Annotated in this window: 49 protein-coding genes, 13 tRNA genes and 1 other annotated feature (2 of these 63 running past the window's edge); of the genes, 48 read left to right on the top strand and 14 right to left on the bottom strand. The window is 26.8% G+C overall.

What is annotated here, in order from left to right; translation table 11 throughout:
- From EGD97_RS04080 to kdpF, 5 genes are all read right to left on the bottom strand, one after another.
- On the bottom strand, positions 1–1988 hold the 5' portion of the coding sequence (locus EGD97_RS04080) for an ATP-binding protein (RefSeq protein WP_407643123.1). 583 nt of this gene lie to the left of the window's left edge; 1988 of the gene's 2571 nt are visible here — the first part of the coding sequence; the start codon lies at positions 1986–1988; the stop codon falls past the left edge of the window.
- A 262-nt stretch (positions 1989–2250) separates the two neighbouring features.
- Positions 2251–2877 carry a K(+)-transporting ATPase subunit C gene (locus EGD97_RS04075; protein ID WP_127836540.1) on the bottom strand — a complete coding sequence of 209 codons (627 nt, stop codon included), beginning with the start codon at positions 2875–2877 and terminating at the stop codon, positions 2251–2253.
- A 40-nt stretch (positions 2878–2917) separates the two neighbouring features.
- Positions 2918–4981 carry a potassium-transporting ATPase subunit KdpB gene (gene kdpB / locus EGD97_RS04070; protein WP_127836539.1) on the bottom strand — a complete coding sequence of 688 codons (2064 nt, stop codon included), beginning with the start codon at positions 4979–4981 and terminating at the stop codon, positions 2918–2920.
- Positions 4982–5014: 33 nt separating this feature from the next.
- On the bottom strand, positions 5015–6697 hold the full coding sequence (gene kdpA, locus EGD97_RS04065; RefSeq protein ID WP_127836538.1) for a potassium-transporting ATPase subunit KdpA: 1683 nt from the start codon (positions 6695–6697) through the stop codon (positions 5015–5017).
- Between the two features lie 30 nt (positions 6698–6727).
- Positions 6728–6805 (bottom strand): K(+)-transporting ATPase subunit F, encoded by a 78-nt coding sequence (gene kdpF, locus EGD97_RS12780; RefSeq protein WP_078682179.1) that lies wholly within the window; start codon positions 6803–6805, stop codon positions 6728–6730.
- Positions 6806–7218: 413 nt separating this feature from the next.
- Here kdpF and EGD97_RS04055 point away from each other — a divergent pair, with 413 nt between their 5' ends.
- The 10 genes from EGD97_RS04055 to EGD97_RS04010 all read left to right on the top strand — a co-directional run bounded on the left by EGD97_RS04055 (position 7219) and on the right by EGD97_RS04010 (position 17934).
- Complete coding sequence (locus EGD97_RS04055; protein ID WP_127836537.1) at positions 7219–10002, top strand: sigma-54-dependent transcriptional regulator; 2784 nt, start codon at positions 7219–7221, stop codon at positions 10000–10002.
- A 202-nt stretch (positions 10003–10204) separates the two neighbouring features.
- The gene (locus EGD97_RS04050) at positions 10205–10624 is read left to right on the top strand and encodes a PTS sugar transporter subunit IIA (RefSeq protein WP_127836536.1); all 420 of its coding nucleotides are present in this window, start codon (positions 10205–10207) and stop codon (positions 10622–10624) included.
- Position 10625: 1 nt separating this feature from the next.
- Positions 10626–11102: a mannose/fructose/sorbose PTS transporter subunit IIB gene (locus EGD97_RS04045; RefSeq protein ID WP_205693942.1), complete on the top strand. Its 477-nt coding sequence runs from the start codon at positions 10626–10628 to the stop codon at positions 11100–11102.
- Positions 11103–11242: 140 nt separating this feature from the next.
- Positions 11243–12055 (top strand): PTS mannose/fructose/sorbose transporter subunit IIC, encoded by an 813-nt coding sequence (locus tag EGD97_RS04040; RefSeq protein ID WP_407643122.1) that lies wholly within the window; start codon positions 11243–11245, stop codon positions 12053–12055.
- Positions 12056–12070: 15 nt separating this feature from the next.
- Positions 12071–12931 (top strand): PTS mannose transporter subunit IID, encoded by an 861-nt coding sequence (locus EGD97_RS04035; RefSeq protein WP_127836533.1) that lies wholly within the window; start codon positions 12071–12073, stop codon positions 12929–12931.
- A 243-nt stretch (positions 12932–13174) separates the two neighbouring features.
- Entirely contained in the window at positions 13175–13822 is a 648-nt protein-coding gene (locus tag EGD97_RS04030) for a LysE family transporter (protein ID WP_127836532.1), read from the top strand.
- 334 nt (positions 13823–14156) lie between these two features.
- The gene (gene speD / locus EGD97_RS04025; protein WP_205693948.1) at positions 14157–14570 is read left to right on the top strand and encodes an adenosylmethionine decarboxylase; all 414 of its coding nucleotides are present in this window, start codon (positions 14157–14159) and stop codon (positions 14568–14570) included.
- Between the two features lie 14 nt (positions 14571–14584).
- Positions 14585–15439 carry a polyamine aminopropyltransferase gene (speE, locus tag EGD97_RS04020; protein ID WP_127836531.1) on the top strand — a complete coding sequence of 285 codons (855 nt, stop codon included), beginning with the start codon at positions 14585–14587 and terminating at the stop codon, positions 15437–15439.
- A 566-nt stretch (positions 15440–16005) separates the two neighbouring features.
- Positions 16006–17355, top strand: coding sequence for a glucose-6-phosphate isomerase (locus EGD97_RS04015; protein WP_127836530.1), 1350 nt, complete (start codon positions 16006–16008; stop codon positions 17353–17355).
- 138 nt (positions 17356–17493) lie between these two features.
- A complete protein-coding gene (locus EGD97_RS04010) occupies positions 17494–17934 on the top strand; it encodes a YaiI/YqxD family protein (RefSeq protein WP_078682008.1) in 441 nt (146 codons plus the stop codon).
- A gap of 125 nt (positions 17935–18059) precedes the next feature.
- Here the strand turns inward: EGD97_RS04010 and pulA are convergent, their stop codons facing one another.
- Positions 18060–20186 carry a type I pullulanase gene (gene pulA / locus EGD97_RS04005; RefSeq protein ID WP_127836529.1) on the bottom strand — a complete coding sequence of 709 codons (2127 nt, stop codon included), beginning with the start codon at positions 20184–20186 and terminating at the stop codon, positions 18060–18062.
- 457 nt (positions 20187–20643) lie between these two features.
- Here pulA and EGD97_RS04000 point away from each other — a divergent pair, with 457 nt between their 5' ends.
- From EGD97_RS04000 to EGD97_RS03950, 11 genes are all read left to right on the top strand, one after another.
- Positions 20644–22647 (top strand): triple tyrosine motif-containing protein, encoded by a 2004-nt coding sequence (locus EGD97_RS04000; protein ID WP_078682006.1) that lies wholly within the window; start codon positions 20644–20646, stop codon positions 22645–22647.
- Between the two features lie 34 nt (positions 22648–22681).
- The gene (locus EGD97_RS12740) at positions 22682–23332 is read left to right on the top strand and encodes a lytic transglycosylase domain-containing protein (RefSeq protein ID WP_127836528.1); all 651 of its coding nucleotides are present in this window, start codon (positions 22682–22684) and stop codon (positions 23330–23332) included.
- 72 nt (positions 23333–23404) lie between these two features.
- Entirely contained in the window at positions 23405–24157 is a 753-nt protein-coding gene (locus EGD97_RS03990) for a pseudouridine synthase (RefSeq protein WP_127836527.1), read from the top strand.
- 340 nt (positions 24158–24497) lie between these two features.
- Positions 24498–24803 carry a YerC/YecD family TrpR-related protein gene (locus tag EGD97_RS03985; RefSeq protein ID WP_078682003.1) on the top strand — a complete coding sequence of 102 codons (306 nt, stop codon included), beginning with the start codon at positions 24498–24500 and terminating at the stop codon, positions 24801–24803.
- Positions 24804–25002: 199 nt separating this feature from the next.
- Positions 25003–27252 (top strand): DNA helicase PcrA, encoded by a 2250-nt coding sequence (pcrA, locus tag EGD97_RS03980; RefSeq protein ID WP_127836526.1) that lies wholly within the window; start codon positions 25003–25005, stop codon positions 27250–27252.
- A 12-nt stretch (positions 27253–27264) separates the two neighbouring features.
- Positions 27265–29265: an NAD-dependent DNA ligase LigA gene (gene ligA / locus EGD97_RS03975; RefSeq protein WP_078682001.1), complete on the top strand. Its 2001-nt coding sequence runs from the start codon at positions 27265–27267 to the stop codon at positions 29263–29265.
- 139 nt (positions 29266–29404) lie between these two features.
- Positions 29405–29677 carry a hypothetical protein gene (locus tag EGD97_RS03970; RefSeq protein WP_323052673.1) on the top strand — a complete coding sequence of 91 codons (273 nt, stop codon included), beginning with the start codon at positions 29405–29407 and terminating at the stop codon, positions 29675–29677.
- Positions 29678–29790: 113 nt separating this feature from the next.
- On the top strand, positions 29791–30078 hold the full coding sequence (gatC, locus tag EGD97_RS03965; RefSeq protein WP_078682000.1) for an Asp-tRNA(Asn)/Glu-tRNA(Gln) amidotransferase subunit GatC: 288 nt from the start codon (positions 29791–29793) through the stop codon (positions 30076–30078).
- A gap of 26 nt (positions 30079–30104) precedes the next feature.
- Entirely contained in the window at positions 30105–31562 is a 1458-nt protein-coding gene (gene gatA, locus EGD97_RS03960; RefSeq protein ID WP_078681999.1) for an Asp-tRNA(Asn)/Glu-tRNA(Gln) amidotransferase subunit GatA, read from the top strand.
- Between the two features lie 22 nt (positions 31563–31584).
- Positions 31585–33018: an Asp-tRNA(Asn)/Glu-tRNA(Gln) amidotransferase subunit GatB gene (gatB, locus tag EGD97_RS03955; RefSeq protein ID WP_078681998.1), complete on the top strand. Its 1434-nt coding sequence runs from the start codon at positions 31585–31587 to the stop codon at positions 33016–33018.
- Positions 33019–33299: 281 nt separating this feature from the next.
- Positions 33300–34847, top strand: coding sequence for a peptide ABC transporter substrate-binding protein (locus tag EGD97_RS03950; protein ID WP_164850155.1), 1548 nt, complete (start codon positions 33300–33302; stop codon positions 34845–34847).
- Between the two features lie 395 nt (positions 34848–35242).
- On the opposite strand, the gene EGD97_RS03945 is transcribed toward EGD97_RS03950, so the two are convergent.
- On the bottom strand, positions 35243–35410 hold the full coding sequence (locus EGD97_RS03945; protein WP_127836524.1) for a hydroxymyristoyl-ACP dehydratase: 168 nt from the start codon (positions 35408–35410) through the stop codon (positions 35243–35245).
- 126 nt (positions 35411–35536) lie between these two features.
- A complete protein-coding gene (locus tag EGD97_RS03940; protein WP_228201967.1) occupies positions 35537–36940 on the bottom strand; it encodes a hypothetical protein in 1404 nt (467 codons plus the stop codon).
- Positions 36941–37023: 83 nt separating this feature from the next.
- On the opposite strand from EGD97_RS03940, the gene EGD97_RS03935 reads away from it, so the two are divergent.
- The 26 genes from EGD97_RS03935 to EGD97_RS03810 all read left to right on the top strand — a co-directional run bounded on the left by EGD97_RS03935 (position 37024) and on the right by EGD97_RS03810 (position 50538).
- Positions 37024–38025: an AIR synthase family protein gene (locus tag EGD97_RS03935; RefSeq protein ID WP_078681995.1), complete on the top strand. Its 1002-nt coding sequence runs from the start codon at positions 37024–37026 to the stop codon at positions 38023–38025.
- Between the two features lie 45 nt (positions 38026–38070).
- The gene (gene rph / locus EGD97_RS03930; RefSeq protein WP_078681994.1) at positions 38071–38820 is read left to right on the top strand and encodes a ribonuclease PH; all 750 of its coding nucleotides are present in this window, start codon (positions 38071–38073) and stop codon (positions 38818–38820) included.
- A complete protein-coding gene (locus tag EGD97_RS03925) occupies positions 38817–39416 on the top strand; it encodes an XTP/dITP diphosphatase (RefSeq protein ID WP_078681993.1) in 600 nt (199 codons plus the stop codon). Before rph ends, EGD97_RS03925 begins: the two co-directional genes overlap by 4 nt.
- Before the next feature lie 23 nt (positions 39417–39439).
- Positions 39440–39910, top strand: a complete 471-nt coding sequence (locus EGD97_RS03920; RefSeq protein WP_078681992.1) for a metallophosphoesterase — start codon at positions 39440–39442, stop codon at positions 39908–39910.
- Between the two features lie 91 nt (positions 39911–40001).
- Positions 40002–40077 (top strand) — tRNA-Pro (locus EGD97_RS03915).
- Positions 40078–40110: 33 nt separating this feature from the next.
- Positions 40111–40184 (top strand) — tRNA-Gly (locus EGD97_RS03910).
- A 5-nt stretch (positions 40185–40189) separates the two neighbouring features.
- Positions 40190–40266, top strand: a tRNA-Arg gene (locus tag EGD97_RS03905).
- A 5-nt stretch (positions 40267–40271) separates the two neighbouring features.
- Positions 40272–40347 (top strand) — tRNA-Lys (locus EGD97_RS03900).
- Positions 40348–40352: 5 nt separating this feature from the next.
- A tRNA-His gene (locus tag EGD97_RS03895) sits at positions 40353–40428 on the top strand.
- A 10-nt stretch (positions 40429–40438) separates the two neighbouring features.
- Positions 40439–40513, top strand: a tRNA-Gln gene (locus EGD97_RS03890).
- Between the two features lie 5 nt (positions 40514–40518).
- Positions 40519–40594, top strand: a tRNA-Lys gene (locus EGD97_RS03885).
- A gap of 8 nt (positions 40595–40602) precedes the next feature.
- Positions 40603–40686 (top strand) — tRNA-Leu (locus EGD97_RS03880).
- Between the two features lie 6 nt (positions 40687–40692).
- Positions 40693–40767, top strand: a tRNA-Gly gene (locus tag EGD97_RS03875).
- A 4-nt stretch (positions 40768–40771) separates the two neighbouring features.
- A tRNA-Gly gene (locus EGD97_RS03870) sits at positions 40772–40846 on the top strand.
- A 4-nt stretch (positions 40847–40850) separates the two neighbouring features.
- Positions 40851–40924, top strand: a tRNA-Gly gene (locus EGD97_RS03865).
- Between the two features lie 24 nt (positions 40925–40948).
- Positions 40949–41025: transfer RNA gene (locus tag EGD97_RS03860), tRNA-Arg, on the top strand.
- Between the two features lie 184 nt (positions 41026–41209).
- The gene (locus EGD97_RS03855; protein WP_127836523.1) at positions 41210–41407 is read left to right on the top strand and encodes an alpha/beta-type small acid-soluble spore protein; all 198 of its coding nucleotides are present in this window, start codon (positions 41210–41212) and stop codon (positions 41405–41407) included.
- A 142-nt stretch (positions 41408–41549) separates the two neighbouring features.
- Positions 41550–41855, top strand: coding sequence for a hypothetical protein (locus tag EGD97_RS03850; protein WP_078682504.1), 306 nt, complete (start codon positions 41550–41552; stop codon positions 41853–41855).
- A gap of 223 nt (positions 41856–42078) precedes the next feature.
- The gene (locus tag EGD97_RS03845; protein ID WP_078682503.1) at positions 42079–43227 is read left to right on the top strand and encodes an AlbA family DNA-binding domain-containing protein; all 1149 of its coding nucleotides are present in this window, start codon (positions 42079–42081) and stop codon (positions 43225–43227) included.
- A gap of 106 nt (positions 43228–43333) precedes the next feature.
- On the top strand, positions 43334–43744 hold the full coding sequence (locus EGD97_RS03840) for a hypothetical protein (RefSeq protein WP_078682502.1): 411 nt from the start codon (positions 43334–43336) through the stop codon (positions 43742–43744).
- 237 nt (positions 43745–43981) lie between these two features.
- Entirely contained in the window at positions 43982–45202 is a 1221-nt protein-coding gene (tyrS, locus tag EGD97_RS03835) for a tyrosine--tRNA ligase (RefSeq protein WP_127836522.1), read from the top strand.
- Positions 45203–45317: 115 nt separating this feature from the next.
- The gene (locus tag EGD97_RS03830) at positions 45318–46652 is read left to right on the top strand and encodes a hypothetical protein (protein ID WP_127836521.1); all 1335 of its coding nucleotides are present in this window, start codon (positions 45318–45320) and stop codon (positions 46650–46652) included.
- A 45-nt stretch (positions 46653–46697) separates the two neighbouring features.
- A complete protein-coding gene (locus EGD97_RS03825; RefSeq protein WP_127836520.1) occupies positions 46698–46955 on the top strand; it encodes an EscU/YscU/HrcU family type III secretion system export apparatus switch protein in 258 nt (85 codons plus the stop codon).
- A 13-nt stretch (positions 46956–46968) separates the two neighbouring features.
- A complete protein-coding gene (locus tag EGD97_RS03820; RefSeq protein ID WP_078682498.1) occupies positions 46969–47655 on the top strand; it encodes a metallophosphoesterase in 687 nt (228 codons plus the stop codon).
- Positions 47656–47773: 118 nt separating this feature from the next.
- Positions 47774–48061: an ArsR/SmtB family transcription factor gene (locus EGD97_RS03815; RefSeq protein ID WP_078682497.1), complete on the top strand. Its 288-nt coding sequence runs from the start codon at positions 47774–47776 to the stop codon at positions 48059–48061.
- 2 nt (positions 48062–48063) lie between these two features.
- Positions 48064–50538 (top strand): CoA-disulfide reductase, encoded by a 2475-nt coding sequence (locus tag EGD97_RS03810; RefSeq protein WP_127836519.1) that lies wholly within the window; start codon positions 48064–48066, stop codon positions 50536–50538.
- Positions 50539–50787: 249 nt separating this feature from the next.
- Here EGD97_RS03810 and EGD97_RS03805 read toward each other — a convergent pair whose 3' ends face one another.
- On the bottom strand, positions 50788–51792 hold the full coding sequence (locus EGD97_RS03805; RefSeq protein ID WP_078682495.1) for a methyl-accepting chemotaxis protein: 1005 nt from the start codon (positions 51790–51792) through the stop codon (positions 50788–50790).
- Between the two features lie 328 nt (positions 51793–52120).
- On the opposite strand from EGD97_RS03805, the gene EGD97_RS03800 reads away from it, so the two are divergent.
- Entirely contained in the window at positions 52121–52909 is a 789-nt protein-coding gene (locus EGD97_RS03800; RefSeq protein ID WP_078682494.1) for a GTP pyrophosphokinase, read from the top strand.
- Between the two features lie 59 nt (positions 52910–52968).
- Here EGD97_RS03800 and leuS read toward each other — a convergent pair whose 3' ends face one another.
- The 5 genes from leuS to EGD97_RS03775 form a co-directional block, all read right to left on the bottom strand.
- Positions 52969–55404 carry a leucine--tRNA ligase gene (gene leuS / locus EGD97_RS03795; RefSeq protein WP_127836518.1) on the bottom strand — a complete coding sequence of 812 codons (2436 nt, stop codon included), beginning with the start codon at positions 55402–55404 and terminating at the stop codon, positions 52969–52971.
- A 57-nt stretch (positions 55405–55461) separates the two neighbouring features.
- Positions 55462–55678: a binding site (T-box leader), on the bottom strand.
- A gap of 82 nt (positions 55679–55760) precedes the next feature.
- Positions 55761–55837, bottom strand: a tRNA-Gln gene (locus EGD97_RS03790).
- A gap of 39 nt (positions 55838–55876) precedes the next feature.
- On the bottom strand, positions 55877–56380 hold the full coding sequence (locus EGD97_RS03785) for a hypothetical protein (RefSeq protein ID WP_127836517.1): 504 nt from the start codon (positions 56378–56380) through the stop codon (positions 55877–55879).
- Between the two features lie 22 nt (positions 56381–56402).
- Positions 56403–56987, bottom strand: a complete 585-nt coding sequence (locus EGD97_RS03780; RefSeq protein WP_078682491.1) for a J domain-containing protein — start codon at positions 56985–56987, stop codon at positions 56403–56405.
- Positions 56971–57671: the 3' portion of a DUF5685 family protein gene (locus EGD97_RS03775; RefSeq protein WP_078682490.1), read on the bottom strand. The gene runs 193 nt beyond the window's last position; 701 of the gene's 894 nt are visible here — the last part of the coding sequence; its start codon lies off the right edge, out of view — the gene reads right to left on this strand; its stop codon occupies positions 56971–56973. Before EGD97_RS03775 ends, EGD97_RS03780 begins: the two co-directional genes overlap by 17 nt.

Here is a 57671-nt window from a genome sequence, read left to right as displayed (position 1 = left end):
GAAGAGCCATTTTCAATAATAGTACTTACAGCTCCTTTGATACCTGCTAAAGGACTTCTTAAATCATGAGAAATTGATCTTAATAAATTACTTCTTAGTCTTTCACTTTCTATTTCAAGTTTAATGTTTTTTTGAGTTTCAGAAAGAATTTCTCTATCTAAAGCAATAGATATTTGACTTGAAAATGTTTGAAATATATATTTTTCTTCTGGCTTAAGAGCAATATTGGAGAATACACCTATAACACCTAATATTTTGCCTTGACTTTTTAAAGGCATATAATAACTTTTTGAAGCATAAAAATTATTTGTTCCTATTCCGGCTTCTTTATCATTTAAAAAGCACCAATATGCAATAGCCTCTTCATCTTTGCTTAAAATAAAATCTTTTTTACCAGATTTATCAGAGTTATAAATAAAAGGAGGTAAAAGTTTGTTATCTTTAGATAAATAACAAATTACGGTCCTTCCAAGAAGTCTCGACATATATTTTATACCTATGGAAATTACATCAGATGTTCCAGTAGCACTAAGCAGTTTTTTGCTAACTCTATATAATATTTGAGTAGTGGTTTCTCTTTCTATAGAATTTTTTGCTTCTTTTTGTATTCTAGTTGTTAATGTTCCTATTATAAAAGTTACAATTAACATTGTAGGAAAAGTGAATAAATAGTTTTTATTAGTAAAATGTAATGAAAATCTTGGTTTTGTAAACAAATAGTTAAATAAAAATATACTAATAATTGACCATATAAAACCTAAAGTATATCCTTTAGTTTTAATAGTTACTATTATAATACCTAAAATTAAAATCATAATTATGCTTGATTCGCTAAGCCTAAAGTGATAAAAAATTAATGATATTGCTATAAATACAGCCATTATAATAGTTGATAAAATAATATCTATAAAAGATAATTTAAAATTAAAATTATCTTTTAACACAGTTTTACTGTTTCTTTTTTTATGTGTAGTGTTAGGTATAACATAAACATCAATATAGGAATTAGAATCCATCAATTTATCAACTATATCTTTTGCATAAAAACGGAATAAATTATTAGTTTTTCTGTGATTTTTTCCTATTACTATTTTAGTTACATTTCTAAATTTTGCATATTCAATTATTTGTTCTACAATATTGTCGCCATATAAGGTAACTAATTCTCCTCCAAGTTGCTCTGCTAGAGTGAAATTTGATTTAAGTATTTCTTTTTCTTCACTGCTTAAATTTTTAGAGCTATTTGTTTCAATATATAGGCCTATCCATTTAGAATGATAGGCTTCAGCCATTCTACTAGCTGTACGTATAACTCTTGCAGATGAAGGTGAAGTCCCTATACATGCTAGTATTTGTTCTGATGTAGGAATTACTGTTATTTGACCTTTTGCAAGTCTTACATTTTCAACTTCATAGTTTATTCTGTCTGCTGTTCTTCTAAGGGCAATTTCTCTTAAAGCAAATAAATTATTTTTAGTAAAAAAATTTTTTAAAGCAGTTTTTGTCTGAGCTTTACTATATATTTTACCTTCTTTAAATCTTTTTAGTAATTCATCAGGTTCAATGTCAATTAATTCTACATTATCTGCCTCATCAAATATTCTGTCAGGAATTGTCTCTCTTACTGAAATATGAGTTATACTTTCAACTATATCATTTAAACTTTCAATATGCTGTACATTTAAAGTAGTATATACATCTATTCCTGCATCAAGAAGTTCTTCTACATCTTGCCATCTTTTTCTATGCCTTTTAGCTTCTATGTTTGTGTGAGCTAATTCATCAACTAATATTACTTCTGGTTTTCTTAAAAGTGCTTTATTTAAATCAAACTCTTTTACAGTTATTCCTTTGTAATTAATTGTTCTAATGTCTATTTTTTCGATACCTTTAATTAATGCCATAGTTTCTGGCCTTGCATGGGGTTCGATATATCCAATTACAACATCTTTTCCTGCTTTTTTTAGCTCATGAGCTTCAAGAAGCATTTCGTAAGTTTTACCAACACCTGCTGCATATCCAAAGAAAATTTTTAATTTTCCTCTTGTAGGAGTATTTTGCTCTTTTTTTATTTGGTTTAACAGATATTCTGGATTAGGTCTGTTATCAGTATTTATTTTAAATAACCTCCTTTTATAATATGGATATATAACCAAAAACTAAATATAGTACAGTAAATAACCAATCATGGAATATATTTTATTATATAATGCATTGTTATTTTCTTCAAATGATTTATTAAATTAGCAATTATTTACTATTTAAAATAGATGCTATTTCAATATTTAACTTCAAAACATTTACCCTTGGTTCACCAAATAATCCTAAACTTCTTCCTTCAGTATATTTATCCACTAATTGTTGTAATTTATCTTCACTTATTCCAGAGGCTTTAGAAACTCTTGGTATTTGAATTTTAGCAGCTTCAGGACTTATATTTGGATCAAGACCTGAAGCTGAACTTGTAAGTAGGTCTGTTGGTATATCTTCTTTTTTTATTCCTGGATTAGATTTTAAAAATTCTTCTATGTCTTTTTCTACTCTTTTTTGCAAAGCTTTATTTGATGGAGCTAAATTTTGAGATCCAGATTTAGGACCATTATAAGATGTTTTTCCATATTTATCAGGTTTTATATCAGCTTCTGTATAAGTATTATAATTTATGGCTGAAATCCTACCTTTAAAAAATCTTGGGTCTGTAAAATCTTGACCTATAAGCTCTGAACCTACTTCTTTACCGTTAATAACAATCATACTTCCATTAGCTTTTTTATTTAAAACTAATTGACTTATTCCTGTTAAGCATAGTGGATAAATAACTCCGCAAAGAAGTAATAAAACTATACTTATCAGCAAAGATTTTTTTATTATTTTCATAAAAATTCGTCCTTTCTAATATTTTTTATAGGTTTATATACTATCCTAAATTTAAAATTCTGACTAATGGAGTTATTATTATATCAATGAGCTTAATACCTATAAACGGAACAATTATGCCACTTAATCCAAAAATAAGCATATTTCTCAGAAGCATTATTTCAGATTTCATAGGTTTATATTTTACTCCTTTCATGGCTATTGGTATAAGTATTGGTATTATTATTGCATTAAATATTAATGCTGAAAGTATTGCGCTGTAAGGAGTTGAAAGTTTCATTATATTCATAATCTGCATCTGTGGGATAGCAGTAGTAAAAACTGCTGGTATTATTGCAAAATATTTTGCAATATCATTAGCTATGCTAAAAGTAGTTAAAGCTCCTCTAGTTATAAGTAATTGCTTACCAATTTCAACTACTTCAAGAATTTTAGTAGGATCTGAATCTAAATCTACCATATTAGCGGCTTCTTTAGCTGCAGTAGTACCACTATTCATAGCAATTCCAACATCTGCTTGAGCTAAAGCTGGAGCATCATTAGTTCCATCTCCTGTCATTGCTACAATTTTTCCCTCTGCCTGTTCTTTTTTTATTGCTTCTATTTTATCTTCTGGTTTACATTCTGCTATAAATCCATCTACTCCAGCTTCCTTAGCAATAGTTGCTGCAGTTAATGGATTGTCTCCTGTACACATTATTGTTTTAATTCCAATTTCTCTAAGCCTTTTAAATCTTTCCACTAAACCAGGTTTAACTGTATCTTTAAGATATATAACTCCATATATTTTATTATTAACACAAACAACTAAAGGAGTACCGCCAAGTTTAGAAACTTCATTTACTTTATCTTCTAAATCCTTTGGTATAGTTCCTCCCATTTCTTTTATCCTATTTTTAATAGCATCATATGAGCCTTTTCTAACAGTAGATCCATCTTTTAAATCTATTCCACTCATTCTGGTTTGAGCAGTAAATTCTATAAAAGGCAAATCTTCATATTCTTTAAAATTAACTTTAGCTCCTAATTTTTTACCAAGTTCTACTATTGATTTCCCTTCTGGAGTATCGTCTTTTAAAGAAGAAATAACAGCATAATTTATTAAATCCTCTGATTTTATATTGGCAACAGGTATAAATTCTGACGCTAACCTGTTTCCAAAAGTTATAGTCCCTGTTTTGTCAAGTATGATAGTATCTACATCACCACAAGCTTCAACTGCTTTTCCTGACATAGCTATTACATTAAATCTTGTAACTCTATCCATGCCTGCAATACCTATAGCTGATAAAAGACCTCCTATAGTTGTTGGTATTAAACATACAAGAAGAGCTATTAATGTAGAAATTTCAATTTTAACTCCAGAATATGCAGCCATAGGATATAAAGATACAATAACTATTAAAAATATTAAAGTTAAACTTACAAGTACAGTATTAAGAGCTATTTCGTTAGGAGTCTTTTGCCTAGATGCTCCTTCTACAAGTGATATCATCTTATCTAAAAAGGATTCTCCAGGAGTTGCTGTTATCTTAACTTTAAGCCAGTCACTTACAACCTTTGTCCCACCAGTAACGGAAGCAAAATCTCCGCCTGATTCTTTCATAACTGGAGCTGATTCACCTGTTATAGCTGATTCATCTACAGATGCTACACCATCTATTACTTCTCCATCATTAGGTATGATATCTCCACTTTCAACTAAAACTATATCACCTTTTTTTAATTCATTTGCATTTATAATTTTAATATTGCCTTTATCATCTAAAAGTTTTGCAATAGTATCTTTTTTTGTTTTCTTTAAACTTTCCGCTTGTGCCTTACCTCGGCCTTCAGCTATTGCTTCTGCAAAATTAGCAGAAAGTACTGTTATAAATAAAATTATAGATACTATAAAATTATAAATTTTAAGATTACTGCTTTGTTCTCCAAAAATATTAGGAAATATTGTAAGCAGCAAAGATATAAAAAAACCTACTTCTACTACAAACATTACAGGATTTTTTGCCATATATTTAGGATTAAGTTTTTTAAAAGCCTCTATACTAGCTTCTTTTATCATATCTTTTGTAATAAATTTAGATTTTTTATTTTTATCACCCATATTAATCTCCTCATTTTCTTTTTTTATTTAATTTTAATGCCATAATGTAAGATGTTCTGCTATAGGTCCAAGTGCCAAAGATGGAAGAAATGTTAATGCACCTATTATTAAAACAATAAAAACTAAAGTAATTGTAAACATTAAATTATCAGTTCTAAAAGTTCCTGCAGAAACTGGTATTGCTTTTTTAGAAGCAAGTGAGCCTGCAACTGCTAAAAGTATAATTATAGATAAATATCTTCCATAAAACATTACAATACCTGTTGCAGTATTCCAAAATAATGTATTATCTAAAAGGCCTTCAAAGGCAGAACCATTATTAGCTGCAGAAGTTGTAAATTGATATACAATTTGCGATAGTCCATGAAATCCTGGATTTGTTACAGCTTTTGAAGCTTGTGGAAGTACTAAAGCTAATGACGAAAACATGAGTATTAAAAATGGATGAATAATTATAGCAAGTGCTATTAATTTCATTTCTTTTCCTTCAATTTTTTTAGATAAAAATTCTGGAGTTCTCCCAACCATAAGGCCACATAAAAATACTGCCAATATAGCATACATAATCATATTCATAAATCCTGTACCTTTTCCTCCGAAGATTACATTAAGCATCATGTTAATAAGTGCAACGGCACCTCCTATAGGGGTTAAAGAATCATGCATATTATTAACTGAACCTGTAGTAAAAGCTGTAGTTACTTGAGTAAATAAAGATGATTGTGCTATACCAAATCTAACTTCTTTTCCCTCCATATTTCCCATAAGCTGATTTAATCCTATATGTGCCAAAGCTGGATTTCCTGATTTTTCGGCCAAATAACATATTGGTAGTCCTATTAAAAATAGTATTCCCATAGCTGTAAATATTGACCAGCCTTGTTTTTTATTTTTAATCATAAGCCCAAAAGTATATACAAGGGATCCAGGAATTAACATCATTGATAAAATTTCAATTAAATTTGATAAAGGAGTAGGGTTTTCAAAAGGATGACTGGAATTTGCTCCAAAAAAGCCTCCTCCATTAGTTCCTATATGCTTTATAGATTCTAAAGCTGCTACAGGTCCCATTGCTATGTCTTGAATTTTACCTTCTATTGTGGTTACTTTATGAATACCAGAAAAATTTTGAGGTACTCCCTGAGTTACCAATAAAAGTCCTATAATTATTGAAAACGGCAATAAAACTCTTGTAATAATTCTCACTAAGTCAACAAAAAAATTACCCATTGTTTTTTTATTCCCAGCAATTCCCCTCATAAAAGCTAGTGCAGCTGAAAAACCTGTAGCCGATGATATAAACATCATAAATATTATGACTGTCATTTGGCTAAAATAAGAAAGCCCTGATTCACCACTATAGTTTTGAAGATTAGTATTTGTAATAAAACTAATTAATGTATTAAATGTCAAACTAGGTTCCATAGCTTTTATTTTATTTGGATTTAAAACATGAAGATTTTGAGTTCTTAATATTATATATCCTATGAATACTATAACTGCATTTAATGTAATTATGGAAATTACATACTCTTTCCAATTCATTTCTTCATTTTTATTTATTCCACATATTTTAAAAATAAAATTATCAATTTTATTAAAAAATTTTTCTCCTAAAATTTTATCTCCGGTAGATACACAATATAAATATTTTCCCATAGGAACTACTAAAATCATAAATATTAATAAAGTTACTATTATTTGTAACCATTCCATATATTTTTCCTCCCTATTTTTAAACCTTAATTAAAATTTTTCAGGGTTAAATAATGCATAAGTAAGATATAAAAAAAGTAATACTATAATAATTATTAAAATCCACATATGCTTACCTCCAAACATTATTTATTATTGTTTTTTATAATCTGTTTATCACACCAATTTATAAATAATTTAATTGAAATAAAACAAATTAATAATGATACTATAAAAAGTGCATCTTTCATAACTAGATACCTCCTAGCTTATTTTTCAAATTTAAATAATAACATTTTAAGTATTAAGATTGTGTTAAGATTGTTTCTATTTATATAAAGAAAGTATAAAGAATTTTAATATATTAATAATATTTATCAAATAAAAATAAGAATAGATTTTACTAATTTAAATTTAAAAAAGTACATAATAATATTTAGTTTTTACACAATTTATATAATATGTTATAATATTAGTGTATTAATACACTAATTATACAGTATTACTTATTGTAAATGCTCTCTATAATGGAGGTTAAACTTATGAAGCGAATAGATAAAATTTATAATTATTTAATTGAAAAATCTAAAGCTCTTACATTAGAAGATTTAAAAGAAAATAAAGGCTTTAGTGCAAGTGAAATTTCAGAGGCATTAGGAATTTTGCGTAACAATGTAAGTATGGAACTTAATACACTATTAAGACAAGATAAAATTATAAAAATTAAAGGAAGACCTGTACTATATATAGATAAAAAATCTGTAGAAAATATTATTGGATATAAATTAGATAAAAGCTTTAATGAATTAGAAGATATTAATGAATTAATAAAAGAAGAAAAATCAGAAAATATTGATTCATCGCCTTTTAGTTCACTTATTGGAGCAGATTCAGGATTAAAAAATCAAATTGAACAAGCTAAGGCAGCTATATTATATCCGCCTAATGGACTTCATACCTTGATTGTTGGACAAACTGGTGTTGGTAAGACACTTTTTGCAAATATGATGTATAATTACGCTAAATTTACAAAGAGATTGAAAGAAGATGCTCCTTTTATTGTATTTAATTGTGCTGATTATTATAATAATCCTCAGCTTCTTATATCTCATATTTTTGGACATATAAAAGGTGCTTTTACAGGAGCTGATAGTGATAAAGAGGGCATAGTTGAAAAAGCTAATAATGGGATATTGTTTTTAGATGAAATTCATAGGCTGCCTCCAGAAGGTCAGGAAATGATATTTTATTTTATGGATACCGGTACTTATAATAAATTAGGAGAATCTGAAAGAAAAAGAAAAGCAAATGTGCTTATTATAGGGGCAACTACTGAAGAGCCAGGATCTTCTCTATTAAAAACTTTTTTAAGAAGAATACCAATCATAATAAATATACCAAGCTTTGAAGAACGTCCTATTAAAGATAGATTGGATATAGTTAAATTTTTACTTTCTAATGAAGCTCATAGAGTAAATAAAAGTATTAAAATTGAAGCTGATGCTGTTAAAGCTCTTATAGGGAGTGCTTCTTATGGTAATATAGGTCAATTAAAGTCTAATATTCAGCTTGTATGTGCTAAGGGATTTTTAAATAGTATAGAAAATAAAGAGTTTATAAATATAGATTTTAAATCCCTGCCACCTGAAATAAAGAGCGGTTTATTTAATTTAAGTTCTAAAAGAGAAGAAATAGAGGAGATATCTGAACTTGTTAAATCTCATTTAATAATTTTACCTACTGGATGTAAAAATTTAATAAAAGATGATGATTATGAACCTCCTTTTAATCTTTATAAAATAATAGAAGATAAGGCTGCATTATTAAAAGAAGAGGGAGTAGATGAAGAGTATATAAAAAAATTTATTACTACGGATATCAATATTCACATAAAATGTTTTTATGATAAATTTAAAAATACTTCATCAGGAAGAGATAAAATATTAGAAATAATAAGTGAAGATATTCTTAAATTTTCTCAAGAGGTAAAAAGTTTTATAGAAAAGAAGTTTAATAAAAAGTTAAGCGAAAGATTTTTATATGCATTAGGACTTCATTTAAGTTCTTTTATGAAAAGAGTTGAGTCAAAAACTCCTGTTCATTATGCAAATATTGAAGATATAGTTAAGGATAATCCTGAAGAATTTAACATTTCATTAGAAATTAAAAGACTTATTGAAGAAAGATATAATATTTTGGTGCCAGAAGAAGAGTTAGTTTATTTAACTTTATTATTAAATACAATTGATGAAAATCAAAATACAGATCGTGTAGCTATAATAGTTGCAGCACATGGGACAAGCACTGCCAGCAGTATGGTAAATGTAGCTAAAAGACTTTTAGGAGAAGGTATAGTTGAGGCTGTTGATATGTCTCTTGAAGTTAGCCCTAAAAAAATATTAGATCAATTAATTGAAAGAGTCAAAGAATTAAACACAGGCAAGGGAATTTTATTATTAGTAGATATGGGATCTTTAGCTAATTTTGATACTATAATTACAGAAAAAACTGGCATTAAAGTAAAAACTATTGATATGGTTTCTACTCCAGTAGTACTTGAAGCTGTTAGAAAGTCTAATTTATTTGGTATGGATTTAGATACACTTTACGATTCCCTTAAGAATTTTAAGGGATATGGAAATTTAGTAGTAGAAAATGAAAAATATAAAGATAAAGAAAAAGCTATAATTACTATTTGTTCTACTGGAATAGGAACAGCAGAAAAATTAAAAGAATTAGTTGAAAATATAATTATTAATTTAACTAATGAAGAAATTAAAATAATTCCCATAGGAGTAAAAGAATTAAATAAAAAAATAGAGATTATAAAAAATAAGTATAATATAATTGCTTCAATTGGTATTATGAATCCTAAAATTGATGCGCCATTTATTTCACTAGAATCTTTAATTGGAGGAAATGGTGAAGAAATAATAGCAAGTATAATAGAAAACAAAAATATTAAATTAAAACCAAAACATACTAATACAGTTGTAAAAGAATTATGCGAAGACAGTTTAAAACAATTTTTAACTTTTTTAAATCCAAGTAAAATTATTAGTGTATTAATGAAATTTCTAAGTGTATTAGAAGAAAATTTAAAAAAAGATTTTGATAATGCTATGCGTATTAGAATTGTTGTACATGCAGGATGTGCATTAGAAAGAATGGTTATTAAAGATGGATTAATATATAAGCAGGATAAAAGTAAAATTAATTCGTATGTATTAAGGTGTCTTGAAACTGCAAATGAAGTAATTAATAGCTCTTTAAATTTAAAATTAAGCGAAGATGAATTATTTTATATTGCAGAAATGCTGGAATAATGTATTTAAAAAATACCATAATGTGTATTAATATTTTTTAATAGTGTATTAATAATAAACAAATAATAAACAAATAATAGACCTAAGGTATTGATTTATAACGATTACTATACCTTAGGTTTTTTAATACACAATTTTGGCACGTGTTTTGCTATATAAAATAGTGTACTAAATAACAATTACATAATTGGAGGGAGAAAAAATGGTAGCAATTATAGTAGCAACCCATGGAAAATCTGCACCTGAACTTATAAAATCTGCTGAAATGATATTTGGCAGTCAGGAAAACATAGATGCAGTAACTTTTGAACCAGGTGAAAATACTGATAATTTATTAGAAAAATATAATCAAAAACTTGAAAGTTTAAATACTGAAGATGGTGTTTTATTTATGGTTGATTTATTTGGGGGAAGTCCTTATAATGCAGCAGCTATGATAGCAGCTAAAAATTCAAATATGGATATAGTTACAGGAGTAAATATACCAATGCTCTTAGAAACATTTGGCTCTAGAAGTTTTTCAAATTTAGAAGAATTAGTAAATACTGCAAAAAATGCAGGACTTGAAGGAATAAAATCTTTAAAAGAAACATTATCACAATATGTTGAGGAGGAATTATAAAATGAATATTGTATTAGCAAGAATTGATGACAGATTAATCCATGGTCAAGTGGCAACAGTTTGGGCAAAAGAAACTAAATGTGAAAGAATAATTGTATGCAATGATGATGTTGCAAAAGATGAAATTAGAAAGACACTATTAGTTCAAGTAGCTCCTCCAGGAGTTAAAGCAAGTGTTGTAGATGTAGAGAAAGCTATAAGAGTATGCAAAAATCCTAAATATGAAAATGATAGAGCACTTTTATTATTCACAAATCCAACTGATGTTTTAAGAATGGTTGAAGGCGGAATTGATATAAAAAGTGTAAATATAGGTGGAATGGCATTTAAAGAAGGGAAAAAGCAAATAACTAGTGCTGTATCAGTTGATGAAAAGGATATAGAAGCCTTTAAAAAGCTTCATGAAAAAGGTATAGAATTAGAAATAAGAAAAGTTATAACTGATGCTAAAGTTGATTTAATGTCAAAAATTCAATAGTATTAAGCTTGTATAATAATTATAAGCAATTGTTAAAACAAGCATTTTAATAATTGCTTATAAAAATACTATTTTAAATGTGTTTATTTATAAAATTTTATAAATAAAAAAATAAAATTAAAGGGGGACATACAATGTCTATAAGTGTTACACAAATTATATTAATTTTTATAGTTTCATGTATTTGTGGTGCAGGTAGTGTTTTGGATGAATTTCAAACACACAGACCATTAATTGCATGTACACTAATAGGACTTATTTTAGGTGATCTAAAAACAGGTATTATTATTGGCGGTACTTTAGAGATGATGGCTTTAGGTTGGATGAATATAGGTGCTGCTATGGCTCCTGATGCAGCTTTAGCTAGTATTATTTCTACGATATTAGTTATAGGCGGTAAACAAGCAATAGGTACAGGTATAGCTGTTGCTATTCCAATAGCTGCTGCAGGACAAGTATTAACAATATTTGCAAGAACTTTATCAGTAGGATTACAGCATAGAGCTGACACTTATGCTAAAGAAGGAAATCTTAGAGGCATAGATTTAATGCATTTAAGTGGTCTTCTTATTCAAGCTTTACGTGTAGCTATTCCATCTTTACTTGTAGCTATGTTCGTTGGAACAGGAGCTGTTCAATCTTTCTTAAATGCGATACCATCTTGGATAACTGGTGGACTTCAAGTAGCTGGAGGATTTATAGTTGTTGTTGGATATGCAATGGTTATTAATATGATGGAAGCTAAATATTTAATGCCATTCTTCTTTTTAGGATTTGTAGTGGCTGCATTTACAAACTTTAATTTAGTTGCTTTTGGAGTTCTTGGAACAGTAATGGCTATAATATATATTCAATTAAATCCAAAATACAATATGCCTAAGGTTGCTGTATCTAATATTAAGGCAGCTACTGACGATTTAGATGACGATTTAGATGATGAATTAGATGATTAAAAGGGAGGAGTAAGAATGAGCGCAGAAATTAAAAATTCAGAGGTTAAAAATCCAAATGAAAAATTAAAATTAACTAAAAAAGACTTAAGAAATGTATTTATACGTTCTAACTTTCATCAAGCTTCTTGGAACTTTGAAAGAATGCAAGCTTTAGGATATTGTTTTGCTATGGTTCCTGTAATAAAAAGATTATATAAAGGTGAAGAAAGAAAAGCAGCAATGAAAAGACATCTTGAATTTTTTAATACTCAGCCTTTTGTAACTGCACCAATACTTGGAGTTACAGCAGCTATGGAAGAAGAAAGAGCAAATGGAGCTCCAATTGATGATGGTGCTATAAATGGTATTAAAATAGGGCTTATGGGACCTTTAGCAGGAGTTGGAGATCCAATATTTTGGGGAACATTAAGACCTGTAGTTGCAGCATTAGGAGCTTCAATAGCTTTAACAGGAAGTATTGCAGGACCTATATTATTCTTTGTAATATTTAATGCTATACGTTTAGCTATAAGATGGATTGGGGTAAATTACGGATATAAAAAAGGAACAGATATTGTTAAAGATATGAGTGGAAATAGATTGCAAAAATTAACAGAAGGAGCCTCTATACTTGGATTATTTGTAATGGGAGCTTTAGTTTCTAAGTGGACTACTGTAAACATACCTTTAGAAATATCCAGAATAACTATGCAGGATGGCAAAGTTGTAGTAACAACAGTTCAGGATATTTTAAATCAATTAATGCCTGGATTAGTACCATTATTATTAACATTCTTATGTATGAAGCTTTTAAAGAAAAAAGTAAGTGCTATTTGGATAATTTTTGGATTATTTGCAATAGGAATTATTGGATTTGCAACAGGGGTATTAAAATAGTATATAAATAAAATATGAAGCGGTAAATATCTAATCTTGTTGATATAGTTATTTACCGCTTATTTTTATTTATATAAAACCTGAAAATATTATTTAACATAATAAAAATTAAATATATTAAAAAAATTACAATATCTAAATATTGTAAATTATTGCATTTATATATTTTATTATAATATAATTAAGGAATTATATTATATTTAAATATCTATATATAAGAATGTATTAAAGGAGCTGTTTTTTTTGAAAAATTTATTTATATTTTTAAGAGCAATAATGTCAGGGTTTTTTACAGGAGTAGCTTTTGCCATTCCTCTTGGTCCTGCAGGAATTGAGTCTATTAAAAAAACATTAAATTGTGGTATAAGAAAAGGATTATTAATAGCTTTTGGATCTATACTTTCAGATGCAGTAGATATTATTTTAATTAATGTAGGATTGTTTAATTTGCTTAATCAAAGTAAAAGAACAGAAGGAATATTTTTTATTATTTGTGGGATTTTAATTATAATTTTTTCCTATGGAGATTTTAAAAAATATAATAATAACAATAAAAACTATGAAAATATTAATAAATTTGATTCTATGCCTGTTTTAAAAGGATTTTTAATGGCTTTTACAAATCCCATGACACATTCATTTTGGATTACTATTAGTGGAACATTGATACATAGATTTGCGGGAAACAGCTCTTTTGATTATAATTTATTTTTATTTTTTATTATAATAGGTATGTTTGCATGGCTTGTAATATTAAATGTAGCTGCATTAAAAGGAACAAAAAAATTTATATCAGATAAGAAAGATAAATATTTTGAAAAATTTTTAATACTATTTATGATATTATTGGGTTTAGGATTTTTTATATATGGAATTTTTAGAATTTTATAAATTAAAAAATTTTAAATACATACTATAAATTATAAAATATCTTTCAAAAATATTTTTAAGAATTGAGAAGTATATATTGATACAATAAAAATTTTAAACGTTATATATTAAGCAATGACAAATCTTTTAAGTGAAGCAAAAAAACTATTGACAAAAATTCAAAATGTGATATATTTTTATATGTATTTAATAAAAATAAACCCTTAGTTTAATATAACTAAACTAATTTAAAATATTTTTATAAAAATTATATAAAGTTGGTATATTAATTTTAAAAGTATCTATATATAGATAATTTTTTTTGCTTATTTTGAAGGAGGGATTTATTATGAAAATTGAACAACTTGGCAGACATATTCTAATAGAATATTATAACTGCGATAAAGAAGTATTAAAAAACCATGAATTAATAGAAGAATATATGAACGAGGCGGCTAGAAGAGCTAATGCTACTATAGTCACAAGTTGTTTTCATAAATTTAATCCCTGGGGAGTTAGTGGTGCTGTAATAATACAAGAATCACATCTAACAATCCATACATGGCCTGAATATGGATATGCTTCTGTAGATGTATATACTTGTGGAGAAAGTGTAAATCCATGGATAGCATTTGAATATCTTGAAGATGTACTTAAAGCATCCAGAAGCGAATCAACAGAAGTGGCAAGAGGGATGGTTGAAAAAATTAAAAATTTTGCTAATGGTGAATATAATAATATTGAAGTAACTCATAAGCCAATGAATTAATGGAGGAATTAAAAATGGAATTATGGTATACTGAAAATCAAACTCCTAATGTTAAATTTTCAATGAAAGTTAAATCACATCTTTATTCCGCTAAAAGTCCTTTTCAGCAAATAGATGTTATTGACACATATGAATTTGGAAGAGTTTTAGTTATAGATGGATGGACAATGCTTACAGAAAAAGATGAATTTATATATCATGAAATGATAACTCATGTAGCTCTTGCAACCAATCCTGAAATTAAAAAAGTTTTAGTAATTGGAGCTGGAGATGGAGGAACTGTAAGAGAGCTTACAAGATATAATTCTATTGAAAAAATAGACATGGTTGAAATAGATGAAACTGTTGTAATGGTAGCAAAAGAATTTTTACCTTTTACTGCTAATAAGCTTGATGATCCAAGAGTTAATCTTTATTTTGAAGATGGAATAAAATTTGTTGAAGGAAAGAATAATGAATATGATTTAGTAATAGTTGATTCTACGGATCCTATAGGGCCAGGGGAAGGACTATTTACTACAGAATTTTATAAAAACTGCTCCAATGCTCTAACGGAAAATGGAATTTTAGTAAATCAAGGAGAAAGTCCATACTATCAAAAAGATGCAAGGGAAATGAAAAGAGCTTTCTCAAAGCTTAAAAAAATATTTCCAATATGTGAGGCTTATCAATATCATATGCCTACTTATCCTTCTGGACATTGGATTTTTGGATTTGCTTCTAAGAAACTTCATCCTATAAAAGATTTTAACGGAGAAAATTGGGAAAAATTAGGACTTAAAACCAAATATTACAATAAAAGAATTCATGTTGGAGCATTTGCTTTACCAAATTATGTAATAGAACAATTAAATGAACAGGAATATTAATTTAATTAAAGTTTAATTTCTGCAAGAAAAAAGAATATAATAAATAAAATACTGTTTTGCACTATTTTAAAATATATTGAACTTTTATGTTTTTTATATAATTAAATAGGACTATATTAATAAAAAGATTGTTTCAAATTATATTTTGGAACAATTTTTTTTATAACAATTTTGTAATAATTTTTAAACAAATTATATTTTTTATGTTGTATAAATATAATTTTATAAAGTAAAACTATTAATATTATAAAAATCCTTATATTAATATAAATTTTATAAGGATTTTATATTAATTTTGCAAATAAAAAATTTTTAAGTATGGAGATATTTGTCAATATTGCCTCTTAAGATTAATAGAAATAAATATATGAAACTTGATTTATTTAATTAATTAGGATAAAATTTCATATAGTAGTCAAAATATCTAATCACTATATTTTTATAAGTTTATTTGGCAAGTCGATATTAATAAGCACTTTAGGATTTTGCGGATTTTTTTATTTAAATATCAGATTTGCTTTGTAATATATAAACATAAAAATATTATAAAAACAGGAGGAAATTTTATGTCGAAACCTTTAAGCCTTGATTTAAGCAAAATAAAGCCATTTTTAAATGAAAGTGAAATAACTAATTTAGAACCAATGGTAAGAGAAGCACACAATATGCTTCATAATGGAACTGGAGCAGGTAAGGACTTTTTAGGATGGATAGATCTTCCAGTTAACTATGATAAAGAAGAATTTGCAAGAATTAAGAAAGCAGCAGAAAAAATAAAAAATAACTCAGATGTTCTTATAGTTATTGGAATAGGTGGTTCATACTTAGGTGCAAGAGCTGCTATAGAAATGCTATCTCATAATTTCTATAATGTTTTACAAAAGGGAAAAAGAAAAACCCCTCAAATATTTTTTGTAGGAAACAATATAAGTTCTACATATATGGCTGATTTACTTGAAGCTATAGAAGGATTAGATATATCAGTTAATGTTATATCTAAGTCAGGTACAACTACAGAACCAGCTATTGCTTTTAGAATTTTTAAAGATTATCTTGAAAAGAAATACGGAAAAGAAGGTGCAAAAGAAAGAATATTTGCAACAACAGATAAAGCAAGAGGTGCACTTAAATCTTTAGCAGATGCTCAAGGCTATGAAACTTTTGTTATTCCTGATAATGTTGGTGGAAGATATTCTGTACTTACAGCTGTTGGACTTCTTCCAATTGCAGTTGCAGGAATAAATATAGATGAAATGATGGAAGGCGCAGCTTCTGCAAGGGAAGCTTATAGTAATGTAGATTTAAATTCAAATGATTGCTATAAGTATGCTGCAGCTAGAAATGCTTTATATAGAAAAGGTAAAGTTACTGAAATATTAGTAAATTATGAGCCAGCTCTTCATTATTTTAATGAATGGTGGAAACAGCTTTTTGGTGAAAGTGAAGGAAAGGACAATAAAGGAATATTCCCTGCAGCAGTAGATTTTTCAACAGATTTACATTCTATGGGACAATATATTCAACAAGGTTTAAGAAACATTTTTGAAACTGTTATAAATGTTGAAAAACCAAAAAAAGAAGTTGTTATTGAAGAAAGTGCTGAAAATATAGATGGATTAAATTTCTTAGCAGGAAAAACTATGGACTTTGTAAATAAAAAAGCTTTTGAAGGAACAGTACTTGCACATAATGATGGTGGAGTTCCAAATATTGTTTTAAATGTAAGTGAATTAACTCCATATAATTTCGGATATATGGTATATTTCTTTGAAAAAGCTTGTGGAATAAGTGGATATTTAATGGGAGTTAATCCTTTTGATCAACCAGGAGTTGAAGCATACAAGAAAAATATGTTTGCATTGCTTGGAAAACCAGGCTTTGAAGATTTAAAAGCTGAGCTTGAGAAAAGATTATAAAAAATAATGTGTCAGGTATAAGCCTGGCACATTATTTTTAATATAATATAAATTAAGAGTATTTTAGAGTATTTTATTGTAAGAAAATTTGTATTTAAATAACATTAATTTTAATATATAAATTATTAAGAGGTTTGTATGAGAATTTTAGTTGACGCTGATGCCTGTCCTGGGAAAAGTATAATTGAAAAATTGGGAAAAGAATATAATATTGAAATAATTATGTATTGTGATTTAAATCACGTACTATATAGTGATTATTGTACTATAAAATATATGGATAGTGGATTTCAAAGTGTAGATATGGCTATAGTAAACGAAGTAAAAGAAAATGACATTGTTGTATCTCAAGATTTTGGAGTAGCAGCTATAGTACTTTCTAAAAAAGCTTTTGCTATAAACCCTAAAGGTTATATATATAGTAATGATAATATAGATAACCTTTTGCTAGAAAGACATATATCAAGTAAGATAAGAAGAAGCGGCGGGAAAACAGTTAATCCTAAAAAAAGGAGCAAAGAAGATGATGAAAGACTTTATAATAATTTATTAAAGCTTATAAAGTTAAATATTATTTAAAAAAATGAAAATTCCGCTTTAGACCTAGATTCTACTAAAAATAGTTATATAAATAAAATATATTATAAAACAAAGCCTAAATATAAAGTTAATAATAGTTATAACATTTATATTTAGGCTTATTTTTATCTATATAATACCATTATACTTATACTTTCCACTAATACATTATCAGAAACTTTTTTTATAACATTAGTACCAGAAATATGTTTATCAGTAACTATGTTCCAAACTCCTTTAGGAATAGGCAATATTATATTATATTTATTTGAGTTATAAATAACTAAAATATCTTTCCAAATGTCTTCATTAGCATAATTTTTAAGAATAAAAGCTATGGAATTTTTAGGAGTATCTAAAAATTCTAAATGATTTTGTATTTCTTCTCTTGAATTCATTCTAAAAGCGCTATGTTCTTTCCTTAGTTTTATTAGACCTTTATAGTATTCAAAAACATCTTTAAATTCAAATTTTCTATTCCAATCCATCCAATTTATATAGTCATCTGAACGTACACTGTCTTCTACATTATACTTTGTTCTGCAGAATTCTGCTCCAGAATGTAAAAAAGCTATACCTTGACAAGTTAAAACTATTGCATTTGAAAATTTTTGTATTGACTTTAAAGTTTCTATATCATCTTCAGGGTTAGAAAGATTTATTTTATCCCATAATGTATTATTATCATGAGATGATACATAATTTATGGATTGATCAGGAGTTTGAAATAAGGAATTTCCTCTATTAAAATAATCTGTACATCCAACAATACAATACTTTATTATATCTTCCATATTTTCTCTTCCACTTGCAAACCCTTTTTCTTCTTTTATAAAAACACTACCTCTTACTGCATTTCTTATAGTATCATTAAAATGACCTATATGAGGAATTTTATTTGCATTTAACTGATTTGCTTTTATATCTTCTGGAAGTAAAGTATTTAAAACCCAACCTTCTCCATAAAGCATAATAGGTTTATTAAAACTATTTAAACTTTCTCTCACTTTATTCATTGTTGTAATATCATGAATACCCATTAAATCAAATCTAAATCCATCTATATGATATTCATCTACAAAATAGCAAACAGAATCTATTATAAAACGGCGCATCATAGGACGTTCAGAAGCTGTATCATTGGAACATCCACTACCATTTGATTGAGTTCCATCTTCATAAAATCTAAAATAATAACCTGGGAAAATTTTTTCTAAATTATCAGTTTTCAAATCAAATACATGATTATAAACTACATCCATATTTACCCCTATTCCATGTTTATGAAAAGTATGAATTAAAGCTTTAAGTTCTAAAATTCTAGAGGTAGGATTATAAGGATTAGTAGCATAGCTGCCTTCAGGCACATTATAATTTTGAGGATCATAACCCCAATTATATTTTATAGGATTTTTTTCATCAGTACTTATATAGCTGAAATCATATATAGGCATGAGCTGAACATGAGTTACTCCAAGCTCTAATATATGACTTAATCCAGTAGATAAACCTTTAGATGATTTTGTGTTTTCTTCTGTAAGGCCTAAAAATTTTCCTTTATTTTTTATATTGCTATCAGGATGCATTGATATATCTCTTACAGAAATTTCATATATTATTGCATCAGTAAAATTATCAAGTTTTAAAGAAGGCTCATTAAAAAAATCTTCGGGATTAGTTTTACTTAAATCAATAATAGCTCCTCTAAGCCCATTTATTCCAACAGCCTTTGCATAAGGGTCTACGGCTTCATTTATATTTCCGTATACATTTACTTCATATGTATAAAATAATCCTTCCAAATCTTCTTTTAAGTTTAAAGACCAAACACCATCTTGCTCAGTCATTTTAAATCTTCTAGGTACTTCCTCGATTTCTATATCACCATTTTTATATAAAAGTAAATCTACAGAAGAAGCAGCTGGAGACCAAACTCTGAATAAAGTTTCAGATTTACTATAAAAACAGCCTAATGGAATATCTGTATAATATCTTTTATTAAAGCTTTGAGAAGTAAATATTTCTTTATATAAAGCTCTAATTGTTATATCATTATAAGTAACATAACAATAATATTTTATGTTTATTTCTTCATTTAATAATACATAAAAATAGTTTTCTTTTTCTATAATTTCCTTTATATTTAAAAATTTTTCTCCATTTTTTATAATTAAGCAATTTTTATCTAAACATACTTTTTCTTTAAATATGACTTTAATTTTGTTAAAATCAATAATCGAAACATTAAACATTAACATATATCTCCTCATATAATAAAAAATTCAAATTATATAAACATTTTAACCTATTAAACGATATAATTAAAGGGGGGAGTAAATATAAATATAATATAAACCTTAATATAAAATACTATAACAAATTATGGAATTATAGTATAATATATAAATAAGTTCAATATTAAAATAGGCTTTTTATAATTTAAAAATTTTGGTTTTGTATTATATATATTCAAAGAATAAGATAAATATAGTTTAGAAAAATAATAATATTAAATGTTGACTGCTATAAAATATAAGGTTAGAAACAATATAAACTGTATATGGGGATTAATTTACAGCTTATTGCGAGTTAATCATAGTACTATATTAAACTTTGAAGCTTTATATATAATATATATAAAAAGCCATTAATTATGAGCTTGTTTATTTTTAAAATGAGGTATATCATATAAGCAAGGGAGATATTGCAATGAATGAGATAGGCATAGCTTTTAATTTACAAAGTCCGCAAGAAAAAAATAAGGACATAAAAATATATATATCTGAAAAAAAAGAAGATAATCTTTTATATAAATTTATGATTGGATGCGATGGAGCATGGGAAACATTAAGAGATTTTAGCCCTGAAGAAGAAGTTATTTGGACTCCTCATAAAGATGGAAGATATACAATTATGGTACAAGCTAAAACATTAGATAGTGTTAAGTCTTTTGATTATGTCTCAAAAGCAGATTTTATTATAGGCAAAGAAGAAGAAAAAATAATAAATAATATATATTTAGATAAGGAAGAAATAGTAAAGGGAGATAAAGTTACATTAACTATAGAAACCAAAAAATTAGATCTGGTTTTTAGATATTACATAAAAGAAAAGGATATATGGAGGCTTATAAAAGATTATAGTGCTGAAAATACTTTAACATTTATTGCTGATAAACCAGGGCAAAATGAAATTTTAGTACAATGTAAAACATTAGATTCAAAGAATAAATTTGATGAATGTGAAAATATACTATTTCAAGTTGAAGAAACAAAAAAAGTTGAAATTATTAATTTTAAATGTTTAATAGAAGATATTATAGTTGATAATGAGCTTGTATTTGAAGTAGAAACATCTTGTAAAGATGGTAAAACTATATTATATAAATTTATAAAAGTTGCAGAAGATGGAAGCAAAGAATGTATACAAGATTATTCTAATAAAAATATAGTAAGCTTTATTGAAACTAAAAAAGGAGATTATAAGCTTTTATGTCTTGTAAAAGATATATATTCTCCAAGAGATTATGATGATATAGCAGCTTTAAATTATACTGTTAAACCTTATAAAGACATAGTTATACAAAGTTTTACCAGTGATTTAAGCTCCCCTCAGGTTTGTGAAACATGTATAAATTTTAAGGCAGTGGTTTTTGGGGGCAAAGAGCTTCAATATAGATTTAAAATTGATGGCAACCATCCAGAAGATTCAGGTTACATAAGAAATAGTAATTTTTTATGGAAAACTAAAAAGCCTGGTAAATATAAAATTGAGCTTTGGGTAAAAGATGTTTCTTTTGATGGTAATTATGAAAAATCAGCAGTAATGAATTTTATAATTGAAGAAAAAAACTTAGATCCTATTATTATAAGTAAGGTTGTATTAGATAAAAATAACAAAATATTAATAGGAGAGACTATAAATGCTAAAGTAATCGCTTCTGGAGGCATAGAGCCAAGATACAGTTTCAATGTAAAAAAAGAAGGTAAAGAAATAGAGAAAATAAATTTTGGTACATGTAACTGGGTTAATTTTACACCGGAAGAAAAAGGAGTTTATGAGCTTGAAGTAAGGGTAAAAGATAAATATTCAAAAAGAAATTATGATAGTCACTCTATAGTTTATATTGAAGCTTTTGATTATATGCCTGCTTCAATTGATTATATATTACATAAAAAGAAGGAAAATTATCAAATAGGAGATATAATAGATTATGAAATTATAACTCAATACACACAAAAAACTCTTGTAAAATATGTTTTAAATATAAATGGACGTAAAGTAGAAGAAACAGATTATGTTAAAGATAAAAATTATTCTTTTATTCCTAAATGCAGCGGCATATATACTTTAGAAATTTATGCTAAAAACGAAAAAAGTGATAAAGAGTTTGATTGCAAGAGAGAAATAAAAATTAATGTTTATGATGCTCCTCCTATAAGTAATATAAAAATATCATGTGATAAAAAATTTTTAAAAGTAAATGAAACTGTAACTTTTAATGTGAGCTGCGATGGTGGACAAGACGTTCTTTATAAATTTTATATTATGGAGCAAAAAAATTGGAAATTAGTTCAAAATTATAGCAAAAAAAATTATTATAGTTTTATGCCATTTCATAATGGTGTATATAAACTTTTAGTTTTATGTAAAAGCGGATTAAGAAAATGTGATTATGAAGATTACGATATAATTAAATTTCAAGTAGAATAAAAATTAAATTTAATAAATATCGAGGTGAAAAGATTTGAATGTAGAAAATAATAATCAAACTACTATACAGAAATTTTTAGAAATACAGCTTTTAACTCAAGCATTTAAAGGTATTTTGGGAGAAAATTCATCTTCTTTTCAAGTTGTTTTTCAAAGTTTGATAGATAACATGAAAAACAATGAAAATGAAATAAATTTATTAGGTTTATTAGGAGAAGATTTAAATAAATTAAATTATACTGAAAATCAACCTGTAGAATTTATAACTAATATGAAGGAAGAAATCAATGGTGATATAAAAAGCAACAATATTACTATTGAAGAAGCAGTAGAAAAAGCTTCTAAAAAATATAATGTAGACAAAGATTTTATTTTAGCTATTATAAAGCAAGAATCAGGATTTAATCCTAACGCTAAGTCAAGTGCAGGAGCTATGGGACTTATGCAGCTTATGCCTAGTACTGCTAAATCTTTAAAAGTTACAGATCCTTATGATATCGAGCAAAATGTAGATGGTGGTACCAAATATTTAAGAAGCCTTTTAGATATGTATGGTAATTCAAAAGAACTTGCATTAGCAGCTTATAATGCAGGTCCAGGAGCAGTAGCAAAATACAATGGTATACCAAAATATAAAGAAACTCAAAACTATGTAAAAAAGGTTATGAGCTATTATAATAAGTAAAAACAGTCTTAAACAGGCTGTTTTTTATTTTATTAAAGGTTATAATATATACAAAGGAAGTGAGGTATATAAATGGAAAGATTAGATAAAATTTTAGCTAATTTAGGATATGGATCAAGAAAGGAAGTAAAAGCCCTTATAAAAAATAAAGAAGTTGAAATAGATGGTGTTATTGCTAAAGATAGTTCAATGCTTATAGATCCTGAAAAAAGTGAAATTAAGGTATGGGGTGATGTAGTAAATTATAGGAAATATATATATTTAATGATGAATAAACCAGATGGAGTAGTTTCTGCAACTTTTGATAAATATGATGAAACTGTTATAGATTTAATTGAAGATGAATATAAAGTATTTAATCCTTTCCCTGTAGGAAGATTAGATAAAGATACTGTAGGGCTTCTTTTAATTACTAATGATGGTGAATTAAATCATAAATTAATATCTCCTAAATGGCATGTTGATAAAGTTTATTATGCTGAAATAGATAAAGCAGTTGATGAAAATGATGTAAGAGCATTTGAAAAAGGTATTATATTAGATGATGGTTATAAATGTATGCCTGCTAAACTAGAAATATTAAATTCTGGGAGAGATGGTTCAGAAGTTAAAGTCACTATTCAAGAGGGTAAATTTCATCAAGTTAAGAGAATGTTTAATAGTTTAAATAAAAATGTAGTGTATTTAAAAAGAATTAGTTTTGGACCTATTAAACTTGATGAAAATTTAGAAGAAGGGCAAAGCAGAGAATTGTCTAAAGAAGAAGTAGAAATGTTAAAAAATATCACCAGTCAGGTTAAAAATGAAGGATTATCATTCATTTAATATGTCATTTACAAATTTATATTGCAAAAGTATTGCATTTTATATATAAATTTATTATAATAATCTTGCAAGGATAAATAAAAAGAATTAATAGCCCCCTTTTTATTTATTAATAAAACAGTCCAGCCCCAAGGACTGTTTTTCATTTTTTGATTTAATTTTTAAATTAAAAAATGAAATTATGGTTTCATATGAATTTTATTTAAACAAGTAAGAATTTAATATTTTTATATACTTTTTTGTTTAAAGAGTTAAGTTTACTTTGAAATATATATTAAAAAATGTTAGAATAAATACATATAATGTAATAATCCGAGCAGGGAATATCTTGGAGGTAAATATGTCAGATTATAATTCAAAACTTAAAAGTAAGGAAATAGATTTTTTATGTGAAGCTATTTTAAGTTTAAAAAATAAAGAAGAAGTATATAGATTTTTTGAAGATATATGTACTGTAAATGAAATTAAAGATTTAGCACAAAGGCTTCAGGTTGCAAAGATGCTTAAGCAGAAAAAAACTTATCTTGACATAGCAAATGCAACTGGAGCAAGTACAGCAACTATAAGCAGAGTTAATAGGGCTTTAAATTATGGCAGTGATGGATATAATCTTGTTTTTGAAAGAATTAATTGGAAAGAAGAGTAAATAAATAATAAATTAAAAATGTTTCTAAATAGCCACAAATTTTAGTGTTTTTCTTTTAATTAAACTTTAGTAAGTTTAATTAAAACACTTGATTTGTGGCTATTTTATGATGCCATTGTTTTAATATAATTAAAATATGATATAATGATAGGTATGTAATAAATAAATTTTTATATTTTCTATAAAAGGAGAGAAAAATATGGACTTACAAAAGCTTTTAAATAAAGAACAATATGAAGCTGTTACAACTATAGATGGTCCACTTTTAATACTTGCAGGAGCAGGTTCAGGGAAAACTAGAGTTTTAACTTATAGAATAGCACATATGATAAAAGATTTAGGCATTTATCCTTCTTCTATACTTGCAATTACATTTACAAATAAAGCAGCAGGTGAAATGAAAGATAGGATTAGAAATTTAGTTGGTTCAGAAGTTGATAATATGTGGGTTTCAACTTTTCATTCCAGCTGCGTAAGAATTTTAAGACGTGAAATAGATAAGCTTGGATATAATAAAAATTTTGTTATATATGATACATATGATCAGAAAACATTAATTAAGCAGTGTATAGAAGAACTTAATAATATAAATGAAAAAGAGATAGATATTAAAGAAATAATAAATAAAATTGGAGATGCAAAAGATAAATTAATTTCTCCAGAAAAATTTAAAATAGAATATGAACATAATTATAGAATGAATAAAATTGCTGACGTATATATGCTTTATCAAAAAAGGCTTAAAGCAAATAATGCTCTTGATTTTGATGATATTATATTTAAAACAGTACAGCTTTTTAGAGAACATAAAGATGTATTAGAATTTTATCAAAGAAAATTTAAATATATTATGATTGATGAGTATCAAGATACAAACATGGCACAATATGAATTAGTTAAACTTTTAGCTGACAAACACAGAAACATATGTGTTGTAGGTGATGATGATCAAGCAATTTACACATGGAGAGGTGCAGATATTCGCAATATTCTTGGATTTGAAAAAGATTATCCAGAAGCTAAAGTAATTAAGCTTGAGCAAAATTACAGGTCAAAGGCAAATATTTTAAATGCAGCTAATTCTGTTATAAGAAATAATTATGAAAGAAAAGATAAAGTTCTTAAAACTACTAATGATTTAGGAGAAAAAATAAAAATATATAGAGCTTTTTCTGATACTGATGAAGGAAATTTTGTAGCTTCTGAAATAAAGAGATTGATAAGAGAAGAAGGTAAAAATTTTAGCGATTTTGCTATACTTTATAGAACTAATGCACAGTCTCGTATATTTGAAGATACTTTTATAAAAAATGATATTCCATACAGACTTATTGGTGGATTGAAATTTTATGATAGAAAAGAAATTAAAGATATATTAGCCTATTTAAGACTTATTAATAATCCTGTTGATGATATAAGTCTTCAAAGAATTATTAATGTTCCAAAAAGGAGTATTGGAGAAACAACAGTTGCTAAAATACAAGAATTTGCAAATAGCAATGAAGAAGCCTTATATAGTACACTTTTAGATATAGAATATGTTCCAGGACTTACACAAAAGGCTATAAATTCTATAAATAAATTTGTAAGCTTAATAAATGGATTTATTAGACAAAAGGATGAAATTCCTGTTTCAAAACTTATAGAAACAATACTAGAAGAATCTGGTTACTTAAAAGAGCTTAAAGCTTCAAAAGATGTAGAAGATGAAAGCAGAATAGAAAATCTCAAGGAATTAGTATCTGCAGCTGTAGAATTTGAACAGACTTCAGAAGATACAAGTTTATCTGCATTTCTTGAAAAAGTTACATTGGTTTCAGATATAGATAATTTTGATGAAAAAGCTGACAGTGTTGTACTTATGACTATTCATAGTGCAAAAGGTTTAGAGTTTCCAGTAGTATTTATGGTTGGTATGGAAAATGGAATATTTCCAGGAGCAGCATCTTTAAATAGCGAAAGTGAAATGCAAGAATCAAGAAGACTATGCTATGTAGGTATAACTAGGGCTAAAGAAAAATTATATATGACTTCTGCTGAGGTAAGGAGAGTATTTGGGAAAACTGTAGCTTATTCACCTTCTGACTTTTTAAGTGAAATACCAAATGAACTTAAAGAATATATAGGAAGTCAAAGTTATAAGCAAAAAGTTGAAGAAAATAAATTTTTTAATAATAAATTATTTAATTCTAATAATATTAATAATATAGGAATAAATTCTCAAAATTACAATTCAAATAAAAATTCTTCTTTAGAAAGTCAATTATCAGGTAAAACATTGACAATTAATGAAGCTACTCTTGGAAGAAAGGTTAGGCATGCTAAATTTGGAATTGGAACTATAGTAAGCGTTGCAAAAGATGGAAATGATGTAAAATTAACAATAGCTTTTAATACACATGGAATTAAAAATTTTATGCTTGGATTGGCACCACTTGAAGCAATTTAATGGAGGGATTTCATGGTAGATAAAGATATTAAAATAAAAAAAATACATGAACTTGTAGAAGAACTTAATAAACATGCCTATAATTATTATGTTTTAGATAATCCTTCTATTTCAGATAAAGAGTATGATGAAAAATATGATGAACTTTTAAAATTAGAAAAAGAGACTAATTATATTTTACCTTATTCACCAACTCAAAGAGTAGGGGATATTGTATTATCTGAATTTCAAAAATATATACATAAAGGTAGGCTTTGGAGTCTTGATAAAGCTCAGTCTTTAGAAGAACTTGAAGATTGGGTTACTAAAGTTAAAAAATTTGTATATGAATATAATATAAGTCACGAAGAAAAATTACCTGAATTAAAATTTGTAGTTACTAAAAAATTTGATGGACTTACAATAAACTGCACATACGATAAAGATGGAATATTAATAAAGGCTGCTACAAGAGGCACAGGAAGCGTGGGAGAAGATATTACACCACAAGTTAAAACTATAAAAACTATTCCTTTAAAGATAGATAATGATTATCTATTTGAAATTCATGGAGAAGCTATAATGACTAAAAAAGCTTTTAATGAATACAACAAAAATGCTGAAGTTCCACTTAAAAATTTACGAAATGGTGCTGCAGGGGCTCTTAGGAATTTGAATTTAAAAGAAACAGCTAAAAGAAATCTTTCAGCATTTTTTTATGATATAGGATATACAGAAGGAGAACCATTTAAAAGTTATATAGACATGATGAATTTTATTAAAGAAAAAGGGTTCCCAGTTGACGATTATATAAAAGTTTGTACAAATTTAGAGGAATTAAAAACTGAAATAGATTATATTAAAAATATAAGAGATGAGTTAGATTATGATATAGATGGAGCAGTTATAGTAATTGATGATATTAAAACCAGAGAACTTTTAGGATATACTGTTAAATTTCCTAAATGGGCTATAGCTTTTAAATTCGAAGCACAAGAAGCTACAACAAAGCTTTTAGATGTTGAATGGAATGTAGGACGCAGTGGAAGAGTTACTCCTACTGCAATTCTTGAGCCAGTTGAGCTTGCTGGTGCTACTGTAAAGAGAGCAACTTTAAATAATATGGATGATATAAAAAGAAAAGGTGTAAGGATTGGATGTGATGTTTTTGTACGTCGCTCAAATGATGTAATTCCTGAAATAATGGGTGTTGTAGAAGATACATTAGAAGGCAGCAAAGAAATAGAACCCCCTAAATATTGTCCATATTGTGGCAGCGAACTTATACAAGAAGGAGTTCATTACTTTTGTGAAAATACTTTATCTTGTAAACCTCAAATGATTAAAAGTATTGTTCATTTTGGAAGTCGTGAAGCTATGAATATTGAAGGATTTAGTGAAAAAACAGCAGAAGCTCTTTTTGAAAAATTAGATATTAAGTCTATTGCAGATTTATATAGGTTAAAAAAAGAAGATTTACTTAAGTTAGAGAAATTCGGAGAAAAAAAAGCTCAAAATTTATTAAATGCTATAGAAAAAAGCAAAAATTGTGATTTATCGTCTTTTATATATGCTCTTGGAATACCTAATGTAGGGAAAAAAACTGCTTTAGATTTAGCTAAAAATTTTAAAACATTAGAGAATTTACAAAAAGCTGATTTTGAAGAACTTACTTCCATTCAAGATATAGGAGATATAGTAGCAAAAAGTATAATAGAATTTTTTAAAGAAGAAAAAATAGCAAATAGTATAAATGAACTTTTAAATTTAGGTATAAAACCTTATTTTAAAGATATTACTGCAATAGAAAATACTTTTATGGGTAAAACTATAGTTGTAACAGGAAGTTTAAAAAATTATAGCAGAAGTGAAATAAAAGAAAAGCTTCAAAATTTAGGAGCTAAAGTTTCAGAAAGTGTAAGCAAAAAAACAGATTATGTAATTGCAGGAAAAGATCCTGGTTCTAAATATAATAAAGCTTTAGAACTTGGAATAAAAATATTATCAGAAGAAGAATTTATTTCTATGCTGTAAAATATTTGTAAATATATAGAAAAACTCTTTACAACAATTAAAATTAATATTATTATATATTGTGGATAAAAACTTTATTTTTTAAATATTATTCAAAATAATTTATAATTATTTTGAAAAAGAGAGGAAGGCATAGTATATGATTAAAAAAGCTATAAACATACTAGGCTGGATTGGAGTTTTATTTACATTTTTAGCTTTAATACTTACAATGCTTTCAACATATCATTTTGTGTACATAAAATATTTTTATGGATATTATACTCTTCAGTGGTGTTTATTTTTTACCATGATAATTTGGGGAGTAAAAATTTTTTACTTAAAATCCAGTTTTAAAGATTTAGTGTACACAGGGATTTGTTTTCTTATGGCTTTTGGCTCTGTAATTTTTAGGTTTATGAGAGTACAATAAATTACTAAAAATACATCAATATTTTTATATTGATGTATTTTTTTAGTATTGTAGCCTAAAAAACTTTATTTTGTGGTAAAATATTAATTATTATAAATGGAAGAGGTGGGAAAATGTCAGTTACTAAAAAAGATGTAGAATATGTTGCAGAACTTGCTAGATTAAATTTTACAGAAGATGAAAAAGATGCTCTAATACATGATTTAAATAGTGTATTAGGATATATTGACAAATTAAATGAATTAGATACTGATAATGTAGATATAATAGTAAATCCTTATTATATCGAAAATAGATTAAGGGAAGATGAAGTTAAACCATCTATGGAACTTGAAGATGTGCTATCAAATGCGCCAGATAAATTAGAAGAATATTTTTTAGTTCCTAAAGTTATAGAATAGATTCTTATTAAAAGGAGGAAATTTTAGTGGAACTACATAAGTTAAAAGCTCATGAATTAAAAGAGCTTATAGATAAAAAAGAAGTAAAGGTAGAAGAAGTTACTGAAAGCTTTATAAATAGAATTGAAAATATAGATAAAAACATAGGAGCATATCTTTATTTAGCAAAAGAAGAAGCTATTGAAAAATCAAAAGAATTAGATAAAAAAATTGCTAAAGGAGAAAAACTAGGAGCCTTAGGGGGATTACCTATAGGTATAAAAGATAATATAAGCGTTAAAAATATGCAAAATACTTGTGCTTCAAAAATGTTAGAAGGATATAAACCTCCTTTTGATGCAACAGTAGTAGAAAAATTAAAAAAAGAAGATGCTGTTATATTAGGAAAATTAAATATGGATGAATTTGCTATGGGATCTTCTAATGAAAATAGTGCGTATAAATTAGTTAGAAATCCATGGGATTTAGAAAGAGTTCCAGGAGGTTCTTCAGGTGGATCTGCTGCTGCAGTTGCAAGTTTTGAATCTCCTCTTACTCTTGGTTCTGAAACAGGAGGGTCAGTAAGACAGCCTGCATCCTTGTGCGGAGTTGTAGGATTAAAACCTACTTATGGAAGGATATCAAGATATGGTCTTGTTGCTTTTGGCTCAACACTTGATCAAATAGGTACTTTAGGAAGAGATGTAGAGGATTGTGCTCTTGTTACACAATATATTGCAGGTTTTGATAATAGAGATTCTACAACAGCAGAAGTTCCTGTTCAAGATTATTCAAAAAGCTTAACTAAAGATATAAGAGGTAAGAAAATAGGAGTACCAAAGGAATATTTTGAAGAAGGATTAAATGAAGATGTAAGAAAAACTATTATGGAAGCTATTGATGTTTTAAAAGAAAATGGAGCTATAGTAGAAGAATGCTCTCTTCCTCTTTCAGAATATGCTTTAGCAGCTTATTATATAATTTCAAGTGCAGAAGCTTCATCAAATTTAGCTAGATTTGATGGCATTAGATATGGGCATAGATCTAAAAATTTTAATAATGCAATTGATATATATTATAATTCTAAAAGTGAAGGTTTTGGTAAAGAAGTTAAAAGGAGAATAATGCTTGGAACATATGTGCTTTCAGCAGGCTATTATGATGCTTATTATAAAAAAGCTTTAAAAGTAAGAAATCTTATCAAACAAGATTTTGAAAAAGTATTTAAAAATTATGATGCTGTTATATCTCCGACTACTCCAACACCTGCTTTTAAAATAGGAGAAAAGTCAAAAGATGTACTTTCTATGTATTTGTCAGATATATATACTGTACCTGTAAACATAGCAGGTATACCTGCTATATCAGTACCTTGTGGTATGGTAAATGGACTTCCAGTAGGACTTCAGTTTATGGGGAACTATTTTAGAGAAGATGTATTATTTAATTTAGCTTATAGTTATGAACAATCAACTAAATGGCATAATATGGAACCGAATATTTAAAGTACTTACAGGAGGGAAGATAATGAAATACGAAGCAGTCATAGGGCTGGAGGTTCATGCAGAACTTTCAACAAATACTAAGATATATTGTTCATGTACAACTGAATTTGGAGGACAGCCAAACACACATGTATGTCCAATATGTTTAGGTCTTCCAGGCTCACTTCCTCAGCTTAATAAAAAAGTTGTGGAATATGGTATAAAAGCAGGCCTTGCATTAAACTGTAAAATACATAATGTAAGCAGAATGGATAGAAAAAATTATTTTTATCCAGATAACCCTAAAAATTATCAAATAACTCAAGATGAAATTCCATTATGTTATGATGGATATATAGAAATTGAAACTTCAGATGGAGATAAAAAGAAAATAGGTATAGAAAGAATACATATAGAAGAAGATGCAGGAAAACTTCTTCATACTTCAGCAGGAACTTTGGTAGATTATAATAGAGCTGGAGTACCTTTAATTGAGATAGTTTCAAAACCTGATATAAGAACTCCTGAGGAAGCCACACTTTATCTTCAAAGATTAAAAAGTATATTAAGTTCTATTGGAGTATCTGATGTTAAAATGGAAGAAGGATCTTTAAGGTGTGATGGGAATATATCTGTAAGACCAGAAGGTAGTAGTGAATTTGGAATTAAATCGGAAATAAAAAATATGAATTCTTTTAAAGCATTAGAAAAAGCATTAAATTATGAATATAATAGACAGGTTAAAGCGTTAAATAATGGAGAAAAACTTTCAGTTGAAACAAGAAGATGGGATGAAACAAAAGGTGAAACTGTAGTTATGAGAAGCAAAGAGCAAGCAAATGACTACAGGTATTTTCCAGAAGGTGATTTGGTAACTCTTAATGTAAGTGAACAGTGGATAAATCAAATAAGAGAAACAATACCAGAGCTTCCTCATGAAAAAGCTGAAAGATTTGTTAAAGAATATGGTATTCCTAAATACGATGCTGGAGTTTTAACTTTATCTATGGATATGGCAGATTTCTTTGAAGAAACTGCTAAAGAAAGTAAAGATGCAAAGGCTGCTTCTAATTGGCTTATGGGAGATATTTCAAGGCTTATGAATGAAAATAACATTACAGTTTCTCAATTAAAGTTTACGCCTAAAGATTTAAGTGATCTTATTAATCTTATTAATACAGGAGTTATTTCAAACAATATAGGGAAAAAAGTTTTAGAAGATATGTTCTTTTCAGGAAAAAATCCTAAGATTATAATTGAAGAAAAAGGACTTATTCAAAATAATGATGAAGAGGCTATTCGTGAAGCTGTAGTTAAAGTTATACAGTCTAATCCTAAAGCTGTAGAAGATTTTAAAAATGGTAAAACTAAAATTATTGGATTTTTAGTTGGAATGGTTATGAAAGAAACTAAAGGTAAAGCTAATCCTCAAATTGCAAATAAATTAGTAGCAGAAGAATTAAATAAATTAATATAAATATAGAAAAATTAAATAAATTAATATAAATATAGATGTTCAATAAGAAAACTAAATTATAGCCTAGTAAAATAATAATTAAAGGGGTAATATATTTTACTCCTAAAAGAGAGAAATTATTATTTTGCTAGGCTTATTAAATTTTAAAGCTTTGGACATCTAAAATTTTTATTTAAATTTTATAAGTATATATTCATAGATACTAATTTGATTAAATTTATATAATAATGGCTAAAATTAAAATATATAATTTAAAAAGCTACAGTTGGGGGAATAAACTTATGAAAAAATATGTTTTATGCTTAATTATATTTATGATGTTATTTTTTAATGGTTGTATTGAAAAGAAAACAAATGCATCTTTTAAAGATAGTAGTAGAGTCAATAATTATTTAATTTATGATTTAGGAGATATTCCTAAAGATTTAATTCAGTTAAATGAAAACAATATAAGAGAAATGGATTTAATTTTGGCTGTATTTGAAGGTTTAGTTAAAGTAGATGAAAATGGGGAAATTGTTCCAGGTATTGCAAAAGATTGGATTATTAGTGAAGATGGTATAACATATACATTTAATCTTAGAGAAAATGCTAAATGGAGCGATGGCACAAAAATAAAAGCTGAAGATTTTGTCAATTTTTTTAAAGAATTTTTAAATCCTAATAGAGAAAACATATATGCATATCAGTTATATTCTATATTTGGTGCAGAAGAATATAATAAAGGCAAAAAAAATTTCGATAATGTTGCTATAAAAGCACAAGATGAGAAAACTCTTCAAATAAGATTAAATTCTCCTACAAGTTATTTTTTAGAAATCTTAAGTCAGCCTATATACACACTTAGAGAAATGGATAAAGGACTTGAAAAATTTAGAGAAAATTATAAAAATATTAAATATACTGGCCCATTTAAAATAGATGATATATCTTTAAATGATGAAATTACACTTTTAAAAAATGGCAATTATTATGAACCTTATTTTGTAAAAAGTGAAAAAATATACATAAATTCAAGTAAAAGTAGTGAAAGTGCTTTAGCAAGTTTTAAAAATTCAAATATTAATATTTTTATGGATCCACCTATTAATGAAATTAAAAATCTTATTATAGATGAAGAAGCAGAAGTTATACCAATTAATAAAGGGTCTAGTATTAATTTTAATTTAAAAAGTAAGAGTATTATAAAAGAAAATGATTTTAGAAAAGCAGTATTATCTTCTATTGATAAGAAAAATTTAGTTGAAAAAACTTTAAATGGAATGGTTGTAGAGGCAAATTCTTATATACCTTTTAATGATAAAAATAATAAAATTTTAGATAAAGAAATTAATAAAAATGAAGATTATGATAAAAGTACAAGTTTAAAATTAATTTATTTAAATAGTATTGAAAATAAAAAGGTATGTGAAGCTATAGCTAAAAATATAAAAGATAAATTAGGATTAAATGTAAAATGTATTGGATATAATGAAGATCAATTTTTAGAAAATATAAAAATAGGAGATTATGATATGGTAAAAGTAGATTATTCTTTACTTTATAAAGATCCTCTTTCAGTTTTTGAACCTTGGACTTCAAGTTCAAAGTATAATTTATTTGGATATAATAATAGTGAATTTGACAAATTAATATTTAAAGCTAAATTTGAAAAAGATAAAAATATAAGAAAAGGAACAATAGAACAAATAGAAAAAATATTCATTAACGATACTCCTAGCATACCTCTATATTTTTATAACGCTGTACTATGTAGAAAAAATAATGTAAAAGGAGTATATGTAACTTCAGAAGGTAATGTTAAATTTGACAGAGCTTATATAGAATAAATACATTTTATAATATGATTAATGCAGGCAAAAAGTTTATGGAAATTTTAGCTGATGCATAATTGTTAGAGAATTTTGATGTTGATATGTATTTTAGATTGGTAGAGAAGATGATGATGTGTGAAGGTGAGAAGATAATAGTTAGCTTGCTTGATGGAAGGGAGCTTTAAGTAAATAAATCAAAGTAAAAATGATAAAATGAGAATAGAATTGAAAAAATGAGCACATTTGTATTAAACAGAAAGAATGAACTACAATTACAATACAGTTATGAGGATATTGAAATTTACAGATAATCATAATATCTAACAAAATAAAAAAATACTATGCTGTGCAAAATAGATTATGCACAGCATAAGTTTAGAAAACATATTTATTGTAGATTTAATTATAAACTAGATTTTATTTTGCAATACTCCTGCTTTATTTATAGATTCTTTTAAAACAAAATAAGGACAATTATTTGTAAGATTTAATAAATTTGTTGAAGTTGAAATATAATTAAGTGAGCATTTCCCGTTTACACAATAGGTACAGTTTTCCAAACAGCTTATGTTTGTCATAACAGCATCACTCCACTTATCTATATTATTTTTAATTATTTATAGTTTGTTCTTAATAGTGTTTTTTATGTTACGTAAAATTAGTGTTTAAATGTTAAAACCACTAAATATTTGTATAATATAAACTTATAAATTATTTTCGTTAAATATTTTAGTAATATAAATTATAAGAAAAAATATAAATAAATTTTTAGAACTATCAAAAGTAGTTTTGCCTTGAGAGAAACTGCCTTTTTTCTTATTATAAGTAATATTTTTTATAAAAATTGGAGGAAGTTCACAAATTTCAGGGCTTGGAACAAAAGACATTCTAAAAAATTGTTCATCAAGTAAATTTTCAGCTTTTGCAGAAAAATTTTCGTACCTTTCTACATCATCTAAATTAGGACTTTGAGGCCAGCTTAAAATAAGTTCTGAATCTATAATCTGACGTTTAAAAATATCTATTATAATCATATCGCTGTCTTTGCTTTTTTCAATTAAATTATTATAACATAACATAGAAATAAGATAAGACAAAATTTCTAAACATCCATAAGATATTTCTTTTTTTTCACAAGGTTTTATAAATATTCCAAGTTCGGGATCGTACATATCTAATAAAACTTTAAATATTTCTTCACTTATGTCTTTAAATTTAAGTATATTTGTACTTTTATAAAAAAGAATAGAGTTTATCAATGTTAAACAGATTTCTTCTATTTTAATATCTGATTTACTTGAAAAATCATTATCTTCAATTAAAAATTCCATTAAATCCAGAAGAAGTATTTTTACTTCTGGAATATTTGAATATTTATAAAACACATTAAAAGCGAAACATAACTTTATAAGTTCTTCTCTAGAGCAAAGGTACAATTCATCTTTATATTCTAAAAACATTTTTAAAATATCCATTGAAAAGTTTCTATATTCTTCTCCACATTTAGTTTTATCAAATAAGGAATATTTATAAAAAGCTGTCATTTGAATAGCCTGATCAGAATATTTGAATTTTTTATTTTTTTCTTCAAATTTAAAATCAGAATTTAAGTTATGAGATACATTCTTTTTATCTACAAATACTCCTTCTATGTTCCTAAAATTAGTTGCATAAAATTCCAACTGCCTTTTGCATAATATTAAGTATAAATTACTTAAAGAGTATTTTTTATTATCTATATCTTTAAATTGATTATAATACTCTATAAGTTCAAGTAAACATAAAGTCATAAATCCATTACTTTCAATATTTATTTCTTTTTTTAAAGCATCTTCATCAAAGCAAAGATTATTACCAATGCTTATAAGTTTAGGATGAGCCTTTTTGTATATACACAAAAGTGGAGAAATAGAGTTAATTATGTTATTATCAATATTAGGAAAGTTTCTGCTTTTTAATTCACTTTGAGGAATAGTTATACCGCATCTAGAGGTTAAAGTTAAGTACTTTATAGCTTCTTTTGAAAGATAAAATAGTTGTTTTTCAACTTGGTTACTTTTTAAAGAGTTTATTCTTAGAAAAGGTCCTATATAATTCAAAATATACACCACCAAAAAATTAATCCTTATATAAATAATATGAAGTGAGTTTTAAAATTGTGCTTGTCCGCTTTATAAGAAAGGAGATTTTTATGAAATCAGGTAAATTAAACTGGGATGATTTAAATAAAATTATAAAAAATAATAGAAGTGTTAATAGAAAAGAAGTTAAGGTAAGACCTGGTATAGGTGAAGATTGCAGTATAATAGATTTTGGAGATTATGAATGTGCATTATCTACAGATCCTATAACTGGTACTGAAAGAAATATAGGCAAATTAGCAGTTCATATAAATTGCAATGATATAGCTTCAACAGGTATAGAACCATTAGGAATACTTGTAACAATACTTGCTCCAGAGGGAACAGATATTGAACAAATTGATTCAATTATGAAAGAGATAGACGAAGAAACAAAAAAATTAAATGTAGAAATATTAGGAGGACATACTGAAATAACTAAAGCTGTTAATAAAATTATAGTTTCATGTACTGCAATTGGTAAGGGTAAAAATAATACAGCTATTTCTACATCAGGAGCTAAAATTGGAGATGATATTATAGTAACTAAATCCATAGGTATGGAGGGCACATATATAGTAGTAAATGATTATTTTGAATACATAAAGGATCTATTGTCTTTTAAAGAAATTATAGAAGTTAAAGAATATATTAATAAGATAAGTGTAGTAAAAGAAGGAGTTATAGCTGGTAAGTTTGGGGTAAATTCTATGCATGATATAACTGAAGGGGGAGTACTTGGTGCTCTTTGGGAAATGGCAAAGGCTAGTTTAGTAGGATTTAAAGTTTATAAAGAAAAAATGCCTATAAGTACTTCAACTTATAAAATATGTAATAAATTTGATGTAAATCCTTTAAGATTGATATCTTCAGGAAGTATGCTTATTACAACTAAAGATGGTGCAGCTCTTATAGAAAAATTTAAAGAAAATGGAATTAACGCTTCTATAATAGGTAAAGTTACTAAAGAAAAAGGTATACTTGTAGAAAACAATGTTGAAATTGAGGTTGAACCTCCAGAAAGAGATGAATTATTTATTATAAACGAAAAAATTAATAAGTTTGGTATATAATGATTAATATATAATTATAGTCTATGAATTTTAAAGGAGGAAAAAATGCGTATAGATGGAAGAAAAAATGATCAGTTAAGGCCTGTTAAAATAACTAGGAATTACATAAAACATGCAGAAGGATCTGTACTTATTGAAGTAGGGGACACAAAGGTAATATGTACTGCTTCTATAGAAGATAAAGTTCCACCATTTTTAAAAGGTAAGGGAGAGGGCTGGATTACTTGCGAATACAGCATGCTTCCACGTTCTACGCAAGTTAGAAAATTAAGAGATATATCTAAATTAAAAATAGATGGAAGAACTATGGAAATACAAAGGCTTATAGGAAGAGCACTTAGATCCGTTGTAGATTTAAAAGCTATAGGAGAAAAAACTATATGGATAGACTGTGATGTTATACAAGCTGATGGAGGTACAAGGACTTCTTCTATAACAGGTGCATTTGTGGCTTTGGTAGATGCTGTAAATAAGCTTCATAGAGAAAAACCTTTTGATGTTTATCCTATTAGAAATTTTGTAAGTGCTGTTAGTGTAGGAATTATTAAAGATATGAAATTATTAGATCTATGTTATTTAGAAGACTCTAATGCTAAAGTAGATATGAATATAGTTATGACTGATGAAGGAGAGTTTATTGAAATTCAAGGTACAGGAGAAGAAAGCCCTTTTTCAAGAAAAGACTTGGATGAACTTCTTGCTTTAGGAGAAAAAGGTATAAAACAAATTATTCAGATACAAAAGGATATTTTAAAAACAGATTGTTTATGGATAGGGACTGGTGAGAATAAATGAAGAAACTTATAATTGCAAGTAATAATGAACATAAAATTAAAGAAATAAAAGCTATTTTATCTGAGTTTCCTATAGATATAATTTCATTAAAAGAAGCAGGAATTAACATAGATATAGAAGAAGATGGGACTACATTTATAGAAAATGCATATAAAAAAGCAAGTGAAATATTTAAAATTAAAAAAGACTGTATGGTTTTATCTGATGATTCAGGACTTTCAGTTGATGCTTTAGGAGGAGCTCCTGGAGTTTATTCTGCAAGATTTGCAGGAGAACATGGAAATGATGAAAAAAATAATAAAAAGTTGTTATCACTTCTTAAAGGCAAATCTTTTGATGAAAGAAAAGCAAAATTTATAAGTGCTATTGTACTTATTATAGATGAAAATACCGTTATAAAAGTTCAAGGAGAAGTTGAAGGATATATAAAAGAAGAACCTGCAGGGGAGAAAGGTTTTGGATACGACCCATTATTTTATTTTCCTAAATTAAATAAAACTTTTGCTCAAATGAGTGAAGAAGAGAAAAATTCAGTAAGTCATAGAGCTAAAGCACTTAGAAAATTACAAGAAGAATTAAGAAAGTATTATAAATAAAATAAAAGGTAGGGAAGTATTAAATGCAAATAGCAGTAATAAGTGATACTCACAGAAATACATACGAATTAAAAAAATTGAAAAATATAGTAAAAAATATAGATATAATAATACATCTTGGAGATAATGTAGATGATGTAAATATTCTTAAAGATGGATTTAATGGTAAAATTATCAATGTAAGAGGAAATTGTGATTTTGTAACTTCTGTACCTGTAGAAATATTAGAAGAAATAGAAGGTAAAAAAATATTTATTACTCATGGACATAAATATAATGTAAAATATGGGCTTACAAATTTAAAATATAGAGCAGAAGAATTAGAAGCAGACATAGTTTTATTTGGGCATACACATGAATCACTTGTGGAATATGAAAAAGGAATATGGTTTATAAATCCTGGAAGTGCTTCTCTTCCACGTGATTTTTGTAAAAGTATAGCAATCTTAACAATTGAGAATAATAAAATAGATGTAAATTTGAAAAAACTATAACAAAAAAATTTAAAATAACTATTGACGAATTTAAATATATCGTGTAGAATAATCTATGTCGTCGGGAGTTCGGCAATAACTTCCACGATAACGGGGTGTGGCGCAGATGGGAGCGCGCGTGGTTTGGGACCATGAGGTCGCAGGTTCAATCCCTGTCACCCCGACCAAAAAAGTTAGAAATAACTTTTTTTATTTTACATGCGGGTGTAACTCAATGGTAGAGTTCCAGCCTTCCAAGCTGGCTACGAGGGTTCGATTCCCTTCACCCGCTCCAAATATGCGGCTTTAGCTCAGTTGGATAGAGCAACTGCCTTCTAAGCAGTGGGCCAGGGGTTCAAATCCCTTAAGTCGCACCAATTATGCACCATTAGCTCAGTTGGTAGAGCAACTGACTCTTAATCAGTGGGCCCCGGGTTCGAGTCCCTGATGGTGCACCAAAATGGTGAATGTAGTTCAGTTGGTAGAGCACCAGATTGTGGCTCTGGGTGTCGTGGGTTCGAGTCCCATCATTCACCCCATAAGTGATAATGGGATGTCGCCAAGCGGTAAGGCACAGGACTTTGACTCCTGTATTCGTAGGTTCGAATCCTGCCATCCCAGCCAAAGATGGTTCACTAGCTCAGTCGGTAGAGCACATGACTTTTAATCATGGTGTCCGGGGTTCGATTCCCCGGTGAGCCACCAAAATATATGCAGATGTGGCGGAATTGGCAGACGCACTAGACTTAGGATCTAGCGCCAACGGCGTGGGGGTTCGACTCCCTTCATCTGCACCAAATTTTGCGGGAGTGACTCAATGGTAGAGTGTCACCTTGCCAAGGTGAAAGTTGCGGGTTCGAATCCCGTCTTCCGCTCCAATACGCGGGTGTAACTCAATGGTAGAGTGTCACCTTGCCAAGGTGAAAGTTGCGGGTTCGAATCCCGTCTTCCGCTCCAATATGCGGGTGTAACTCAATGGTAGAGTTCCAGCCTTCCAAGCTGGCTACGAGGGTTCGATTCCCTTCACCCGCTCCATTTTTTTATTTTTGGCTTATTTAAGCGCCCATAGCTCAGCTGGATAGAGTGGTGGACTTCGAATCCAACGGTCGCAGGTTCAACTCCTGTTGGGCGCACCACTAAAAAGACTTTTCAAATTTTGAAAGGTCTTTTTTTTATTTTATTTTTATTCCTTATAATACCATATAATCCATAATTATATCATTTCATCCTTTAGTTTCATAGGATAGTTATTTATATTTGACATATACTTATATTACAACCATAGGACAAGAAAAAATTTAAATTAAGGAGGAATTTTTTATGGCAAATAATAATAACAAAACTTTAGTTCCACAAGCTAAAGAAGGATTAAACAGATTTAAAATGGAAGCTGCATCAGAAGTTGGTGTTAATCTTAAAGAAGGTTACAATGGAGATTTAACTGCTAGAGAAGCTGGATCAGTAGGCGGACAAATGGTTAAAAAAATGATTGAAGCTTACGAACAAGGACTAAAATAGAACATATAAAAAAGAACCTCAGGATGTCCTGAGGTTTTTTATTTAGCTTAATATATTTTAAAAATATAGAAATAATAAATATTAACATAAAAATTTATATCAAAATATAATTATAAAATTTTTATATTAAGGAGGATTTAATATGTTTAATAATTTTACTTCAGGTAACAATAACTTTTTCCCAATATTTATAAATAGAAGAGATTTTGATAATGGAGGGAAATTATATCATGATAGCTATGAAGTTTATGTAAACAATGATTATGTTGGAAGAAAAACATTAATAGCTGAAAGTGAAAGTGTTGATGATATAAAAAATCATCTAAAATCAGAAGGATTTCAAGATTTTAATACTAATTTGAAAGGGAATCACCTTATAATAACTTCAAATTCTGATGAGGCTTATAATATAAAGAAAAATTTAAATGTATATTTAAATGTAAGATAAATACATTAACAAATAAAAAGCATAGGTTGATATTAATACAATAATACAACTTGTGCTTTTTAACTTTTTGAATTATTATTTTAATAAACTATATTTAGTATTTATGTTTTATATAAATAAATAAATATAAATAATTATTTAAATATTTGTCTGTACTTTTATTTGTATATAATAATATAATATATAATAAAGCAATAATATATAAAGAATAAGGTTGTAGGTTATGGATAAAAAGAAGTTAAAATATTTAATTAATAAAAATGAAGGATTAAAATTAGATTTTAAACAAAAATTGGAATTAAATACAGAGAGCGGGAAAAAAGAATTAGCAAAAGATGTTTGTGCTATAGCAAATTCAAAAGGTGGAAGAGGATATATTATAATTGGTGTTGAAGATAAAACAAAGAAAATAATTGGAATAGAAGATAATGATTATAAAGAAGAACAAATAATGCAGATTATAAGTTCAAGATGTGAACCTCCTATACCAATTCTATATGAAACTATTTATTATAATGGAAAAACTTTAGGCGTGATTACAATATATGATGGAGATCAAAAGCCATATCAATTAAAAGAAAATGGAGCTTTTTATATAAGAAGGGGTTCAACTACAGATGTAATGAGAAAGCAAGAAATAGCTTCAGTCCTTCAGGAAAATTTATCATTAAATATTGAGTTGTGTCCAATTATAAATAGCTCTATTGATTGTATAGATACAGAACTTGTAGATAAATATTTTTCATTTCATAGAATTGAATCAAAAGAAGAAAATAGAATTATTCTTATGGAAAATGCATCTATAATAAAATTTAATAAAGATTTAGAAAAATATGTAGTAACCCTTGGAGGTATTTTAGTTTTTTCAAAAATTAATTTTTTATATCTTCCTCACAATGTAGTAAGAATAATAAACAAAATAAATAGTAAAGAAAATGAAATTATATTAGTAAATGGTGATTTGCTATCCATATTAGATAAATGTGAAATAATTTTAAAAAAAATATTACCTGAAAATTATCCAATAGAAGCAGTATATGAGGGTATAAAAAATGCAGTTTTTTATAGAGATTACACTATATTTAATAAAGAAATTGAAGTTGTAATTGGAAATGAAAATGTAAGTGTTATTAGTCCTGGCATTTTACTTAAAAATACAAATATAAGCGAAAATAATTACTTAAGAAGGAATATGTGGATATATGAAAAATTGTTAGCTCTTGATGACAAAAGTAGATTTATAAAAGCTCAAAGAGGCTTTACAAAAATGAAAATAGCTTTTAAAAATATAGGTAATGTAAAATTTATTAATAGTATTAATGGAGATTTTTTCAAAGTTATTTATCCTGGACCCAATAAAGTAAAAAGTTAACAATTTGTTAAGAAATATTATACAATAGGAATATTGAATAAATATTCTGAATATTATATAATGAAGGAAATAGCACCTAAAAAATAATTTAGAGGGGTGGTCAATTGTGATTCATGTATTTTATCAAAAAAGAGGTACAGGAAAGACAAAAGCTTTGATTAATATGGCAAATGAAAAGGTTTTGAATTCTAAAGGTCATATTGTTTTTATTGATGATGACAAAAGAAATTTATTTCAACTTCATAGAAGTGTTAGGCTTATTTCAACTGAAGATTACAAATTAAAAGATTATAATTGTTTTTATGGATTTTTGTGCGGCATACTTTCGGAAGACTATGATATTGATACCATTTTTATTGATGGATTGTCTAATATTGTCTGCGGAAACTTAAGTAATGCAGCACATTTATTTTTTGATTTAGATAAATTATCCAAGGAAAATAATATTGAATTTTATATAAATATTAATAGTGAAGAAAATGAAATACCTGAATTTATAAAAAAATATGTAGCATAAAGCTAAAAAAGCTGCACTAAATTTTAGTGCAGCTTTTATCTTTTAGAATATTAGCACCAGTTTTATTAGTGCTTTTTTAATTATTTTTGTACAGTTATCAAGAGAAATTATTGTATATTAGGATATTATATAAATCAATTGTAATTAAAAATACAATAAAATATTGATAAAATATTGTTTTAACTATATACTAAAAAGAAAGGGCTTTTAACAAAGGATGATAAAGGAGACGATTTTATGGGAAATGTATTAGATACATTAATAGAACGTGGGTTTTTAAAACAATTTACCCATGAAAACGAGATAAGAGAACTTCTTGAAAAAGAAAAAATAACATTTTATATAGGTTTTGATCCAACTGCAGATAGTCTACATGTTGGACATTTTATTGCTATGATGATGATGGCACATATGCAGAGAGCTGGACATAGGCCTATTGCATTACTTGGTGGTGGAACAGCTATGGTAGGAGATCCATCTGGTAAAACTGACATGAGAAAAATGCTTACAAAAGAAGAAATTGCTCATAATGTAGAGTGTATAAAAAAACAGATGGAAAGATTTATAGATTTTAGCGATGGTAAGGCAATTTTAGTAAATAATGCAGAATGGCTTTTAAATTTAAATTATATTGATTTTTTAAGAGAAATAGGTGTTCATTTTTCAGTAAATAGAATGCTTACTGCAGAATGTTTTAAACAAAGACTTGAAAAAGGCTTATCATTTTTAGAGTTTAATTATATGCTTATGCAGGGATATGATTTTCTTGAATTAAATAGAAGATATGGTTGTATTATGCAGCTAGGTGGAGATGATCAGTGGTCTAATATGCTGGCAGGAGCTGATTTAATAAGAAGAAAAGAAAATAAGCCTGCATATGCAATGACTTGTACTCTTTTAACTAACAGTGAAGGAAAAAAGATGGGTAAAACTGAAAATGGAGCATTATGGCTTGACAAAGAAAAAACTTCACCTTATGATTTTTATCAATATTGGAGAAATGTAGATGACGCTGATGTTGAAAAATGTCTTGCTCTTTTAACTTTTATTCCTATGGATGAAGTTAAAAGGTTAGGGTCTCTTAAAGATGCTCAAATAAATGAAGCTAAAAAAGTGCTTGCCTTTGAGGTTACAAAACTTGTTCATGGAGAAGAAGAAGCAATTAAAGCACAATCTGCAGCTGAAGCTTTATTTTCTAGTAGTGGAGATATGAGTAATGTTCCTACAACAGTAATACATAGTGATAAATTAGGTTCTAATATTTTAGATATTCTTTTAGAAGCAAAAATAATTCCATCCAAGGGAGAAGGCAGAAGACTTATACAGCAGGGAGGATTAAGTATAAATAACGAAAAAGTTACAGATATTAACATGATTATAACAAAAGAATATTTTAAAGATGGAGCTATGATTGTTAGAAGGGGAAAGAAGAATTTTAATAGAATAACAATAGAATAATAGAATTAATATGCCAGTTTTATGATAAAAACTTATTTATCATATAGCTGGCATTATTAAGGTTGAAATAAATTATACGATAATTAAATATATATATATTAAAGGTGGTGAAATTATGGCAGGTATAGTCAGCATAATAAGTGCTTATAATGTAAATACCAAAAAAATTTCTGATAAGCTTATTTTCGAAGTTGGTCAAATATTTCCAGCTAAAATAATTAAATCAAATGATTCTAATAAAGAAGTTATATTACAGCTTGCAAATGGATGGCAAATTCCTGCTAAATTTGAAAAACCACTAAATTTTATACCAGAAGGATTGATGAAATTTCAAGTAGAAAATTTTAAAGATGGGAAACTTCAGGTAAAAATAACAGATAATAAGAAAAAGGAAAATATTAAAGAAAATTATATAAAAGAATTTATTTTTGATGATAAAGAAAATATTAATAAAGAAGATTATGAAATATTAAATAAAATGATTAAACATAATATGCCTATTACAAATGAAAATATATCTAAAATAAAGAGTATAATAGATTTTAAAAATAAAATAGAAAATGATAATAAAAAAGAAGAATTGTTTATAGAAAAGTATATAAAAAGTAAGAATATAGACTTAAGTAGTGAAAATGGTAAATATATAAAAAAAATAATAAAAGGATTTTTAAAAGAATTTAAAAATTTAAATACTGATGATATATTTACTATGATTGAAAACAATATAGATTTAAATGAAGATAATATTAAAAGTTTTTTAAAATTATCTAAAGAGGATAATACTATATATAAAGAACTTAAAAATTTAAATTTAAAATATGAAGAAAGTTATATATATAATAAAAATGATTTTTTAAATAATGAATTAAAAAATCTATCAGAAATTAAATATAAAGAATTAGATTTTTTAGTAAAAGAACAGATAAAAAATAAAACTGAAGAAATGAAAAATGCAATACAAAATATTATAAAAGATATAGAAAGTTATAATAATGATAAATTCAATAAAATAAGCGATATTGTAAAAGAATATATTAATGACTTTAAAGTATTTAACTCAATAAGCAGTCAATATTATTATTTAAATGTCCCTATAAATTTAAATAAATATGAATACAATTGTAAGCTTTTAATAAAAGATGACAGAAAGTCAGGTAAAAAAATTGATTCTCAAAATGTGAATATAGCTGTTAGTGTGAAAACTTCTTATATAGGTATTGTAGATGCTTATATTAAGGTTAGAGAAAATAATATGCATATAGATATAAAATGTGGTGAAAAATGGATTCATATTTTAGATTCAAGAAAAGATAAATTATTAGAAAATTTATCAAATATAAGCTATAATGTATCTTTAAATTTTGATAAAAGAAATACTGAAGTTAATATTTCAAATTTTAGTGATATATTTAATGATAATTATTTAGAAGGAATAAATATAATAGTTTAAATATTAAATAAGAAATTTAAAATAAGAAATATGTGTGGAGTTGTTATGAAAAATATAAAAAAAGCAGCAGCTTTAAAATATGATAAAACTTATGAAGCACCTATAGTTACAGCGGCAGGGATGGGACATATTGCAGATAAAATTATAGAAAAAGCTAAAGACAGCAAGGTACCTGTAATATATAATAAAGAAATGGCAGAACTTTTAACTAATGTAGATATAGGTTCGGAAATACCTTCTGAATTATATGATGCTGTGGCTAAAATAATTGCATATATAATTGATAATGACAAAAAAGAATAGAAGGAGTAAATTTATGAGCCTTTTTGCTATATCTGATTTACATTTGGCATTTAGTACGGATAAACCTATGAATATTTTTGGAGAACATTGGTATAAACATGAAGAAAAAATAAAAACTAATTGGATAGAAAAAATTACAGACACTGATACTGTTTTAGTATCAGGAGATATTTCTTGGTCTATGAAAATGGAAGAAGGTCTAAAGGATTTAGAATGGATTCACAATCTTCCAGGGAAAAAAATATTTATAAAAGGAAATCATGATTATTGGTGGCAAAGTATATCTAAGCTTAATTCTCTTTATGATGATATGAAATTTATACAAAATAATTATTTTTTATATGAAAATTATGCTATTTGTGGAACAAGAGGATGGATATGTCCTGGAGGAGAGAATTTTACTCAAAGGGATGAAAAAATATTTAATAGAGAGTTAATAAGATTAAGACTTTCTTTAGATGCTGCAATGAAAGATGGATATAAAAAATATATAGTAATGCTTCATTATCCTCCTACAAATGAAAAATTTCAAGAAACAGAATTTATTAAAATTTTTAAAGAGTATAAAGTAGATAAGGTTATATATGGACATCTTCATGGACCTTCATTAAAAAAAGTTTTTGAAGGGCAAATAGATGATATAGAATATATATTAACTTCTGCAGATTATATAAATTTTAATCCCATTAAAATACTATAAAATGGGATTTTTTATTGACTTATATATTATTATATCGTAATATATAGATATAATAATTTGCAGAAAAGGTGTTTAAAAATTTGTAGTTTAATTAACAATATGTAAAGAGGTAATATTTATGGATAAAGATTATAGAAAGTATAATGAAGTTTCTGAATTATTAAAAGTATTGGCTCATCCTGTAAGATTATGCATAGTTAAAGGTCTTTTAGAGAAAGGTAAATGCAATGTAACTTATATGCAAAATTGTTTGGATATGCCTCAATCAACTATATCACAACATATTCAAAAACTTAAAAGTGCAAAAATAATAGAAGGGGAGAGAAATGGACTTGAGATAAATTACAAAGTTTGTGATGAAAGAGTAGAAAAATTAATTGAACTTTTGTTAAAGGAGGAAGATTAAAAATGTCAAAAAAAGTTATTATTGTTGGTGGAGTTGCAGGGGGAGCTTCTGCAGCTGCAAGACTTAGAAGATTAGATGAAAATATAGAAATTATTATGTTTGAAAGAGATGAATATATATCTTTTGCAAATTGTGGACTTCCATACTATATAGGTGGAACCATAAAAGAGCGAGAAAAACTTTTAGTTCAAACTCCAGAAGCTATGAAATCTAGATTTAATATAGATGTAAGAGTTAATAGTGAAGTAATTAAAATAAACCCAAATGAGAAAACTGTTAAAGTTAAAAGTAAGGAAAAAGGAATTTATGAAGAAAGTTATGACTATTTAATACTTTCTCCAGGAGCAAAAGCTTTAAGACCTAATATAGAAGGAATTGATAATGATAAAATTTTTACATTAAGAAATATTCCAGATACAGATAAAATAAAAGCTTATGTTGATAGAAATGATACAAAATCTGCCGTGGTTATAGGCGGAGGTTATGTTGGGGTTGAAATGGCTGAAAATTTAAAAGAAAGAGGACTTGATGTTACTTTAGTTGAAGCAGCTCCACATATATTAGCACCATTTGATTCTGATATGGCAGTTATAGCAGAAAAAGAACTTATTGATCATGGAATAAAGCTTATATTAGAGGATGGAGTTAAATCTTTTAAAGATGAAAATGATAAAGTAAGTGTTATTTTAAATAGCGGTAAAAGTATTTCTACTAACATGGTTATACTTTCAATAGGAGTTTTACCAGATACACAATTTGCAAAAGAGGCAGGAATTGAAGTTGGACCTCGTGGACATATAATAGTAAATGAAAAGATGCAGACTAATATAGAAAATATTTACGCAGTTGGAGATGCTATAGAAGTTGTAGATTTTATTACAAAACAAAAGACAGCAGTTCCTTTAGCAGGGCCTGCAAATAAGCAGGGAAGAATTGCTGCAGACAATATTGCAGGATTAAATTCAACTTATAAAGGAACACAAGGAACATCAGTAATTAAAGTTTTTGATTTAACAGCTGCAAGTACTGGAAATAACGAAAGAAATTTAAAGAAAGCAAATATACCATATAAGGCTATTTTTGTTCATCCAAATTCTCATGCTTCATATTATCCTGGTGCTACTCAAATGACAATAAAACTTATTTTTAATGATGAAGGTAAAATTTTGGGCGCACAGGCAATAGGTTATGATGGTGTAGAAAAAAGAATAGATGTTATTGCTACGGTTATAAGACTAGGTGGAACAGTATATGATTTAGCAGAGTTAGAATTAAGTTATGCGCCTCCTTTTTCATCAGCAAAAGATCCAGTTAATATGGCTGGTTTTGTAGCACAAAATGTATTAGAAGGTAAAATGCACTTGGCTACACTTGAAGATTTAGAAAATATTGATTTAGATAAAACTATACTTTTAGATGTAAGGACTGAAATTGAGTTTAATAATGGACATATAGATGGAGCTATAAATATACCAGTAGATGAATTAAGAAACAGGTTAAATGAATTAGATAAAAATAAAGAAATATTAGAATATTGTCAAGTTGGCCTAAGAGGATATATTGCCGATAGAATTTTAACTCAAAATGGATTTAAAGTAAAAAATTTAACAGGCGGATACAAATCTTATTCTCTTTTAAATTATAAAGAAATGAATGAAAACAATGAAAATGGTGGAAATAATATGAAAATAGATCCAGAAACTCAAACTATTAAAAAAGAAGAAAGAGCAAAAGATGCTTTTGATAAAAGTTTAGATGCCTGTGGACTTTGCTGTCCTGGACCATTAATGCAAGTAAAAATGTATATTGATGATATGAAAAATGGAGAAATTTTAAAGGTAACAGCATCTGATCCCGGATTTTATGAAGATATAAAAGCATGGTGTAAAAGAACTAACAATGAATTAATAGATTTAAATAAAAAAGGTGGTACTATAACTGCTTTTATTAAAAAAGGAATTGAAAAATTATCAAATAATGCTAATGTAATTATGAATAATGAAGTAAAAGACAATAAAACTATGATTATATTTAGTGGAGATTTGGATAAAGCTATAGCTTCATTTATAATTGCCAATGGGGCTGCTTCTATGGGTAAAAAAGTTACAATGTTTTTCACATTTTGGGGACTAAATATATTAAGAAAGCCTGAAAAAGTAAAAGTAAATAAAGGATTTATTGATAAAATGTTTGGTTTTATGATGCCAAGAGGAAGTAAAAAACTTAAACTTTCCAAAATGAACATGATGGGTATGGGAGGAAAGATGATAAGGAAAGTTATGAAGGATAAAAATGTTGCATCATTAGAAGAATTAATTCAATCTGCTATAAATAGCGGAGTTGAAATAGTAGCATGTCAAATGTCTATGGATATTATGGGAATAAAAAAAGAAGAACTTATTGACGGTGTTAAAATTGCTGGAGTTGGATACTATTTAGGAGAAGCAGAAGACTCTAATGTAAATCTATTTATATAAAATATAAGTAATTTATAAAAAATGAATGATGTATTATATTATTAGTTAGAATTAATAAAACCATGCATAAAAAATTTTTTATGCATGGTTTTTAAATTTAAGATAGTATATGATTATCTCTCAAAAGTATTTTTGTTAAATATTGACTGCATAGATGTAATAGAAATTTAGAAATACTATAAATTATATAGTGGAAATTAATCTATAACTTATTGTGAGTTAATCAGTATATATTTTATAAAAAAGTTTTTAATTATGTAAATTTTCAATAATTTTATTTAAATCGTCAATATTGTTTTTGATATTTTCAAATATAGGGAATTGATATTCAATTGAAGATGAAATTTCTTGTGATAATGAAGAAGTAGTTTCAGCTAATTCAGAAAGTTCTTCTACTTTAGATATAATTTCATTTTTCTTATCTGAAGTTCCTACTAAATTAGTAATACTATTATCAATTTCTAAAGCAGCTTCATCAATAGAATCTTTTATTTTAACAAAAGTATCTTTGGTTAATTTTATTGTACCATTTTGATTTTCTAAAGAATTATGAAATTCGGTCATAGCTTTAGAAGTATTCATTATATCAAGCTTAATTTCTTCTAATATCTTAGTTATATTTAAAACAGCTAATTTTGAATTTTCAGCTAATTTTCTAACTTCATCAGCTACTACAGAAAAACCTCTTCCTGCTTCTCCAGCACGAGCGGCTTCTATTGCTGCATTTAAAGCTAAAAGATTAGTTTGACTTGCTATTTGGCTTATAGAATCGGTTATTGTATTTACTGATTCTATTTTTGAAACTAAATCTATTACTGTAGATGCAGATGTTTTAAAAGAACTTTGGAGGTCAACTATAGATGAATCTAAACTTTCTATGTTTTTTAATCCTTCTTCAGCCATAGAATTAGTATCTAAAACTTTTATTTGGACGTTTGTTATACCAATTGCCATATTTTCCATATCTGAATTAAAATTTTTTAAAATAGATAAAGTATTTAATATGTCGTTATTTTGTTTTACATTTGATGCACAAATTTCATTTATAGATTCTTTTATATTATGGTTTACTTCTAACATATTATTAGAATTTTCTAAAATTGTTCTAACTTTATTTTTTAAAATTTCATAATTACTATCATTTTCAGTATAATTAGATTTATTTATTTCTTCTGTGGAATGAGTTGATGTTTCATAATTATTTTCATAAATAGTATTATTTTTTTTAGCACTTTTTTTTCTGAGTTTAAGCATTAAAAATCCCCCTCTTAAATTTTATGAACATAAAATTTACATCCTTTGTTTAAATTTATTTTAATTTATATTATAAATATCGTAAAATTTAAATCTTTCTTAACATTAAAACATATTTTGTTTCCATATTTTTTATTTTATAATTATTATAAAGCAAAATCATAATTATATCAAAATAATTTTATATTGAGCAAATATATTAAAAAATATGTTGCTAGTTTATTTACCAGTATATATTTATATTAAATGCTATATTAACAATATTTGTATTATAGTAAAATTTATTGTATCATATATTGTGAAAATTAATTGTAAAGGATGAAATATTATGGCAATTAAGGAATGGAAGACTTTTTTAATACCATATGAACAAGCTGTAGAAGAGCTTAAAATAAAATTTAGAAGTATAAGAACAGAATATAGAAGAAAAAATGAATATTCACCTATAGAATTTGTAACAGGAAGGGTTAAAGAAATTTCGAGTATTTTAGAAAAAGCAAATAAATTTAATATACCTCTTGATAGAATAGAATACGAAATTGAAGACATAGCTGGAATTAGAATTATGTGTCAATTTGTAGATGATGTTCAAAGAGTAGTTGAACTTATAAGAAATAGAAAAGATATGCAAATTATGTATGAAAAAGATTATGTTACAAATTATAAAGAAAGCGGTTATAGAAGTTATCATGTAATAATTAAATATCCCGTTAATCTAGCAGAAGGTCAAAAGGATATTTTGGCTGAATTTCAAATAAGAACTTTGGCTATGAATTTTTGGGCTACTATAGAACATTCATTAAATTATAAGTATAAACATGAAATACCAGCAAATATAAAAGAAAAACTTAAGCATGCAGCAGATGCTGCATTTAAGCTTGATGAGCTAATGCTTGAGATTAAAGATGAAATAAAAGATGCACAGCTTTTATTTGAAGTTAAATCAAGTTTAATTTCAAATATTATGAACAATATAATAACATTATCTTCTATGGGGAAAATGTCTGAATCTATAAGATTTCAAATTCAGCTTAATAAGCTTATAGAAGAAGGAGAAGTTTATGATTTAAATAATCTTCTTGATGCAACGGAAAAAACTTTAAATAAATATAAATAAAATAATCCCGAGACATATCTCCGGATTATTTTATTTATATTTATTTTATTTATATATATTTACTTTGCTACTATATTTACAAGTCTTCCTTTAATTACTATAACTTTAACAATATTTTTACCATCAAGAGCCTTTTTTATATCTTCATTATTTAAAGAAGTTTCTTTTATGCCTTCTTCATCTAAATCAGATGGAACATTTATTCTAGCTTTAATTTTACCGTTTATTTGAATAGCAATTTCAACTTCGTCTTTTATTAAGGCAGAAGGATCAAATACAGGCCAAGGTTCATTAAATATAGAATAATTCATCCCAAGTAAATTCCATTGTTCCTCGCTAAAATGAGGAGCGAAAGGTGCCATAAGTTTAATAAAGTCTATTAATACTTCTTTTAAGAAAACAGTATTTTTATCTTTTTCATTTATATACTTAGATAATGCATTTGTAAGTTCCATCAATCTTGCTATAGCTGTATTAAATTGAAATATTTCAGCATCAGAAGTTACTCCTTTTATTGCAAAATGTCTCCAATAATTAAGCTCTTTTTCAGCATTATCAATACTGTTTTTATTATTAGATGAATTTATTATTTTTCTTGATGCATCTAAAATTCTTTCAACTCTATCTATAAATCTAGCTATAGATTTGATACCATCATCACTCCAAGCACCGCCTTCTTCATAGCCAAATCCAAACATTAAATACATTCTAAAAACATCTGAACCATATTCTTTTATATAATCATCAGGATTTATTGTATTACCCTTTGATTTGCTCATTTTTTGTCCATCAGGACCAAGTATTAAACCTTGATGAGTTAAAGATAAAAATGGTTCATCAAAATTTAAATATCCCATATCTCTAAGAGCTTTTGTAATAAATCTAGCATATAAAAGATGCATGCAGGCGTGTTCAGGACCTCCTACATATTTATCAACAGGAAGCATTTTATTAACTATATCACTATCAAAAGCTTTGCTGCTATTTTTGTTATCTACGTATCTTAAAAAGTACCAAGAAGAATCTACAAAAGTATCAAGTGTATCTGGATCTCTTAATGCTTCACCACCACATTTAGGACAAGTGGTATGCATAAATTCTTCACTTTTTGCAAGAGGAGATTTACCGTCTGGTGAAAACTCTACATTATAAGGAAGCTCAACGGGCAATTGGCTATCTGGTACTGGAACTATTCCACAATGCTCACAATGAACAACAGGAATAGGAGCACCCCAATATCTTTGCCTTGAAACCAACCAGTCTCTTAATCTATAGTTTATTTTTTTAGAACCAAGATTATTTTTTTCAAGTTTTGAAACTATGGCTTCTTTTGCTTCTTCTGTAGTAAGACCAGTAAATTCTTCGCTGTTAATAAGCTTTCCATATTCAGTATAAGGAAGTTCTGTATTACTTTCTATAACTCTTTCTATAGGAAGATTATATTTAGTTGCAAAAGCAAAGTCTCTGTCATCATGAGCTGGAACAGCCATAACAGCACCTGTACCATAAGTTGCAAGTACATAGTCAGCTACCCAAATTGGGACTTTCTTTCCGTTTATAGGATTTATAGCATAAGAACCAGTAAATACTCCAGTTTTTTCTCTAGTTAAAGACTGCCTTTCTATATCACTTTGTTTTTTTGCGGCTTCTTTATAAGCTTCAACAGCAGATTTATTATCAGCTGTAGTTAATTTATCTACTAATTCATTTTCAGGAGCTAAAACAACATAAGTAACTCCAAATAGTGTATCTACTCTTGTTGTAAAAACATTAAAACTTAAATTGGAATTATCTACTTTAAATGTTACTTCAGCACCAATAGACTTTCCTATCCAATGCTTTTGCATAGCTTTAGTTTTTTCTGGCCAGTCTAAATCATCAAGTTTTTCTAATAATTCATCAGCATAGTCAGTTATTTTTAAAAACCATTGTGTTAAATCTTTTTTAGTAACTTCACTGTTGCAGCGTTCACAATGACCATCAACAACTTGTTCATTAGCAAGTACAGTATTACAGCTAGGGCACCAGTTAACAGGAGCTTTTTTTCTATAAGCCAAACCTTTTTCATAAAGTTTTAAAAATACCCATTGAGTCCATTTATAGTATTCAGGTAAACAAGTAATAACTTCATTTTCCCAATTGAACATAGCACCCATAGCTCTAAGTTGCTTTTCCATTGTATCTATGTTTTTTAAAGTAGAATCCTTTGGATGTATTCCTGTTTTTATGGCATAGTTTTCAGCTGGAAGACCAAAAGCATCAAATCCCATAGGTTGAAATACATTATAGCCCTGCATTCTTTTCATTCTAGCCCAAGAATCTACTGGACCATAGTTAAACCAGTGCCCAGCATGAAGATTTGCACCTGAAGGATAAGAAAACATTTCAAGAACATATAACTTTTTATCTAAATTATTTTTATCAAATTTATAAAGATTTGTTTCTTCCCATTTTTTTTGCCATTTTTTATCAATTTCTGTTCCGTAGTTAGCCATTTTTATTCCTCCTTAAAAATATATTTTGGTTTAAAACAAAAAATCTTTCATCTCTGTAAAAGAGACGAAAGATAAAATTCCGCGGTACCACTCTAATTAGACAAAACATAAAAATATTATGTAAGTCTCACTTATTAAGATAACGGGTTTACCGTACTTGCTTTTTTGCAAGTATGCTCCCAGGCGAGTTCACATTTTGCAAATACTGTTTCACACCAGCCAACAGCTCTCTTAATTTGCTTAAAATGCTACTATTCCTGTTCACAGCACAATATTATAAAATATTGTATGATATGTTTAAATTATTGTCAATAGCAGATTAAAATAAAAGGGATATATTCATTGAATATATCCCTTGGCTGCCCAAGCAGGACTCGAACCTACACAATGCCAGAGTCAGAGTCTGGTGCCTTACCAATTTGGCTATTGGGCAATAACAACAATAATAATTATATCATCTATAACTATGTTGTCAAGATATTTTTTTAATACGCCTTTGAATGTATGATATAAATAAAGTTAGAGCATAATCAAAAATAAAAAAAGCAAATTGAATACCAAATAAAATAATATATATGGATATATTTCCCTTTATTATATTATTGAAAAAAGCTTTAGAAATTATATATAATATAATAATTGAAATATTAAAAAACAAAAGTTTTAAAACTATTTCAAGGGGAATTTTTCTTAATTTTTCAATATAATATTTTACAAATCCGTAAAGTCCAAAGAAAACTATATAAGCTATAACATTCCCTTTAATACCTGTTAATAATAAACTTAAAAAACTTGTGGATAAATATATTAAAAAACTGTTTTTTAAATTGGTAGTTAAAATTGATAGAGGAATAATACAAGAAGCTATACCAAGAAGATATAATTTATTTGTCGGAGATATAATACTTAAATATATAAAAAGGACACCTAAGGCAGTAAAAAGACCACCTCTAGCTATATTTACAGTCTTATTCATATAAATCCTCCATAAATTTATTTTAACAGCAATCTATTAAATCGCCACCCATACATTCACAACAAGAGTCTAAACACCAGATTGTTGTACATGTATTACATAGATCACCATCACCTCTATTAGTATTATAATATGTTTGCCTATATCCAGTATTTCTCCTTTGAAGATTATTAAGGGTTTGTCTGTACTCAAAATTATTAGGATCTAAGTTGCAGGCATTTACAATATAATTATAAGCATTATCATACCAGCCTTTTTTTAAATAAAGTATTCCCATAAGATAGTTCCATTCAGCGTCTCTAACAGAAATTCTTGTTAATTTTTCTTCTGCAGCTCTTAAATTACCATTTTGTAAATCTATTCTTATATCATTGTATGAAGAAGAAGTAGAACTATTATAATTTTGACTATAAGTACTATTAGAATTATTCATTAAATAATCATATGCTTCATTTATTTCTCTAAGTTTTTCTTCAGCTAAATCACGAAGAGGATTATTACCATATTGATCTGGATGATATTTTTTTACAAGTTCTTTATAAGCTTTTTTTATTTCATCTTTTGATGCACCTTCCTTAATTTGCAAAACTTCATAAGGATTTTTCATTTAAAATTTCCTCCTTTTTACATGTTCTTTTGAAAACTTTGTCCATTTTTTCCATAAGACCAAATTGAAGTATATTATAAAGTAAATCATAATTTTTTGATATAGATATATTATTTAAAGAATCTATCATGCTTTGGGCACAACTTACTAAAGTAAAATCTATTCTTTCAGATATTTTATCAAGTAATTTAGTATATGTGAGATTATCTTTATTAAATACAGCATTTATAGGATTAAATTTATTGGTTTTCATATCCTTTTCTAAATCGTCATAAGCATCAATTATATATATCCATTTTCCAAGATTATATCCAAGAAAATAAAGAGCATCTTTATTTTTATTTTCTCCAATATAAGAAGATAATATGAAACCAGTCAAATCAGAAAAATGATGACTTAATTCATCAAGAGATTTATTTTGTGAATTCTTTTCAGCGTTATAAAGATTTTTTAAAGATTTTTCTATAAATAATAAATTATTTTTATAATAATCAGGGGCTTTTTTTAAATATATATTTAAAACTTTTGAATAAACCTTACTAAGTGAAGAATTATCATCATTAACATTATCTAAAAGTTTGTAATATGAAAGAGATACATTACAAAATGCTGCATATTTAATAGAAGAATTTTCAGTTATAATTAATCTTTTTTGAGTTGGATGAAGGATACAAAATTGTTTTG

This window comes from Clostridium prolinivorans, assembly GCF_004011155.1.
Classification (GTDB): Bacteria; Bacillota; Clostridia; order Clostridiales; family Clostridiaceae; genus Clostridium_AT; species Clostridium_AT prolinivorans.
This window is presented reverse-complemented; position numbering and strand designations above follow the sequence as displayed.

Bases quoted from the DNA above. Each gene is read 5' to 3' on its own strand.
- EGD97_RS03945 (WP_127836524.1), bottom strand. From the start codon at position 35,410: ATGACAAACATAAGCTGTTTGGAAAACTGTACCTATTGTGTAAACGGG.
- kdpB (WP_127836539.1), bottom strand. From the start codon at position 4,981: ATGGGTGATAAAAATAAAAAATCTAAATTTATTACAAAAGATATGATA.
- EGD97_RS04050 (WP_127836536.1), top strand. From the start codon at position 10,205: ATGGTAGCAATTATAGTAGCAACCCATGGAAAATCTGCACCTGAACTT.
- rph (WP_078681994.1), top strand. From the start codon at position 38,071: ATGCGTATAGATGGAAGAAAAAATGATCAGTTAAGGCCTGTTAAAATA.
- tyrS (WP_127836522.1), top strand. From the start codon at position 43,982: ATGGGAAATGTATTAGATACATTAATAGAACGTGGGTTTTTAAAACAA.
- EGD97_RS03825 (WP_127836520.1), top strand. From the start codon at position 46,698: ATGAAAAATATAAAAAAAGCAGCAGCTTTAAAATATGATAAAACTTAT.
- EGD97_RS03990 (WP_127836527.1), top strand. From the start codon at position 23,405: ATGGAAAGATTAGATAAAATTTTAGCTAATTTAGGATATGGATCAAGA.
- EGD97_RS04055 (WP_127836537.1), top strand. From the start codon at position 7,219: ATGAAGCGAATAGATAAAATTTATAATTATTTAATTGAAAAATCTAAA.
- EGD97_RS04075 (WP_127836540.1), bottom strand. From the start codon at position 2,877: ATGAAAATAATAAAAAAATCTTTGCTGATAAGTATAGTTTTATTACTT.
- EGD97_RS03780 (WP_078682491.1), bottom strand. From the start codon at position 56,987: ATGAAAAATCCTTATGAAGTTTTGCAAATTAAGGAAGGTGCATCAAAA.
- speE (WP_127836531.1), top strand. From the start codon at position 14,585: ATGGAATTATGGTATACTGAAAATCAAACTCCTAATGTTAAATTTTCA.
- EGD97_RS03950 (WP_164850155.1), top strand. From the start codon at position 33,300: ATGAAAAAATATGTTTTATGCTTAATTATATTTATGATGTTATTTTTT.
- EGD97_RS04035 (WP_127836533.1), top strand. From the start codon at position 12,071: ATGAGCGCAGAAATTAAAAATTCAGAGGTTAAAAATCCAAATGAAAAA.
- EGD97_RS04010 (WP_078682008.1), top strand. From the start codon at position 17,494: ATGAGAATTTTAGTTGACGCTGATGCCTGTCCTGGGAAAAGTATAATT.
- EGD97_RS03815 (WP_078682497.1), top strand. From the start codon at position 47,774: ATGGATAAAGATTATAGAAAGTATAATGAAGTTTCTGAATTATTAAAA.
- EGD97_RS04000 (WP_078682006.1), top strand. From the start codon at position 20,644: ATGAATGAGATAGGCATAGCTTTTAATTTACAAAGTCCGCAAGAAAAA.
- leuS (WP_127836518.1), bottom strand. From the start codon at position 55,404: ATGGCTAACTACGGAACAGAAATTGATAAAAAATGGCAAAAAAAATGG.
- EGD97_RS03855 (WP_127836523.1), top strand. From the start codon at position 41,210: ATGGCAAATAATAATAACAAAACTTTAGTTCCACAAGCTAAAGAAGGA.
- EGD97_RS03985 (WP_078682003.1), top strand. From the start codon at position 24,498: ATGTCAGATTATAATTCAAAACTTAAAAGTAAGGAAATAGATTTTTTA.
- EGD97_RS03800 (WP_078682494.1), top strand. From the start codon at position 52,121: ATGGCAATTAAGGAATGGAAGACTTTTTTAATACCATATGAACAAGCT.
- EGD97_RS03850 (WP_078682504.1), top strand. From the start codon at position 41,550: ATGTTTAATAATTTTACTTCAGGTAACAATAACTTTTTCCCAATATTT.
- pulA (WP_127836529.1), bottom strand. From the start codon at position 20,186: ATGTTTAATGTTTCGATTATTGATTTTAACAAAATTAAAGTCATATTT.
- EGD97_RS03845 (WP_078682503.1), top strand. From the start codon at position 42,079: ATGGATAAAAAGAAGTTAAAATATTTAATTAATAAAAATGAAGGATTA.
- gatB (WP_078681998.1), top strand. From the start codon at position 31,585: ATGAAATACGAAGCAGTCATAGGGCTGGAGGTTCATGCAGAACTTTCA.
- EGD97_RS04015 (WP_127836530.1), top strand. From the start codon at position 16,006: ATGTCGAAACCTTTAAGCCTTGATTTAAGCAAAATAAAGCCATTTTTA.
- EGD97_RS03820 (WP_078682498.1), top strand. From the start codon at position 46,969: ATGAGCCTTTTTGCTATATCTGATTTACATTTGGCATTTAGTACGGAT.
- gatC (WP_078682000.1), top strand. From the start codon at position 29,791: ATGTCAGTTACTAAAAAAGATGTAGAATATGTTGCAGAACTTGCTAGA.
- EGD97_RS03830 (WP_127836521.1), top strand. From the start codon at position 45,318: ATGGCAGGTATAGTCAGCATAATAAGTGCTTATAATGTAAATACCAAA.
- EGD97_RS04045 (WP_205693942.1), top strand. From the start codon at position 10,626: ATGAATATTGTATTAGCAAGAATTGATGACAGATTAATCCATGGTCAA.
- pcrA (WP_127836526.1), top strand. From the start codon at position 25,003: ATGGACTTACAAAAGCTTTTAAATAAAGAACAATATGAAGCTGTTACA.
- EGD97_RS03925 (WP_078681993.1), top strand. From the start codon at position 38,817: ATGAAGAAACTTATAATTGCAAGTAATAATGAACATAAAATTAAAGAA.
- EGD97_RS03935 (WP_078681995.1), top strand. From the start codon at position 37,024: ATGAAATCAGGTAAATTAAACTGGGATGATTTAAATAAAATTATAAAA.
- EGD97_RS03785 (WP_127836517.1), bottom strand. From the start codon at position 56,380: ATGAATAAGACTGTAAATATAGCTAGAGGTGGTCTTTTTACTGCCTTA.
- ligA (WP_078682001.1), top strand. From the start codon at position 27,265: ATGGTAGATAAAGATATTAAAATAAAAAAAATACATGAACTTGTAGAA.
- kdpF (WP_078682179.1), bottom strand. From the start codon at position 6,805: ATGTGGATTTTAATAATTATTATAGTATTACTTTTTTTATATCTTACT.
- EGD97_RS03810 (WP_127836519.1), top strand. From the start codon at position 48,064: ATGTCAAAAAAAGTTATTATTGTTGGTGGAGTTGCAGGGGGAGCTTCT.
- kdpA (WP_127836538.1), bottom strand. From the start codon at position 6,697: ATGGAATGGTTACAAATAATAGTAACTTTATTAATATTTATGATTTTA.
- EGD97_RS03920 (WP_078681992.1), top strand. From the start codon at position 39,440: ATGCAAATAGCAGTAATAAGTGATACTCACAGAAATACATACGAATTA.
- EGD97_RS03970 (WP_323052673.1), top strand. From the start codon at position 29,405: ATGATTAAAAAAGCTATAAACATACTAGGCTGGATTGGAGTTTTATTT.
- EGD97_RS03805 (WP_078682495.1), bottom strand. From the start codon at position 51,792: ATGCTTAAACTCAGAAAAAAAAGTGCTAAAAAAAATAATACTATTTAT.